A 57,671-nucleotide genomic window follows, 5' to 3' on the forward strand; every position below is an offset into this window, starting at 1 on the left:
GAGTTCGTCAAGCGCTTCAACGGCGTCGATGCCTCGTTCAACACCAGTACCGGCAAGCTCACCATCGAAAGTGACGTCTCGCTCAACCTGAAGAGCACAAACGTTGACTTTGCCGCAACGACCTTCACCGCCGACAGCGACGGCGTGAATGTAACGGCAGCAGTGGAATCCGGCTTTGCGACGGATGAGGCGATCAACCAGACCCTCGACAAGCTGAACAACACTCTCTCCGTGTTGCGCTCGCAGGCATCAGAGTTCGGTACCAACCTGTCGACCGTGCAGATCCGTCAGGACTACACCAAGACCATGATCAACACCCTGCAGGAAGGCGCCGGCAAGCTCACCCTCGCCGATACCAACGAGGAAGGTGCAAACCTGCTCGCCCTGCAGACCCGCCAGCAGCTTGCGTCGACATCTTTGTCCTTCGCATCGCAGGCAGATCAGACCGTGCTGTCCCTGTTCTAAGAATCAGTTCACGCACGACTCACAACCTGACAACCAGAAAAGGCCGGGCAAATCGCCCGGCCTTTTTGGCATTTCACCTGGCTCAGTCATCCACACCTTCGGTTTTTCCCCTTTGGACTCAATAGCTTAAAAGAAATCATTTGGTAACCTGTATGACCAAAATCTTAACGGGTGCAAATTGGTTTTACTTTTCGTTAATGATTAATGTCAGAACATTGAGAGCGGGTGTTCACTCGCACCCCATGTAGAGACCGGTGAGCCAGCCATGAGCGACATTGTCCTTTCCAGCGCCGTCAGGGAAAACCTGCTTTCGCTCAAGAATACCGCAGGCCTCATGTCCACGACCCAGAACCGTCTGGCAACGGGACTGAAGGTGAACTCGGCACTCGACAATCCGAATTCTTTCTTCACCGCAGCAGGTCTTAACGACCGGGCAAAGGACCTGAACAACCTGCTCGACAACATGGGACAGGCCGTTCAGACCCTCAAGGCCGCCGATAACGGCATCACTTCGATCACCAAGCTTGTTGAATCGGCAAAGGCCATCGCCAATCAGGCGCTTCAGACCCAAAGTGAGTATGAGCGGAAGATCTATGCCGAGCGCTACAACGCCGTCCTCGAGCAGATCGAGGAAATGGCGAAGGATTCCAGCTACAAGGGCAAGAATCTTCTTGCAGGCGCAGGGAACGAGCTTTCCATCCTGTTCAACGAGGACAGCACTTCGAACCTGAAGGTTCTGCCGGTAGACTTCACCGACACGCAGCTGGAAGATGGCCTGGCGCTGAAGGATCTCGCGACCGGAGCTGGAGCAACGTCGTCATTTGCGCTTGCAAGTGGCACTGGCTCTCTTGATCTGACGGGCCTCCAGGCATCCTCGCAGCTGACCGATCTTGCGTCGTGGAGTGCAGGTGACGTTGTGTCCGTTTCGGATGGTGTCACGACACGCACCTTCACCGTCGGAACGGGCGCAGGTCAGATCAACACAGTTCAAGACTATGTCAACGCGCTGAACAGCCTTGGCGGCGTGAAGGCAACCTTCGACGAAGGAACCGACAAGATCAGCATCACCTCAGGTCTTGGATCAGCCCTGAGCATCAGCAAGAACGCGGCTGGCGGCGGCACGGCGACCAACGGCGGCACGTCCGCAGGCACAACGACACTTGCAACCACGCCGATGACCGCTTCTGCGAAGCTGATCGATTCCGGCACCTATGCTGTGGGTGATGTTCTGAAGATCGTGGACGGCAATGGCTACGAAGCCGCGTCGCTGGAAGTTTCCTCCAGCACGACGGTTGACGACCTTGTGAAGCTGATCAACAGCGTCAAGGGACTGGATGCAGGCTTCTCTGGCGGAACCATCAGTCTTGTTGGCGACATCTCGTTCAATATCGAGAGCACGAACAAAGACTTCAACGTTGCAGCACTGGCGACAACGGACGGCACCGTAAAGCTCACGGCCACCGACTCCGATTTCAAGGATGACACGGACATCGAGCGCACACTGCAGGCCATTAATGGCGCGCTGGACACCTTGCGCTCGACGGCTTCCTCGTTCGGCACGACCCTGTCCACGGTTGAAGTGCGCCAGAAGTTCACGACCCAGCTGGTTAACACCCTTGAAGTCGGTGCCGGCGCTCTTACAATCGCTGACATGAACCAGGAAGGCGCGAACATGCTGGCCCTTCAGACCCGGCAGCAGCTGTCCTCCACGGCTCTGTCACTGGCGAACCAGGCGGACCAGAGCGTTCTCAGCCTTTTCGGTTAGGATTAAGGCTGGTTAAGACTTTATCAGCAATCGTTAACTCTTTGGTGAGTGTTTCTGGGCGATGCTGTTTTGTGGAGGTTGCGCATGGCTCTCAAGGTTGAGCTTAAGCCGGGTGAACGGATTATTGTTGGCGACAGCATCATCACCAACGACAATCAGCGCACACGCCTCTTCATTGAAGGCCAGGCACCAATTCTCCGGGAAAAGGACATCCTGACACCAGCTACAGCAGATTCGCCTGCGAAGCGGATCTATCTGGCTGTGCAGCTGATGTACCTTTCCAAAGATATCGAGAAGATCGAGGACAACTACTTCAGCTTGGTGAATGACATAGTGCAGGCAGCACCAAGCACGATACCTTATGTTACCAAGATCAGTAATTCGATATTGGCTGGTGCCTTCTACAAGGCTCTGAAAGAAGCAAAAAAGCTTATCGAGTACGAGAGGACGCTTATCGGTCATGTACAAGCAGGCAGCACAAGCGTACCAGAAGACAAGCCAGGTAGCGGTTTCCCCGAGGGAGCTTGAGGCAACGCTGCTGATGAAGGCGGCTGCGCGCCTTCAACTGATCAAGGATGAGTGGGAGAACTCATCACTCGCCGAGATCGATGATGCACTCACCTACAATCGCAAGCTCTGGACCATTCTGGTTACTTCGGTGACAAATCCGGAAAACCCCCTGCCCGACCAGATCAAGAACAATATTGCTTCACTCGGAGTGTTCATCTTCAAGCACACGATGGGCTTGCTGGCGGAACCGCATCCGGACAAGCTGAACACGCTGATCTCCATCAACAGGAGCATCGCGGAAGGCCTGCGCGCCCGTCCGGAGTGAAGCCGTCCAGCACAGTGATCGCCACCGTTCAAAGCCGCCCTTGAGGCGGCTTTGCCATGTCTGGCACGGACAATCCGGCACGCAACGCCCGGTCCGCCCGGCGTTGATGCATCCGGCCTGCAACTGCTTTCGAGCTGTCTGAGCATGCCCCGCCCCCACCCCTCAAACGGAACGGATGCGGGGTAACAAGCATGACAAAGCCGCTGCGGATAGCTCCGTCAGCGGCTTTGCAGACCTGACAATGAAGGCGTCAGATATAATCTGCGAGAGACAGCTGCATGACGATGGACGAGGCCCTGTAGGAGGCCTCAATATTCGTCTGCATCTGCAATATCTCGGCAGCGAGCAATTCCTTGTCGACGCCCTCGATCTGATCCACCGTAGTGTTGTAGCCCGACTTGCGGATCTGATGCCTTTCAGCCGTATTCTCGATCGACTTGTAGGCCACGGCAACCTCAGTGGTAATGTCGACGATGCCTGAGCGGTCCGTGTCGGCAGGCTGCAGAATGGCCTTCATGCCATCAGCAAGCGCGCCATAGTACTTCTTGTCCATTGCAGAGTTGGACGAAAAGTCTGCTGAGACAAACGTTGCAAGGGTCTTGACCACATCAGCCAGACCTTGCTCGTTGGCCCGAACACCATAGCCAAGGCTGAGATTGTCATCGACGACAGCCACCTTGTCCTGACGCGGATCAAGTGTCGGCAGGTTTTCCCCCACGTACCAGGACGTTGTCGTGGCGGCCCCGGAGACGACACCCGTTGCCGTATCGAAGGGTGGCCCATCAACACGGTTCGGAACCTGCCCATTGAACGTGTTGAAGAACTCGTTGGCTGCCCACTCATCTGAGGCGGCCCGCAAGCTGATCCCGGCCTCCTGCTGAATCCCGCTCTGAATGGCCGTCCTCAAGTTTGCCGCCGTTTCGGCAAGGTCAGCACCAATGAGGAACTCACCCTCAGCCGCGCTTCCAACTGCCGCCGTCAGTTCGATCTTGGTGGTCTTGCTGCCATCGGGCGGCAGACCAAGTTCAATTGTGATTTTCTCACCTGGCTGCGGCTGGCCAGTGAATTCGATCCCGAAGCTATCGGGATCGGCACCTGCCGGAGGCGTCAGGGTCATATTGCTGAGACTGGAGGTCACGGAACCGATGTCGAAACCGAAGTTATGAGCACCATCCTCCGTAATCGAGAAATCAGAACTGACGGGCACGCCGGCTGCCAGAACGGTGTTGAGGGGCGAAACTGTCAGCCGCCCTTCACTCCCTGCCGGCCCCTTGTTTGCCTGCCAATACTCATTCATCACCTGCTTGAGGCCGGCCTTGCCATCAACACCATCCAGAATCTGAGACATTTCCAGAACCGGATTGGTATTCGCATCGCTGCCACCAAAGAGATAGTGCCCGCCGACTTCTGCATTCAGAAGGCTGATGGCCTCCGTGAGCAGAATCTCGGCTGTCGCCTGAGTACTTGTCTGGCCATCGGCCTGGAGCTGAAAGTTGTTCAGATCCATGGTCGACTTGCTCTCGATCCGCAAGGCTTCAAGGCGCTCAAGATTGAGGTTGAGCGTCTTGATGTGCAGACGGCTCATGGTGATCGTTTCCTCATAGGACTCGATCCGCTCAACCTTCTGCTTCAGCTCCATGCTCAAGAGGCGCTGGTTGCCAACCCCACCATAGGTCGTCGAAACCTTGCCCGTGGCCAACTGGGATGTTTTTTCAGACAGCGTCGAACTGAGCTTGTTGAGCTGCTGGGTCAGATAGCCCCGTGACGTGGTGATCGAACTGATGCCCATTGCCAGCCCCTTAAATCGAGTTCAGCAGCGTTTCGAACATCTCACGGGCCGCCTGCATGACGCGGGCGTTGGACGTGTAAGCGTTCTGAAGCTGAATGAGAAAACCAAGCTCGGCATCCACATCGACGGAGTATTCCTGCTCATGACGGATGGCGAGATTCTGCGTCAACGCGGTATAGGATGCCGCTGCCTGTTTGTCGGTTTGAGCCTGTTCCCCCTGATAGGCGACCACCTGATTGACGAAATCCATGACGGACCCACGGAAAGGATCTCCCTCCGTTCCCAATCCGGTGGATGCAGAGAACGAGAAATTCGTCTTGCTCATGGCATCGACGAGAAACTGGGGCCGGCTGCTGTCCTTGTCCGAGTTTGAGACAGGCGTCGTCTGATAGATGACCAGCTTTGAGCTGTCTTTCGGCAAGGTGGAATTCAGCATGATCGACCGGGCGTAGCCGGCCTTCTGCCCGCCGGACTCCAGGGCGCCAGTGTAGAGCGCCTCTCCAGCCCGTCCGTCGGTGAAGACAGCAAGACCAAGCCCCTCGTTCGAGCTGCCGGTCGCGGTGATGTTTGCCTTGAGTGCCGTCACGGAGGTGTTTGTCGCCGTGTCGCCCAGAATGCGAAGCTGGTCCGAGCCATTATTGGCAACATCCAGATCCGTGGCGCCAAGTGCTGCGATCATCTGGGTGATGTAGGTTGCCGGATTGCCGCTGGAGATATCAATTCCGAAAACCGTATCCGCCGGATCAGCCGTGGTGTTGGCTGCCAGAGGCAGCAGGGCGGGATCCTTCACAGCAACAAAAGTCACCTCGCGCTGAACGCCGCCAGAGTCCTTGTAGCTGAGTGAGACGGTGTTGCCGGACTGAAGCCCGGAGACATCCAGCGTGAAACCGGTTTCAGCACCGGCGGTGGTTGCAGTGCCGGCAACATCCACATTGGAGAAGGCCAGGGAGAGCTGCGATGCAATCTCGTCCAGCTGTGCCTGCGCCTCAACGAGAGTCTCATCCCGCAGATCGGTAAGTGCTATGAGTGAACCGGAGCTGGACGTTCTGCCCAGCTCATGAGTGAGCCCCCCTGGCGTTGTCAGCGTCACCTGATTGCCATTCTGCCCCGGCAGCAGCGTGCTCGCAGGCGTAAAGCTGAGAGTGGACGCCTTGCCGTCACTGAAAAGGCTTTCGCCGTTGTTTGTGGTGATGTTGACCGTATTGTTGTCACCGCGAGTGATGCGAACGTCCAGATAGCCGGTCAGTTGCTCCAGATAACGGTCACGTTCGTCCAGAAGGTCAGCTTCGGAAACGCCTGCTGTCTGGGCCTTGTAGATCTTGGCTTCAACGGCCTCGATCTGCTTGAGGAGCTGATTGACCTCACCTACCTGAGTATCAATCGTCCGGTCGGCTTCCTTGCGCAGATCTTCAAAGGCACGGTAGGCCGAATTCAGTTCCTTGGCCACCAGATTGGCCGTGCTCAACACGTCCTGACGGGCTGCGTAGCTGTCCGGGGAGCTGACAAGTGTCGCGAGGGACGTATTGAGCCTGGACATGAGCGAGGGAAGTGAGGACGAATCCTCAAGCGTTCCCAGCGTGGCGTCCATCTGCTGCGTGTAACTGGCCTTGGTTGTGGAATAGGCCGTGGCTGCACGGCTGTCCCAATAGGCCATCTGGATGGATTCGTTGACCTGACGCTTGATGTCGCTCGACAGAATGCCGGAGACATTGCCATCCTTGTCGAAGTAGACGTTGGCCTCAATCCGCTTGGCCGTATAGCCTTCGGTCTTGGCATTGGCCACATTGGCCGCAGTCAGATCGATCTGCTTCTGATTGTAAGACAGACCGAACAATGCCGTATTGAGTGCCGATGTCAGACCCATTGTGTGCCCCCGAAATCCTTTGGAAGCGGCGGCGCACCTTCCTGGGCGCCGCCTGTAAGATCAGCCAGCCAGATCAGCGGATCATGTTGAGAGCATCGCTCAGCATCTGGTCAGACGAGGTGATGACCTTGGAATTGGCCGAATAGGCCTGCTGCGTGATGATCAGCTTGGAAAATTCGGTCGCGATATCCGAGTTCGAAGATTCCAGGTTGTTGGCGAGAACAGCCCCGCCTTCACCAAACTCAGGCTCACCAGAGCTTGGCGTTGCGGCAAAGGCCGCACCATCCACACGGCGCAAGTTCTGTTCCGCCTTGAAGGTGGCAATCGGAATTTCGTAGACTGCGCGCTGCTGATTGTTGGAGTAGGACGCGGTCACGCGCCCCGCTTCATCAATGGACAGGCTCACCACCTGACCGGCGGGATAACCGTTCTGCTGGATATCAAGGCTGCTGACGATACCGGCATCATCGTTGAACTGTGTCAGGGAGCCATTGTCGAAGGACAGCTCCACGTTGCCAGCATTGACGCCGCCAACAGTCAAGCCGCTGATCGTGAAACTGGTGGCCGTCGCTGTGTTTGGTGCGGCAGCAGTCAAAGTGTTCATGACACCCGACGCTGTGAAGTTCACTTCACCCACGCGGCTCCAGGAAACAGCGGTCGCGGGGGTTGTTGCACCCGTATTGTAATAAAGGTTCCAGGTGTTGGCCGAGGTCTGCGCCCAGCGCAGAGACACGCTCACCGGAGCGCCATTGGCGTCATAGACGGTCTTCGAGCCGCCGGAAATGGACGAGTCCACAAAGGCCTGATCATCGGCAACGGTGATATCGGAGGTGTTCGTGATCGACGTAGAGCCGCCCGTCTGCAGGAACTGGCTGCCCGGAGCATTTTGTGCGGCAACGGCACGATTGGTCTTCGGAACAGTCGGCAGGTTGGCCTGATAGGTCATTTCCGTCGTTGCCTTCGACGGCATCGGCTTGTCATCAATCTGGATCACCCCGGGAGCATCACCAATGGCGTTTCCGGTCAGCGGATCCAGCGGAAAGCCTTTCAGATAGTAACCGGAGCTGTTGACGAGATAGCCGTTCTCATCGCGTTCAAAGTCGCCGGCGCGGGAATAGAATTGGGTATCCGCGAAGGTGGTCTTGCCGTCCACCACATCTGCCGCCTGCGTCACGACGAAATAGCCCGGACCGTTGATGGCCATGTAGGTATCAACCTGAGACTGGATGATCGGTCCGGCTACGGTGTTGGTCGCGCGCGAGGTCGCAGCGGTAGTACCGCTCTGCTGGCTGGCCTGCGTGCCGCCGCCGCCACCGGCAACCATTTCTGCGAACGTGGTATCGAGACGCTTGAAGCCTACGGTCTGAGAGTTGGCGACGTTACCGGAGATGTTTTCCAGCGCCCTGGACTGCGCCGTCAGACCGGAGATTGCCGCGTTGATAGCCCCGTAAATACCCATTTTGAATCCTCGTGAGCACTAGAACCCGAAGGTTTTCCTGCCCACCCATCGCAAAGGGTGTGCCACATTACGAAATCAGGTTTATGCATTTGAATTATCTATATTTTCCAACCTGAGCGGGAGCGCTCCGGCAGAAGAAGGCCGGAACTTTCCTGCCGGGAAGGGAAGAAAATGCCGGGCGCAACCGGCAATTCCGTCCCCATCCGGCAAAGCTTGCATGGTGACGGGCACACCCCTACTCTGCCCGCAGCAATCAGTTTGCGAGGCACGCATGCGCTTTGAGGGAACACGGGACTACATCGCCACGGACGATCTGCGGGTGGCGGTCAATGCGGCAGTCGCGCTGGAGCGGCCGCTTCTGGTAAAGGGCGAACCGGGCACGGGCAAGACAGTGCTGGCACATGAGGTTGCCAGGGCTCTGGGCGCTCCGCTGCTGGAATGGCACGTGAAGTCAACCACCAAGGCGCAGCAGGGCCTTTATGAATACGACGCCGTCTCACGCCTCAGGGACAGCCAGCTGGGCGACGAGAGGGTGCGGGACATCCGCAACTACATCCGCAAAGGCAAGTTGTGGGAAGCCTTTGAGAGCCCGGTAAAGCCGGTGCTTCTCATCGACGAAATCGACAAGGCCGACATAGAATTCCCCAATGACCTCCTGCAGGAACTCGACCGGATGGAATTCTTCGTCTACGAGACCGGCGAAGTGGTGAAGGCCCGCCAGCGGCCGGTGGTGATCATCACCTCCAACAACGAGAAGGATCTGCCGGACGCCTTCCTGCGCCGCTGCTTCTTCCACTACATCCGCTTCCCGGACCGGGAGACCATGGCGGAAATCGTTGCCGTGCATTTTCCCGGCCTCAAGGACAAGCTGCTGCGTGAGGCTCTGACCCTCTTCTACGATATCCGCGACGTAGCGGGCCTGAAGAAGAAGCCCTCAACCTCGGAGCTGATCGACTGGATCAAGCTGCTGCTCAACGAGGACATCGATGCTGACGCCCTGCGCGAGCGCGACCCGCGCAAGCTTGTGCCGCCGCTGCATGGAGCCTTGCTCAAGAACGAGCAGGACGTGCATCTCTTTGAACGCCTGGCCTTCATGACCCGGCGGGAGCAGCGCTGACATGACCTTCATGGCGGCTCTGACAAGACGGCGCCGCGTCGCGGCAATTTCTGCCGTGCTGGCTTTTGCCCCGGCGGGCCTGCCTGTGTCCGCCCAGACCCCTGTTCCGTCCGTGCAGAACGAGTACGAAGCCGGGTGGATCAATGATGCCCAAGGCATGCGCCACTTTACTGGCTTCCGCTGCCCGAACGAGGTGGGCACAATGACCCGCTCGAAGGTGCTGCCCACTGTCAATACCCGGATTGCCAGCTGCATCTATGTGGACGAAACAGCTGGCATTCAGGTGGTGGTCAGCGCCTTTCTACAAGGCACAGCGCGGCGTGAAGCGGGAAAATTCAAAACTGGGTACGAGGCTGCGGGCTACAAGGAGCTTGCTCTCTCCGGCATTGCCGCCAGTGGCATTACCTTCACCACCGGGGGCAACGAGAGCCGCATGCTCTGCGAGACCTTGTGGCCCATGTCAGGCAAGAATGCCGACTACACCGTCTGGATCCACTATTCCCTGCCCTTCCACGAGAAGGCTGTCGAGCCTGCCTTTAACGCAGTGGTGGAGATGCTGAAGGCACAGAACTGAATTCCTGCGTGGAACCACAGGGCTGCCTTGCCAGAAGCTCCTGCACCCCTCAGGATGGCCTCGACACACGCCAACCGGAGACACGCCCTTGCCGCGACTGCTGCTTCTGCGCCATGCCAAATCCGACTGGAGCACGCCTGGGCTTCATGACCATGACCGCCCGCTCAATGCACGGGGCGAGGATGCCGCCAGACGGATGGCGCGCTGGATTGCAGAAGAAGGCCTCAAGCCGGATCTCATTCTCTGCTCCACCGCCCTGCGCACCCGCATGACGCTGGCCGCCCTGCTGCCGGTGTTAGGCCACGAGATGGAAATCCGTCTTACGCGGCGCATCTACGGGACGAGCGAGAGTGATTACATCAGCTTCCTGCGTGATGAGGGCGGTGAGGCGGAAACCCTGATGCTGATCGCCCACAATCCGGCTACCCACGATACGGCCTGCGAACTGGCCATTCCCGGCTCCGGCATTGGCTGGGCAGCGCTGGAAACCAAGTTCCCGACCGGTGCTCTCGCGGTGCTGGAAAGCCCCGCAGCCTCCTGGTCTGGCCTGCTGCCGCTGAGTTGCACCTTGCAGCATTTCATTCAGCCGCGCCTTCTGCCGGAGTGATCCGCTCTCGGGCACATTTGCGCAAGGGCTCCGGCCTTCCCATATGAAGGCCGGAGACACAGGACAGACATGAAGCTCATTTCCCTTGCCGATGAGGCGCTTCTGGCGCTGGAGAACCTTGCCGAGAGCGCATCCGGTCTTGGCGTGCCCACTCTGCGGCTGGGCGTCACCGGCCTTGCAAGGGCGGGCAAGACCGTATTCATCACCGCCCTCGTTCACAATCTGCTGCATGGCGGGCGCCTGCCCCTGTTCGATGCGGCAGCCGGACGGCGCATCACCCGTGTCTCCCTGCAGCCACAACCGGATGATGCCGTGCCGCGCTTTGACTATGAAGCGCATGTGGACGCGCTGGTGAAGGAGCGGATCTGGCCTCTGTCCACCCGGCAGGTGTCGGAACTGCGGCTGACTGTCGAATATGAGTCTGCGTCCTTCCTTACCCGCAAGCTCGGGCGCGGCAAGCTGCATCTCGACATCATCGATTATCCCGGCGAATGGCTGCTCGACCTGCCGCTGCTGACCAAAGACTACCGCCAGTTCAACGCCGAAGCACTGGTGCTTGCCCGCTCGCCTGCGCGTGCTTCTGTGGCTTCTCCCTATCTTTCAGAGCTGGCACGGCATGATCCAGCTGCCCCTGAAAGCGAGAGCGATGCACGAGCGCTGGCAAAGGCCTTTACCGCCTATCTGGCCGGCTGCCGGGCTGAGGAGCATGCCCTTTCCATGCTGCCGCCGGGCCGCTTCCTGATGCCGGGTGACCTTGACGGCTCGCCCGCCCTCACCTTCGCCCCGCTGGCCCTGCCGGAGGGCGGACAGGCTCCGGCAGGCTCGCTCTGGGCCATGATGGAACGGCGTTACGAGGCCTATCGCAAGCATGTGGTGCGGCCGTTCTTCCGCGATCATTTCGCCCGGCTCGACCGGCAAATCGTGCTGGTGGACGCGCTGCAGGCGCTGAACGCCGGACCTGACGCCCTGCGTGATCTGGAGACGGCGCTGGGGCAGGTCCTCACCTCCTTCCGCCCCGGCAAGGCAAGCTGGCTAGCCTCGATCCTCACCCGCCGGATCGACCGCATTCTCTTTGCTGCCACCAAGGCCGACCACCTGCACAGGGACGATCACGACCGGCTGGAAACCATCCTGAAACGGCTGGTGACGCGTGGCATCGAGCATGCCGAATTCAGCGGCGCACAAGTCGACGTACTGGCACTCGCCGCCGTCCGGGCCACCCGCGAAGCCACTGTGCGCCACGCAGGCGAGGAGCTTCCCGCCATCCTTGGCACTCCACTTCCAGGCGAGCGCGTAAACGGCGAAAGCTTCGATGGAAAGACGGAAATCGCCATGTTTCCCGGTGACTTACCATCAGATCCGGAATCACTTTTCCAATCACTTGAATCAGATTCTGCGAGAGCTCATGGCGTTGAATCTGAATCACAAGATGAAGCACATGCACGCCTTGATTCTTCGCATGAAGATGACCTGCGCTTCGTGCGCTTCCGCCCGCCGCATCTGGAGCGGACTGCCGAAGGGCTGACGCTGTCCCTGCCCCACATCCGGCTGGACCGGGCGCTCAACTTCCTGATCGGAGACCGCATCGCATGAGCGAGGAGACCCGCAAGCCCCGCCGCCCCACGGCCTTCCGCCTTGACGACGAGCGGGTGCGCTTTGACGATGGCTCGCTCGGCGCGCCCTTGCGCAACGAAGCCCGCATCGTGCCCAGCGGTGAGCCGGAGGAAGACGCCCTTCTGCCCGCCGAACCGCGCTCCTCCCCGCTGCGCTTCGGACGCTGGCTGGCGGGCGGCCTTTTCGGCCTTGCCATGCTCGCTCTTGGCCTCTCTGTGGATGCGCTGATCCGTGATCTTTTTGCCCGCACCGACTGGCTGGGCTGGATGGGCCTGGCCCTCACTGCGCTGGCTGTTGTCGGTTTCCTCGGGCTGGCAGTGCGGGAGGTCATCGGCCTGATGCGCCTGTCCCGCATCACCCACCTGCGGCAGGCGTTGGCCGATGCAGCGGAAGCCGATGATGCCAAGGCCGCCCGCGCGGCGCTGACGGACCTCATCGAACTCTACAAGGACCGGCCCGAGACTGCCCGTGGCCGCGCCGCACTCAAGGCGCATATGGCCGAAGTCATCGATGGGCGCGACCTGGTGGTGCTGGCCGAACGCGAGATCCTGGCGCCGCTGGATGCTGCCGCCCGGCGCATCGTCAGTGACAGCGCCAAACGCGTCTCCGTCATCACCGCCGTCAGCCCGCGAGCGGCGCTTGATCTCGTCGTGGTGCTGTCGGAGAACATCCGCATCATCCGCCGCCTCTCCGCGCTTTATGGCGGACGGCCCGGCACCGCCGGTTTTCTGCGCCTCGCTCGGCAGGTGGGCACGCATCTTGCCGTCACCGGCGGCATGGCGGCGGGCGACAGCCTCATCTCGCAGGTGCTGGGCCATGGTCTTGCCGCCAAGCTCTCGGCGCGGCTGGGCGAAGGCGTCATCAATGGCCTGCTGACCGCCCGCATCGGCGTTGCGGCGACAGACGTTTGCCGCCCCGCCCCCTTCATCGGTCAGCGCGGCCCGCGCATTTCGGATTTTCTGTCCGAACTGACCCGCAGCAGCGCGGACGTGAAGGACGGCAAGGCGGAATGACCGGTTTGGCAACCCGTCCTTGAAAGGACTTGCACTTTTCCCTTGATCACGGTCAAGGCATCACTTGATCTTTCTGTTAGCCTGCTTCGGTTGAAATGGCTGAGGAGGCAAGCCCATGGACGATCGCACTGTAACCCGCAAGCCGCACGGCACCCGCACCGCGCCCGCTACGGATGCAGTTCTCCCGGTGACGGCAGACAAGGCCGAGACAGCACCTGTGACCGTTGCAGAGATGCCGGCAGAGACGCTTGCGGCACCGCAGCCGGAGACAGAACCTGCCGCGGCAGCGGCCCCTGAACCGGCCGTTGCCCCGGTTGCCGCCACGCCGCGCAAAACCCTGGCCGAATTGCGCCACGACCCGGCAGCGATCCACGAGCTGTTTGAAAGCGGCACCTATCCCTACGCCAGTCCCATGCGCCGGGAGCCTTATGAGCAGCGCAAGGCAAAGCTTCAGGCCGAGTTGCTGAAGGCGCAGCGCTGGATCAAGGAAACCGGCCAGCGCGTCGTCATCCTCTTCGAAGGCCGCGACGCAGCTGGCAAGGGCGGCACGATCAAGCGCTTCATGGAACACCTGAATCCGCGCGGCGCCACCGTGGTCGCCCTGCAGAAGCCGACCGAGCAGGAAGTCACACAGTGGTATTTCCAGCGCTACATCAACCATCTCCCCTCCGGCGGCGAAATGGTGCTGTTCGACCGCTCCTGGTACAACCGGGCGGGCGTGGAACGCGTCATGGGCTTTTGCAGCGCTAGCCAGTATCTGGAGTTCATGCGCCAGTGCCCGGAGATCGAGCGCATGATGGTGCGCGACGGCATCCACCTGTTCAAATACTGGTTCTCCGTCAGCCGCGAAGAGCAGCGCCGCCGCTTCATGGAGCGCCAGACCGACCCGCTGAAGCAGTGGAAGCTCTCCCCCATCGACATTGCCTCGCTCGACAAGTGGGACGACTACACCGAGGCGAAGGAGGCGATGTTCTTCTACACCGACACCGCCGATGCGCCCTGGACCATCATCAAGTCCGATGACAAGAAGCGCGCCCGGCTGAACTGCATGGAGCATTTCCTCAATTCCCTGCCCTATCCGGACAAGGACACGCATCTCGTCGGCGAGCCGGACCCGCTGATCGTAGGGGCCGCCCATCACGTCATCCGCCACGACAGCCATGTGCTGGGCAAGACACTGCATCCCGAGATGAAGCCGGGCGGATGACCGGTTCCAAAAGCAATATCGACAGGCGTGATGGACAAGCCTAACTTCGGGCCATGTTCATCACGTTCTTCTCTGAGCTGAAAAGTGCCGGCGTGCCGGTCTCCCTGCGGGAGTATCTCGATCTGATGCGTGCGCTGGAGATGGATCTGGCCGGGCGGCGGGTTGAGGACTTCTATTATCTCGCCCGCGCCGCGCTGGTGAAGGACGAGAGCAACCTCGACCGCTTCGACCGCATCTTTTCGCAGGTTTTCAAGGGTCTCGACCTCCTCTCCGATGCCCCGCAGGCGGAGATCCCTGAGGAGTGGCTGCGCAAGCTCGCCGAAAAGCACCTCACCGAAGAGGAAAAGGCGCTGATCGAGAGCCTTGGTGGCTTCGACAAGCTGATGGAGACGCTGAAGCAGCGGCTGGAAGAGCAGAAGGAGCGCCATCAGGGCGGCAGCAAGTGGATCGGCACGGCCGGCACCTCACCTTTCGGGGCCTATGGCTATAACCCGGAAGGTATCCGCATCGGCCAGGCCGAAAGCCGGCACCGGCGCGCCGTCAAGGTCTGGGACAAGCGCGAGTTCAAGGATCTCGACGATACGGTTGAACTGGGCACCCGCAACATCAAGGTCGCGCTGAAGCGCCTGCGCCGCTTTGCCCGCACGGGTGCTGCCGATGAGCTGGATCTCGACGGCACCATCCGCGCCACCGCTCACAAGGGCCTGCTCGACGTGAAGATGCGGCCAGAACGGCGCAACGCGGTGAAGGTGCTGCTGTTCTTCGACATCGGCGGCTCGATGGACGACCACATCCGCATCTGCGAGGAGCTGTTTTCCGCCGCCCGGTCAGAGTTCAAGGTGATGGAGCATTTCTACTTCCACAACTGCCTCTACGAGCATGTGTGGAAGGAAAACCGCCGCCGCCATTCCGAGCGCATGCCCACCATGGACGTGCTGCACAAGTACCCGGCGGATTACAAGGTGATCTTCGTCGGCGATGCCTCGATGAGCCCCTATGAAATCGCATATCCGGGCGGGTCGGTGGAGCACTGGAACGAGGAGGCCGGCGCCGTCTGGATGCAGCGGATCACCGGCCTCTACAGCCGTGCCGCCTGGCTCAATCCGGTGCCGGAAGCCCACTGGGACTACACCCATTCCATCCGCATGATGCGCGAACTGATGGGCGGGCGCATGTATCCCATGACCCTCGAAGGCCTGACGGACGCCATGCGGGATCTGGCGCGGTAGGGGCGCTCTCCGGCGAACGCGGAAAACGCCCGATCACCGCTGCCTCACTTGTCCGGACGCAGCACCAGCACCGAGCAGGGAGCGTGGCGGACCACATGGGCGGCGTTGGAGCCGATGAGATAGGTGGCAAGGCCCGGACGATGTGATTCCATCACGATGAGACCCGCCTTGATGAAGCGAGCTTCCTCGATGATCTCGTGATAGACGCTGCCGCTGCGCACCACCCCCGAGACACGCCCGTCCGCCAGTCCCATGCCCTTGGCCAGATCTTCCAGCATGGCACGGGTCTCGCCCATGGCCTTGCTCTCGAAATCCTCCGGCAGGTAACTGGCGATGAAGCCCTGAGTCTGCGCCAGAACCGCGACGAGGCGGACCTTGCTGCCATAGTCATTGGCAAAGCGTGCCGCAGCCTCCAGAGCCGGGGCGGAAAACTTCGGTTCAGCCGGATCCACCGGGACCAGAATGGTGTCGAACATGGCACGTCTCCTCTTCGCGTATCGTTGAGCCAAGAGAAGCTTGCATTCCGGCCAGGCTTCCTGCGTTGAGGAAGATCAAGAATTCCCGCAGCTTTTCGAGGAAATCCTGCCCGCAGACGGCAAAACCGGGCAAGCCGGGTCATTTTGCCGAATACATGGTTCCGGCCTTTGCTGACCTTGCGCAGGAGCGCCGGATCTGTGCCTTGTAAGAACCGCTGCCCCGCCGCTGAAGACGGGCGCAAGATATCCTTCCCCTTCTGGCATGGCCGATCATGAGCTTCTTCACGAAAACCGCAGACCCGATGACCGCAACCGGCTGGCGCTCGCCGCTGATGCTGCTGATGCTCATGGCCGGGGCGATGCAGCTGTCCTTTGCCGGCTGGTGGAACCTCGTGAACAATTTCGCCGTGCACGAACTCGCGTTCAGTGGACGCGAGATCGGCATCCAGCAGTCGATCCGCGAGATTCCCGGCTTTCTCGCCTTTACCGCCGTCTATCTGCTGCTGGTGATGCGCGAGCAGACGCTGGCCTATGTCTCCCTCGCCTTCCTCGGGCTCGGCGTTGCGGCCACCGGCTATTTCCCGTCAGCCATGGGCTTCTACCTGACAACCTTCATCATGTCGGTAGGCTTTCATTATTACGAGACCATGGCCCAGTCCCTGTCGCTGCAATGGCTGCCCAAGGCGACGGCGGCGGCCGGCATGGGCAAGATCCTTGCCGTGGGCGCCTTCGCGCAGCTGATCGCCTATTCGCTGATCCTCGTCGGCTGGAAGGCTTTTGAGCTCAGCTTCACCACTGTCTTTCTCATTTCCGGCCTGACAACCTTCGTGGCACTGGCCGCGCTTCTCGTCATCTTCCCGCGTTTCCGCGAAGGAGTGCCGCAGCACAAGAAGCTGGTGCTGCGCAAGCGCTACTGGCTCTATTACGCACTCACCTTCATGGCCGGTGCGCGGCGGCAGATCTTCACGGTCTTTGCCGGCTTCCTGATGGTGGAGCGCTTCGGCTATGACGTGCATGAGGTAGCCGGTCTTTTCCTGATCAACGGCCTCATCAACATGCTGATCGCACCGAAGATCGGCGCCATGATCGTGCGCATAGGCGAACGCCGGTCGCTGGCGATCGAATATTCAGGGCTCTTCTGTGTCTTCGTGGGCTATGCCTTCGTCAGCAATCCGCATGTGGCGGCAGGCCTCTACGTGATCGATCACATGTTCTTCGCCATCGCCATTGCCATGCGCACCTATTTTCAGAAGATCGCCGACCCTGCCGACATCGCCCCCACTGCGGGCGTAGCCTTCACGATCAACCACATCGCTGCGGTCTTCATTCCGGTGATCTTTGGCCTGCTCTGGCTGGTGTCCCCAGCGGCCGTGTTCATCGTGGGAGCCGCCATGGCCCTTGTCAGCCTTGCCCTTTCCCGCCTCATCCCGCTCAACCCGGATGCCGGCAACGAGGTGGACCTCCCCTGGCGGCGCACGCTCCGCCCGGCGGAGTGAGGGCGGAGTAAGGCCGGGAGTACATCCGGAGAAGGGCCCGCTGGGCACACTGCCTGCCGAACCCAGCGCGCCGCCCCAGCCTTGAGCCAGGGCCCCAACTCGGCAAAATATCTGAGCCGGCGGCGCTCTGCGTCCATCACAGGCCCCGGCACAAGGCCGGGGCGGCGCGGAGAATTAGCGCCTCCATAAACAAAACGGCAGGCCTCAGGCCTGCCGCTGCACTCTCGCTGCCGGGCAGGCCTCAGGCCTGCCGCTGCACTCTCGCTGCCGGGCAGGCCTCAGGCCTGCCGCTGCACTCCCGCTTCCGGGCAGACCTCAGGCCTGCCGCTGCACTCCCGCTTCCGGGCAGGCCTCAGGCCTGCCGCTGCACTCCCGCTTCCGGGCAGACCTCAGGCCTGCCGCTCCGGCACATGCACAACGATGCCATCGAGGTCATCGCTCATCTTGATCTGGCAGGACAGGCGCGAGTTGGGCTTCACGTCATAGGCGAAGTCCAGCATGTCCTCTTCCATCGGATCGGGAGAGCCGGTGCGGCCGGTCCAGGCTTCGTCAACATAGACATGGCACGTGGCGCAGGCGCAGGCCCCGCCACATTCGGCCTCGATGCCAGGGACCATGTGTTTGATGGCGCTTTCCATGACGGTGGCGCCGCTTGAGGCCTCCACATCATGGCGGGCACCGTCAGCGGTGATGAATGTGATTTTCGGCATGATGATCGCGTCCATCCTGCGGGGGAAGTTTGATCCACACGACATAAAGGTTCGGACGCAAAGGTCAAGAACCGCACACGCGGCAAACGGGCGGGATCAGCCCTCGATCAGTTCGCGGATGAAATCATTCGTCTCGCCCACGAGGCTGACGAGCGTCAGGAAGGCAGGAGAACTGCCCTCCCGCAGTTCCTCTTCTACCGTATCACAGACATCTGCCAGCCGCAGCGCTCCGATGCCGCGCGCCGAGCCCTTGAGGCTGTGCACCAGATCGGCCTGGTGCTGGCGGTCATCAGCAGCGGAGAGTTCGCTGATCAGCGTTTTGGAGCGGGCAAGGAAAAGCTTGAGAACCTCCTGCTGGAGTTCCCGGTTACCAAGGGTGTTCGTTGCAAGCTGCGCAAGATCGATCGGGGCATGCCCCCCGTGCCGGACAAAGCGGTCCGTGCTGCCCTTGCTGGCCATATTCGCCATCCCAGCCACCCCGTTACTCAAATACACAGGCCGGGGCGAGACCCGGCTTCCTCAGGCTTGTTACCCGAATGAATGCCCGCCTGTCCGCAAAGGTGAGGTTAAGATCCCCAGCTCAAACCGTTGCCAATCCGCCTCTCTGCGCAACAAAGTGAATCTTTGGTTAACGCAGATAAACGAATTTTAGATATCCGCGCAGGCAAGCCTCCACCATCCCAGGCCGCGGACGCACAGCTGTCCCAAGATGGCAGGCCGTTGCAGCCGGCAGTGACTATTTGCCGGAGGCGGCGATGACGGCCTTGCGTCCCGCATCCGTCAGGCGGCAGACGAGCCAGTCCGGCTTGATTGGGTTGGAAAACCAAGGCTCTGCCCAGCCTGCAGCCATGCAGGCGCGGATTGTGGCAGGGGGAATTGAGCGGCCCTCATCGTCAAAAAGTGGAAGTTTTCCACCGGCCTGCGCCAAGCCTCTGGCAAGCCACTTGAGCTGTGCCGCAGAGGGCTTTTTCGCACCAGCTGCCTCAGGTGCGGTGGTGTCCGCAGGCCCGCCCGAGGACGATCTTACGTTGCGTTGACTCATGGCTTCACCACCTCCGGCAGACTGACTCACAATGGCGTTTCTTGTTCCTTAACGCAGATTGTGCCATTACGTTGTCTGATGCGGCAAGATGGGGAAAAGGCCGCCTGACTCAGCGTCAGGCAGCCGATGCGGCGGCACCCTGTCCTGTCCTGTCATGTCCAAGCGGCGGACGGTTTCTGCGTCAGAATCGAGGCGGAGGCAGACCCGGAACGGCGCGGGAAAACGTGCTCGGTGGCTCAGGCCTCCGATTTGTAATGAGTTCGGATGTGAGGCGATCCAGATGGCAAATCCCCCGAAGGTGAAAGACCCGGCGGAAGCGGCACTGTCGGCAGTTGAAGAGGCGCTGAAGCTCGACTTCGGCGGCCCGGCAACGGCTGCGGGCAGCGATGACGGGGCCCGCGCGGCCCTTGGCGAAGCGGCACGCGCCGAAAGACCGGGCAGCGGATCTTCCGATGCAGCAGATAGCACTGCATCCGGCGAGGGGCGCCGGGGCCGGGGACGCGGCGGACGCCCGCCTGCGGCCAATGACGACCGCCGCACCATCGGCAATCTGATTTTCGCCCTGCAGCGCCGTCCATCGGCTGCCCCCTTCTGGGTGGCGCTGGTGCTGAGCGTCGTCTGGGGCGCCATCGGGTCGATCCTCACCATCTCCAGCTTCGGCACGCAGATCGAAGCCCTGTCCAGCGGCGCGGGCCTTTCCGCAGCCCCCGGTCTGGTGCTTGCCGGCGTTGCCATTGCCGTGCCGGTCCTGTTCTTCTGGGTCATGGCCATGATGATCTGGCGCGCGCAGGAAATGCGCATCGTCGCCCGTGGCATGACGGAAGTGGCTCTGCGCCTTGCAGAACCGGAAGACATGGCCAAGGAATCGGTTCTGTCCGTTGGCCAGGCCATCCGCCGCGAAGTCGCTGCAATGGGCGACGGCATCGAGCGCGCCATTGCCCGCGCCAGCGAGCTGGAAGTCCTCGTCCATAACGAAGTCTCCTCGCTCGAGCGTTCCTACAACGACAACGAGCTGAAGATCCGCGCCCTCATCGAGGAACTGGTCAGCCAGCGCGAGGCCATCCTTGCCAATGCCGACCGGGTGCGTGAGTCCATTTCCGGCGCTCACGAGAGCTTTGCCGGGCAGCTGTCCGCCACCTCCGAGGAAATCTCCAAGACGGTCGATACGGCGACCTCGCGCCTTATGTCTGCCGTGGAAGACCGCATCAATGAGCTGACCAGCTCCGTCGACAGCCGCATCGACGCGCTCAGCTCTACGCTCAATGCTTCCGGTTCCGAACTGGTCGACGCCCTCACCGACCGCGCCGGCGACTATGTGGCCCGCCTCACTTCTTCCGGCAGCGAACTGGTCGACAACCTGTCGCGCACCGGCAACGACATGTGGGAAACCCTGTCCGCCCGTGGCAAGGAGGTCAACGACCGCTTTGCCGAAACAGCCAGCAGCTTTGTCCAGACGCTGGACTTGCGCGGCGGCGAAATCACCACGACCCTTACCCAGCGCACGCAGGAATTCACCGAGGCGCTGGAACGCACCGGCAACACCGTTGGCGAAACCATTGCGCTGCGCGGTGATGAAATCAACGCGACCCTGTCGCTTACCTCGGGCCGCCTGATTGACACCATCTCCGCCCGCACCGATGAGCTGATCACCACTGTCGACACCCGCGTGTCGCAGCTGGATGCTTCGCTCAGCGACACCGGCGAGCGCGTTGTCAGCAGCATCACCGAGCGCGGCCAGGCCGTCACCGACGCCATCTCCTTCAAGGGCGCCGAGATCGTCGAGACCCTCGCCGAGCGCAGCTCCGAGGTCGCCGAGATCCTGCGCGGCACCGGTGAATCCATCGTCGTGGATCTGTCCCTGCGCGGCGGCGAAATCGCTGCGAAGCTGGATGCAACATCCTCCAGCCTCGCCGAGACCATCACCGGCCGCGGCGGCGATCTGGCGGACCGCCTCGGCTCCATCAGCGAGCGCATCGAGACGGCCATCACCGTGCACGGTGCTGAACTCGACACCCGCCTTGGCGCGCGTGGCACCGAAATGGCCCTGCTCATCGAGAGCCAGACCATCGGCTTCCGTGAGACGCTGCAGGCAGCATCCTCCGAAATCTCCAGCTCGCTCGGCCAGCGCACCACGGAGCTCGCCCAGAAGCTGGCCGAGACCGGCACCGAACTCGCCCGCCTCATCGGCACACGTGGCGAGCGCGTCAGCGCCGACATCGGCTCCGTCGGCGACCGCATTGCCGAGACCATGGAACTGCGCGGCCAGGCCCTGCAGGAAGGCCTTGCGACCCACCTCACCGAGCTGGAAAAGATTGTCACCGAGCGCGGTTCGCAGCTGGTCGAAAGCTTCGACAGCCGTTCCACCGTGCTGGCGCAGACGCTCGACAGCCGACTGGAAACCCTAGACCAGACCTTCGAGCACCGCGTTGGCGGGCTCGATCTGGCACTCGACAGCCGCATCAGCCGCATCGACCAGACGTTCGATGCGCGCATTGGCGGGCTGGAAACAACGCTCAGCGACAACATCAACCGCTTCGATCAGACCTTTGAAGCCCGGGCCAGCAGCCTCGACGCTGCGCTCGACAGCCGCCTTGGCCGTCTGGACCAGACCTTCGACAACCGCATCACCACGCTGGATACAGCGCTGGGTGACAGCATCAACCGGCTTGACCAGACCTTCGAAATCCGCGCCAGCGGCCTTGATGCCTCGCTTGACAGCCGCATCAACAGCCTGGATCTGACGCTGGAGCAGCGCACGGCTGCCTTCGAAGCGGCTCTGGAAACGCGCACGGTCATGCTCTCCGATGCGATCAGCACCCGCACGGAACTGCTCAGCGAGACGCTCGAACAGAAGTCGCGCACCATTGCTGACGTTCTGGCCGACCGCTCCGACGCGATCACCTTCGAACTGGCACGGCGCGTGGAAACAGCCGGCGAATCTCTCGCCGACAAGGCCGACACCGTGGGACGCCTCATTGGCGAACGCGTGGATCAGGCCGCCGAAGCCATCTCCGAGAAGGCCGATCACCTTGCCCAGAGCATGATTGCCGGCACTGAGCGGATCGATCAGACCCTCGACAGCCGTGCCCGCCAGATCAGCGAAACCCTGATTGCCCGCACCCGCGAGATCGCCAAGGCATTCGTCGACGGCCAGTCCGAAATGGCACAGGCACTCGACAGCCGCCTCGACGAGGCAGGCTCTGTTCTGGCCCGCCAGAGCGCGGAACTGACCGAGTCCCTCTCCGAACGGATTGCGGAAATCAACGTGTCGCTCGGCGCCAAGGTGTTCGAAGTGGCGGAAACCCTCGACAGCCGCGCCAGCCAGCTGGAATCGGTTCTCACCGACCGCCTGTCCTCCATCTCCGGCACCCTGACGTCGGAGACCGAGCGCGCCCGTCTGGTGCTGACCGAAGCCATGCAGGATGCCACCTCGACGCTGAGCGGCGAGAGCACCCGCGTCCGCGAGATGGTGCTGGACGCCGTCACGCAGGCCGCTTCCGCCCTCTCCGAAGAGCGCAGCCGCACCGTCGAGACGGTCAGCACGACCTTCTCCGACGTCACAGGCAAGCTGTCTGGTGAAGGCGACCGCCTGCGCCAGCTGGTGCTGGGTGCCGTTGGCGAAGCACGTGGCGTTCTGGTTGGCGAAAGCCAGCGGGCCGCAGAAACCGTTACCAGCGCCATGGCCCTGGCAACCGGTTCGCTGTCGGGCGAAGGCGAGCGCATCCGCGATATGGTGCTGACGGCAGTCGGCGAAGTGCGCAGCGTGCTGGAAGGCGAAAGCCAGAAGGCTGCCGAGAGCGTCACCGGCGCAATGACCGTTGCCACCGGCTCCCTCTCCGGCGAAGGCGAGCGCATCCGCAACATGGTGCTCAGCGCCGTTGCCGAGGCTGCCCGCTCCATGGCCGTGGAAAGCGAGAAGGCCCGCACGCTCTACGTGAGCACACTGGCCGAGTTCTCCGGCTCTCTGACCGGCGAAAGCGACAAGGTGCGCGGCGATCTTGCCCGCACGATCGCGGAAATCTCCGGCAACCTCAATGCCGAGAGCGAGCATGCCCGCGTCACCCTCACCCGCACCGTGGAAGAGATGCGCAATCTCATCTCCGGCGAGGCGGACTCGGTGCGCAGCCGCGTCAGTGGCGCCGTGCAGCAGGCAGCCGATATGCTGTCCCAGCGCGGCCATGCCGTTGCCCAGGAAATGCTCGAGAAGGCCGCAGCCCTCAACGAAGCCTTCTCCTCGCAGAGCGCAGAGTTCACCAAGCTCGTGGGTGAAGACGGCAACCAGCTGGTTGCTGCCATCGAAACCCGCGCCAATGAACTCACTGGCCGTGTGTCCGAGATCCACCGCGCCATCCTTGACGCCATCTCCGTCAAGGGCCGCGACGTCACCGAGAGCTTCGCACAGCGCGGCCTCGAGGCGACCCGTTCGCTGGTGGAAGCAGGAGACCGCATCATCAACGGCCTCGACGAGCGCAGCAACCGCGCCGTCAACGTCCTGGAAGAGACCAAGCTGCGTCTGGAAGCCGACGTTTCGGCCATCCTGGACCGCCTTGACCAGTCGAACAGCACGCTGCATCAGGTGATGACAGACGCAGGTCAGAACCTGTCGGACGTGGAGACCAACCTGGCCCGCCGGGCCAGCGAGTTCCGCTCCGCCGTGGACCGTGCCGTCGCAGAAACCAACTCCTCTACCGGCCTCATCGACGGGCAGGTTGGGGCGCTGCGGGATATCTCGACTACGGTTCTGGCCGACATCAAGGCCCTGTCGACCCGCTTCGACCAGCAGAGCCAGGATCTCATCAGCGCGGCACGTCACCTTGAGGAGACGAACCGTCTGGTCGAGGGCCGCGTGGCCGAGCGCAAGACCGCCATTGAACAGGTGGCCGACACGCTGCTGGCAAAGACCGAAACGGTCGACACGCTGATGCGCACCTTCACCAGCACGCTGACGGAAACGCTGGACTCGGCTGATGACCGGGCCCGCGAAGCCGCCACCATGCTCTCGGCTGCTGCCGAAGCTGCCTCGCGTCAGGTGGCCGAGCAGTTCGAATCCATGCGCCTCACCGCAGGCATGGAGGGTCAGCGCGCCCGCGACGCAATCCGCGCCGTGCAGGACGAGATCATGACGGAAATGAGCCGCACCGTGACAGAAGCACAGGAGCGGTTCGGCGAAGCGGCAACCCGCATGCGGGATGTTGCCCGCGAGGTGCACCGCGAGCTGGAGGCAACCCGCAAGGAACTGAAGCAGGGCGTTCTCAACCTGCCGGAAGAGGCGGAAGAATCGTCTGCCGCCCTGCGCAAGGTCGTCAACGAGCAGATCCGCGCACTCACCGAGCTGTCGGATATCGTCGCCCGCCAGTCGAGCGCACTGGATATCTCACGCCCGCAGGAGCGTGCCGTTGCCGCCAGCGCGGCCCCGGCTGCGAGCTACGCCGCCCAGAGCCGTCCGGCGGCCCCTGCCCCGCGCAGCGAGCCGGAACCGCGGCCTGCAGCAACGCGCCGCCCGGCAGCGGCCCCTGCTCCCGAGCAGGCACCGGAAGCAGGAAGCGGCAAGGGTTGGGTGAGCGATCTGCTGCGCCGCGCCTCGCGTGACGAGGACGGCGGCAAGGCACCCCGCAGCCCGCTGCACATGGTGGAAAGCCTGAATTCGCTGTCCATGGACATCGCCCGGGCCATTGACCATGAGACCTTCATCGATCTGTGGGACCGCTACAAGCGCGGCGAACGGCATGTGTTCACCCGCCGTCTCTACACGCTGCAGGGCCAGCAGACCTTCGACGAGATCCGCCAGAAATACGGCCGCGATCCGGAATTCCGCACGGCGGTTGACCGGTACATCGCCGATTTCGAGCAGCTCCTCACGCAGGTCTCGCGCAATGACCGTGACAACATGCTGGGTCAGACCTATCTGACCTCCGACACGGGCAAGGTCTACACCATGCTGGCCCACGCCAGCGGCCGCCTCGACTGAGACAGCCTGACCTGAAACAGAAGAAGCCCGCCGGAGCGATCCGGCGGGCTTTTTTTAGGCCTATGAGCATCCTGACGCTGCTGCGCAGGATCCTGCCGAAGTCGCAGAACCAACTGGCAGAAAATCCCTGACAGGTCGTGGCACAAGGCCGGGACGGCGCGGTGGGGGGCGGCACGGGGGCCGTTCAGGCAGTGCCCGGTCACTTCGGCAGAGCCCCCGGAATCTCCTGCGATAGGAGATAAGCTCTCTCCGCCGTCCCGGCCTTGTGCCGGGCCCTGTGAGGCAGGCACTGCTTCCTGCTCTCTCAAGCCGCAGTCACAACCTCTGAGCCAAGGTCCACTCGTTCGCAGAGAGGTGAGGTTGAGCTCCGGCGCAAAGTCTTGCTGCGGACGGGAGCTTGCCGCCCGGCAACAGACAGTTTCATTTTCTCTGCAAACGGTCGGGGCCCGGCTCGCGCTGCGCTAGGCCGGGGTGACTCAGTGCCGGTTACCAGTACCCTGCCCTGTCACACGTCAGACCTTTGAAATGACCCAGGCTGCCAGTTCGGCGAAGACCTGCCCTGCGGCGGAGTTCATCGCCCGCACAGCCTGTTCAGCACTCTGGCCGCCAGAGGGCACTTCGGCGCGGAAGACCTGGCTGTCCACCGTCCGGCCGTTGCGGTCGTTCACGAGCCGGGCTGCGATTTCCACGACGCCGCGCGCACTGCCGGCGATGTTCAGTTCAAAGGACCGGATCTCGGTCTGCAGCTGATAATCGATCAGCAAGCCATCACCCGGCATGCCGACCCCGCGCAGACGGCCGGTATTCTCGAGGGTCCGCACCAAACCGGTCTGCACCACATTGCCGAGCTGATCAGCCCAGGCAGCCTGCGGAAAATAGCTGTAGACCGGCCCTTGCTGCGCCACGGCGATGTTGCTGCTGTCGAGCGCCTGCAGCGCCTTCGGCACAGCGACCAGCACCTGAACGGGCTTGCGGGCACCACCTGCACTGGCCGCCGCCGCCGGAGCCTCGATACCATAGAGCGCACTGGGAGCAGTGGAAGCACAGGCAGACAGGCCTGCCGCCAGGGCTCCAAGCCCCAGAAGCGTCACTGCACGGCGGCGGTTGATCAGCGTTACAGCGTCGGTCATGCCCTTCGTCTTCCCGGCCTGTGCCGTTCCTTGCCAGGCCGCAGCGCCGCAACGCCATGGCCCCTGTTTCGTCGGTATCCCGTCACCGCCTGAGGGCAAGGCAGCCCTTCAGGCAGCACCGGTTTTCAGCGGCGCTGGCCGCCGTTGAAGCGCGGCACGTCATCCCCGCCAAAGATCACCCGGTTCGGAGCGCGATCGAAGTTCTCGATCGCCCGCTGCAGGGTGATGAAGGTCCGGTTGACCTGCCCCAGCGTTGCCGCCAGATCAGCCGAGCCCTGCGAAGCAAACTTCGACAGGCCGTCGGCAATGCCATCTGCACGGCTTTCAAACGCCTCCGCCACCTTGCGGATAGCCGTCATTGCCTTCGTTGCCTCGGTAATCAGGCCTTCGCCATCGCCGTCCACCATGGTGTTCACCTTGTCCATCAGGCCATTCAGCTTTTCGGACGAGGTGTTGAGGTTCGCGGCGACTGTCTTTGCATCCGTGATGATCTGGTTCACGTCGTCTGTGCGGGCGGAAAGGTCAGCCGACATGCGCTCCACATTGGTTGCTGCGTTGCGTGCCGAGGCAATCGTCTCAGCGATGGCGTTGCCCTGCCCGGCAATGGCGCTGACCGTACGGTCGACAGCATCGACAATCGAGGAAATGCGGCCCGGATCGATCGCGGCGACCACCTCACCGGTGTCATCCACGGTCTTGATAAGGCCAGCTAGCAGCTTCTGCGCATCCCCGATCAGCGTAACGATATCTTCCTCGCGGCTGCGGATCGTCTGCGCCACCTGATCCACATGCGCCATCGTGCTGGCCGTGCTGCGGATCAGTTCATCAATGTCAGAAGAGCGGTTGGAGAGCACGTCGCCAAGGCTCGCTGCCCCTGCCACGACACGCTGAACCTCTTCAGGCTTGACCGCATTGACCACCGCTTCGACCTGCGTCAGGGACGCATTCACCCGCTCGGTGAACTGCTGCACATTGGCCACGGCAGAGCTCGCATCACCCATGATCTGGCGGATTTCAGGCCCTGCGGCCCTCAGAGAATCCGAGAACTCGGTGATGTTGACAACCAGCTCTTCAACCTTGTCATCCGGTACGGCGGCCAAAATCCGCTCACCCTGCATTGTCAGTCCTTCGAGCTTGCCGGACAACGAACTGAAAGCCCTGGTAGCCTCGCCGATAGAGGCCATGAAGTCCTTCACGCCATCGGAGTTCTCAGCGAGCGCAGCAGAGAATGTCTCGACATTGCGCATGGTGGAGGCAATGACCGGCTGGTTTTCCCTCAGAACTTCATTGATGGATTCAAGCGTGGTGTCCGCCTTGCGCAACACATCGCGGCCGTTTTCCAGTACATCGTCAAAGAACGAGCGGTCGGCATAGATCACCGGCTCCTTGCCATCGTTCAGCGCATCCAGAAGCAACCCGGTCTCCGTCGACCCCCCCTTCAGATCCACATAGGCAACGCCGGTCAGCCCCTGGAAACCAAGCGTCGCCCGCACGTCCTTGCGCAAGGGGGCGTTGGGAGAGACACGGATTGTGGCAATAACGATGCGCGGATCGGCCGGGTCGAAATCCAGCGCCGAAACATCGCCGACCTTGATGCCGTTGAAAAGCACCTGTCCCCCGACGGGCAAGCCGGTCACAGCGCCCGGAAAGACGACCTTCACATTGATGCTCTTGCCGGAATCAGCCGCAGCCGCCAGCCAGTAGATGAACAGGAATGCTGCGACGAGAATGCCGAGAACGAAGCCGCCGATCATCACGTAATTTGCACGGGTTTCCATCAGCTGCCTTTCAAACCCTGCGCAGGGCGCGCTCGCCCCGGAAGTAGGATTTCACCCAAGGGTGCTCGCTCTCCATCATGTCATCCACTGTGCCGGCAAGCAGAACCCGCTTTTCACCCAGAACCGCAATACGGTCGCAGATCGAATGCAGGCTATCAAGGTCATGTGTCACCATATAAACGGTCAGACCAAGGGTTTCACGCAACTTCGCAATCAACCCGTCGAAAGCCGCTGCACCGATGGGGTCAAGACCCGAGGTCGGCTCGTCCAGAAACACCAGATCCGGGTCTAGTGACAAAGCACGGGCAAGGCTGGCGCGCTTGACCATGCCGCCGGACAGCTCGGACGGATATTTGTCCGCCGCATCACGCGGCAGGCCGACCAGTTCCAGTTTCAGAAAAGCGAATTCGTCCATCAGCCGCTGCGAAAGCCCGAGATACTCGCGCATCGGCACCTGAATGTTCTGCTTGACCGTGAGCGAGGAGAACAGTGCGCCTTGCTGAAACAGCACCCCCCAGCGCCGTTCGATCCAGTTGCGCTCCGCCGCAGTGGCGCTGTCGAGGTCCTGGCCAAAAACGGAAATACTGCCGGCGCGGCGCGGCGTAAGACCGAGGATGGCACGCATCAGCACCGATTTACCTGTCCCCGAGCCGCCGACAAACCCCAGCACTTCCCCCCGGTAGACATCAAGGTCCAGCCCATCGAGGATGATCTTCTTGCCGAAACCGACGATGACACCGCGCGCAGACAGCAGAACCTCACGCTGCTGCGCGGGCCGGACCGTCTCATTCAGGGCGTCTGCAGTGCTCATCAATGCCCCTTATACGTTGATGGCGGCAAAGAAGATGGCGAAAAGGCCATCAACGACGATGACGAGGAAGATTGCCTTGACCACAGACATGGTGGTGTGACGGCCAAGGGAATCGGCCGAACCGCCAACCTTCAGGCCTTCCACACAGGCAATCAGGCCGATGATCAGCGCCATGAAAGGTGCCTTGACCATGCCAACGATAAAGGTCTGAACGGTGATGGCCTCTTCCAGGCGGCTCAGATAGGCCGCTGGCGGAATCTCCAGATACCACCAGGTCACAAGCCCTGAACCTGTCAGAGCAGCCAGATCAGATACGAAGGTCAGAACAGGCATGGCCGCCATGAGCGCCAGCAGACGCGGGAGAATCAGGACCTCGGTTACATTGAGGCCGATGACGTGGAGGGCATCGATTTCCTCCTGCATCTTCATTGACCCGAGTTCCGCCGTAAAGGCAGAGCCCGACCGGCCGGCTACCATGATGGCGGTCAGCAAAACGCCAATCTCACGCAACACGAGCACACCCGCCAGATCCACGACAAAAAGATCCGCACCGAACTGCCGCAGGTAGAAACCGCCCTGCTGGGCAATGATGGCGCCAATCAGGAAACTCATCAACCCGACGATCGGCACCGCCCCGATGCAGGACTTGTCGAATTGCACGGCAATGGCGATTCCGCGCAGGCGTTTGGGCTGAAACAGAACCGTGGCGACAACCATACTAAGCGAGCCAAGGATGTGCAGCATGGCGATAAAATCCTGCCACGCCTCAACCACCGACTTGCCGGTCGTCTCCATGAGATTGATCAGCATTCCCTGCCGCGGCTCATGCGCTGGCGGAGGCGGATGGTGGGCATCCACTTCTGTCAGCAGGAGCGCCTGTTCCGGGCGAAGCCCATCGATGCGAATGCGTGTGCCGGAAAACTCGATGCGCCCGCGCAGCTTGTGGATCAACCAGGCGCCAGCGGTATCAAGTGCACGCAGCCCGGACAAGTCGAGGACAAGTTCGACCTGCCCCTGTTCGCCGGAAAGCCCCTCGACAATCGCCTCGGCTTCCGTGGCAGTGCGGATTACCCAGTCTCCGGACAAGGCAAAGGTCACGGTCTCACCATCATGGGTGGCCGAGCATCTGGGGGCGAGCAGTTCAACCTGTAATGTCATGCGCGCTGACGCGACCCCTTGCCGCTGAGAAGGACTACCCCGTATACCTGAGAGAAAGGGAGGCCGTCCAGACGCGCGGCCGGTAACAACCAGCAGAGGCAGATCATATAATGGATATTGCAAACCCCTATCTGATGTTCCTGGGCGACGTTCCGGATGCGCTGGCGGCGAAGACAGCGCTTGGCGTTGTCGACTGGCGCCGGGACTGGTGCATCGGGCAGAATCGCCTGCCGGGCTGCCAGGCCGATGCGGGCTTGACCGACATGAGCATCGCAGCCGCAGCAAAGGCTGGCGCCAAGACCATGATCGTCGGAGCCGTGAACGCAGGCGGGCGTCTCCCGGATCACTGGGTTGCCTCCATCGTGGAAGCGCTGGATGCCGGAATGGATGTGGCCAGCGGGCTGCATGTGCGCCTCGGTTCAATTCCGGCCATCAAGGAAGCGGCAGAGCGCAATGGCCGCCAGCTGTTCGACGTGCGCCACTCGGACATGACCTTCGCCACCGGCAAGGGCAGCAAGCGCAGCGGCAAGCGCATCCTCACCGTCGGCACCGATTGCTCGGTCGGCAAGAAGTACACCGCCCTCGCCATGGAGCGGGACATGCGCGCCCGCGGCTATGACTGCGACTTCCGCGCCACCGGCCAGACCGGTGTGTTCATTTCGGGCCGAGGTGTTGCCATCGACGCAGTGGTGGCCGACTTCATCTCCGGCGCCGTGGAATGGATCTCCCCGGCAGCGGACGAAAGCCACTGGGATGTGATCGAGGGCCAGGGCTCCCTGTTCCATCCGTCCTTTGCGGGCGTGACGCTTGGCCTGCTGCATGGCGCCCAGCCCGATGCCTTCATCGTCTGCCATGAGCCGACCCGCCGCACCATGCGCGGTGTGCAGACGCCCCTGCCCTCCATTCAGGATGTCATCGACCTGACGATCCAGTGCGGCAAGCTGACGAACCCGGACATCCGCTGCATCGGCATTGCGGTGAATACGGCTGCCCTTGGCGATGCGGAAGCCCAGGCCTATCTGGCGGAGCTGTCCGCCAAGTACGGCCTGCCCGCAACCGACCCCGTTCGCTACGGCATGGCCAAGGTGGTGGACAAGGTGGTTGAAATCTACGGCGCGGCCTGAGTCATGACATCACCTCTCACCATAACGGCAGCGCATGAGCGTTTTGCCATCGAAGGCGGCTTCGCGATTTCGCGGGGCAGCCGGACCCATGCGGACGTGGTTACCGTCTGCATCAGCCGCGACGGCTTCACCGGCCGCGGCGAATGCGTGCCATATGCCCGCTATGGCGAGAGCATCTCCAGCGTGATGCAGCAGATCGAGGACGCGGCAGCGCGCTTCGGTCAGGACATCAGCCGGACGCAGCTGCAGGAGCAGATGGAGGCAGGTGCAGCCCGGAACGCGCTGGACTGCGCTCTGTGGGATCTTGAGGCCAAGGCAGCGGGCACCAGCGCCGCCGCCCTGGCAGGCCTTGCCGCCATGAAACCGCTCGTCACCGCCTATACGCTCAGCGTCGGAACTGCGGACAGCATGGGCGCGGCTGCGGCAAAGGCTGCCTCACGCCCGCTGCTGAAGGTGAAGCTGGCAGGCCCCGGCGATGATGCGCGTATCGCCGCCGTCCGGGCGGCGGCGCCAGACGCACGGCTGATCGTGGATGCAAACGAGGCCTGGGACGAAAGCTGCTTTGCCGTCAACATGGCGGCCTGTGTGGCAGCAGGCGTTGAACTGATCGAACAGCCCCTGCCTGCGGGTAATGACGGCCTGCTTGCCACGGCAGAGCGGCCAATCACGGTCTGTGCAGATGAAAGCCTGCACACCCGGCATGAACTTGCCAGCCTGCGCCAGCTCTATGACGCAGTGAACATCAAACTGGACAAGGCGGGTGGCCTGACCGAAGCGCTGGCACTGGCAGCCGATGCGAGAGCCCTTGGCTACAGGATCATGACCGGCTGCATGCTCGGCACGTCTCTTGCCATGGCTCCGGCGCTCATCGTGGCACAAACAGCTGATTATGTTGACCTTGACGGTCCCCTGCTGCTCACTGCCGACCGTGAGGGTGGCCTCAGCTATGAGGGCAGTCTCGTCCATCCGCCGCAGTCCAGTCTCTGGGGCTGACCCTGCCGGTCACCAGACCTATTCAGCCTGCCGTCCCGGCCTTGAAACCGGGATGGCGGGCCAGCAGCAGAAGACACACGAAGGCCAGAGCGGCCATCGCTGACATGGCATAAAAGGCATAGGCGGGCTTTGCCGCATAGAGCGGCCCGCTGAACCAGGTGGCCGTTGCCGTCAGAAAGCCGGTGGATGTCGCCATCAGGCTCTGCCCCGTAGCAGACCAGCGCATCGGCACAGCCTGCGCAATCAACGCCACGCCCCCCAGATGAACGGCCCCAAAAGAAAGCGCGTGCAGGGTCTGCATCGGCACAATGAAGACCGGGTCCTGCACATGGGTGAAAAGCGCCCAGCGAAGCACTGATCCGCCCGTTCCGATGATGATCAGACGCATCGGCGTCAGCCAGGCCGGAAGCCTTGCCGCGAACAGGAAGAGCAGGATTTCCGCCGTCACACCGACGGACCACAGGGGCCCCATCCAGTGTTCGGGAACGCCTGATTTCGTCCAGTAAATCGTTGAAAACGCATAATAGGCTGAATGTGCCGCCTGGGAGAGGCCGATGAGCGTGACCAATGCCAGAAACCAGTGCTCCCGGAAGACGGCTGGCTTTCTGTCTGATGCCCGGGCCGATGCAGAAGCCTCACGGGCTTCCCGCTCGGGATTGCGCATGGGAGGCAGCGTTCCGGCGACCAGCACGGTCGCCACCATCGAGCCAAGGATACCGGCCAGGTAGGGCATCTCGGTGTGCGGCATCATCAGCCAACCGGCAAGAACAGTGCCTCCCACGAAAGCAGCAGAGCCCCAAAGACGCATGCGCCCGTATGTGGCCCCCGTCTGGCGCACGACATCCAGCGCATATCCATCGGCCAGCGGTACAATCGGCGCCCAGCAGACCATCAGCCCCATCACGGCAGCGACCGCCAGAGGATAACTTGACGTAAAGGCAAATAACGCAAGAAAAGCCATACCCATCAATGAGTAAAAGCAGATCGAAAGACGGCGCAAGCCAGTCCTGTCAGAAAGCCCCGTCAGAAACGGAGAAGCTACTATCTTTGCGTAGGTGCCAATTGCGAGAGCAAATGAGACTTCTGTAACTGAGTATGATCTATTGGCAAGAATGATCGGAAAAAATGGGAGAAATAATCCCGTGCCGACAAAATTGACACCATAGAGAGCACTCACCCGGGGGGCGAGCCCAACTTGGAACATCTTCATGGAGGATCAAACCTTGAAGGCCTAAAGGGATGTTAACTTCTTGGACCTATTATGCTGCATGAGTTGGAGGAACATTCGAATCGAATGTCCGCTGCAGCGATAGGACGCCGAGACGATACGATGGCAGAAACCGAACCGCCAGTCCTGATACCGGAGCATGAGTATCACACACTGGAGCAGACCCTTTCGGAATCGGATCGCGGCCGCCGCTTTCTGTCCGAATATCTGCGCCGCCACCGCAGCTCCGAGACAAACTCCATTCTTGATGCCATTGCCCGGCTTGAGAAAATGATGCGCCGGGAACGCAGCGTTCCCGATCTCAACCGCATCCGCCTCGATATTGCCGACATGCATGAAGCAATCGAACGCACCAAGCGTGAGATTTCCAACATCAAGAAGGAAGATGAGGAAAGCAACCGTTTCACGGATGCCTCTCACGAACTTGATGCGATCATCACGCAGACGGAAGGTGCGACTCAGGACATCCTGAACGCAGCCGAAAAGATCCAGGAATATGCCTGGACCTTGCGCGAGCATGGCGCAGACGAAGCGGTGTGCGACGATATCGATGCCAAGGCCACCGAAATCTTCATGGCCTGCTCCTTCCAGGATCTCACCGGCCAGCGCACCCAGAAGGTGGTGCATGTCCTGCGCTACCTCGAAAGCCGCATCAACCTGATGATCGGTATTTGGGGCATTGAGGATGTGGAAGCGGACGATACCGCCGGCCCAGTCGACACCCGCCCGGATGCGCATCTTCTCAATGGCCCTCAGCTTGCCGGCAAGGGTGTCAGCCAGTCCTTCGTTGATGACATGATGGGAGATGGCGCTGCGGCTCAGAACAGCGGCTTCTTCAGCGTCGAATTTGCCGGCGAAACCGCTGCTCCGGCAGCAGCAGCGGCACCCGCTCCGGCGCCGCAGCCCGCAGCAAGGCCCGCTGCGGCTCCGGCCAAGGCAGCGGCTCCTGCCCCTGCACCGGTTGCAACCAGCGATGACCATGACATGGATCAGCTGGATGCTGCCACCATCGACGCCATCTTCGAGCAGACGGACGAGACGTTTGCCGGAGAAGCGGGCTTTGATGACCCGGAACAGGAAATGGGCGAGGACGATATCGCCAAGCTGTTCGACATGGGCGGCGGTGATGAAGCCCTGGCAGAAGAGACCCAGGCAGATGCAGAGTGGGAGGCCGCCGAGGAATTCTCCGAGGATGAAGATCCGCTTGCCATGCTGACCGAAAGCGAGCGTCAGGCCCTGTTCAGCTGAAACAGAAACCCTGACAGACAGAATAAGGCGCGCAGCAGCCTCTCGAGCCCCCGGCCTAACCCGGGGGCTCTTTCATTTCAGGCACCTCCGCACAAATGCTTAATTGATCCGTATCAAAGCCCGCCGCCCCTGTATTCCCTTAGATTTTTTTCAAGCGCAACATTCAGGCAGCCATGTGCAGCATGTTCCTCCCAAATATGCTGCAAGCATGTTTAAAAAAATAACGTTCAGACAATCGAAAAGGTACATGCATACCTGACAGCTGCCTCCAGTCGAAGATTGCGCCCCAGAAATTCGAATTCATTTTTTCTTGGAGAGACAGCATGGCCTACAAGACGCAAAACCCTTACACGGGTGAAGTGCTGAAAACATTTCCAGAGGCAACGGATGCAGAAGTCTCGGTTGCCATCGGCAAGGCACATGAAGCCTTTCTTGGCTGGCGGACGCTTTCCTTCGCAGCCCGTGGCAAGATCCTGCAGCAGGCGGCAGATCTTCTGCGCGCAAGCGTTGACGACTACGCCCGGCTGCTGACGCTTGAAATGGGCAAACTCTTCACCGAGGCCAAGGCGGAAGTCGAACTGTCGGCAAAGATCTTCGAATATTACGTCCGGAACACCGAACGCCTGCTGCAGCCGGAGAAGCTGGAGGTCGCCGATCCGGCCGAAGGCGAGGCCATGCTCGTCTGTGAGCCTCTTGGCGTGCTGCTTGCAATCGAGCCATGGAACTTCCCGTATTACCAGATCACCCGCATCATCGCGCCGCAACTGTCTGCCGGGAACACCATCCTGCTGAAACACGCGTCCAACGTTCCCCAGAGCGCTGCTGCCTTCGAGCGCCTGATGCGGGAAGCGGGCCTGCCGGAGGGCGCCTTTACCAATCTCTATGCAACCCGTTCGCAGGTGGAAATGATCATCAACGACCCGCGCGTCCATGGCGTCGCCCTGACCGGCTCGGAAGGTGCAGGCGCCATTGTCGCTGCGCAGGCAGGCAAGGCGCTGAAGAAGTCCACCATGGAGCTGGGTGGCGCGGATGCCTTCGTCGTGCTGGCCGATGCCGACCTTGAAAAGACCGTCCGCTGGGCCGTCTTCGGACGCCACTGGAACGGCGGTCAGGTCTGCGTGTCATCCAAGCGCATGATCATTGTGGACGAGATCTACGACGAATTTCTGGCCCGCTACCGCGAAGGCGTCGCAGCCCTGAAAGCGGGCGACCCTTTCGACGCGCAGACGACGCTCGCGCCCTTGTCCTCGCAAGGTGCAGCTGATGAAATCAGGGAGAAGGTGAAGGAGGCCATCGCACATGGCGCCAAGGCGGAAGAGGTTGGCCCGCCGGTTCCCAATCAGGGTGCCTTCGTGCAGCCGGTGATCCTGACGGACATCGGCGAGGACAACCCGGCCCGCTATTGGGAGTTCTTCGGCCCCGTTTCCATGATCTTCCGTGCCCGGGACGAAGCGGATGCAATCCGCATTGCCAACGATTCCCCCTTCGGTCTCGGCGGCTCGGTCTTCACCCGTGACACCGCACATGGCGTGGAAGTGGCCCGGCAGATTGCCACCGGCATGGTCTACATCAACCACCCGACCAAGGTAGAAGCGGACCTGCCCTTCGGCGGCATCGGCCGCTCCGGCTATGGCCGCGAGCTCCTCGGCCTCGGGCTCAAGGAATTCGTGAACCACAAGCTGATCGGCGTCGTGGACATCGACGCCCGCTTCTGAGACCCAAAATGCAGAGAGCCCCGGCAGTTCAGTTGCTGCCGGGGATCTTACCTGGAAGTAAGCTGCAGACAGTCAGCGCCGTTTCCAGCGTTTCCGGATCAATGTTACCGCCGGAGAGGATTGCCACCACTGGGCCGTTTCCGGCAGGCATCTTGCGGAAAAGCACCGAGGCAAGGGCCACCGCTCCGCCCGGCTCCACGACCAGCTTGAGCTCGCGGAAGGCAAAGGCAACAGCGGCCAGCGCTTCGTCATCGCTCACCACCAGCCCGCGTGCCTTGCGCCGGGTCAGAACCTCGAAGGAGAGTTCTCCCGGGCTTTCGGTTAGGATCGCATCGCAGACCGAGCCCGAGCCGCTGGCATTGACCTCGCGGCGGCCACTGGCGAGCGAGCGGGCATAGTCGTCAAAGCCGGCCGGCTCGCAGGTGTAGACCACAGCCTCCGGCAGCCCTTCCTCCAACCCCAGCGCCACACCGCTGGTGAGCCCGCCGCCACCCGTGCAGGCTGCGACCGCTTCGATATCAAGGCCGAGCGCTGCCGACTGGCGGACGATCTCAAGGCCAATGGTCCCCTGTCCAGCAATGACACCCCTGTCGTCGTAAGGATGCACAAAGGTAGCGCCGTTTTCCTCGCAGATGGCCTTGGCGATGGCGATCCGGTCTTCGACGCCCCGCTTGTAGGTCACGACCCGCGCGCCCATCTCGGCCGTGCGCTTCAGCTTGATGGCAGGGGCATCCTCCGGCATGACGATGACGGCAGGCATGCCGAGAATGCGCGCCGCCTCGGCCACGCCTTGCGCATGATTGCCCGAAGAGCAAGCCACCACGCCAGCCGCCCGCTCCCCTTCCGGGATCTGCGACAACCGGTTGAACGCACCACGGAACTTGAAAGAGCCCGTGCGCTGGAGATTTTCGGGCTTCAACCAGACCTTCCGCCCGGCTGCGTCATCCAGCACCTTGAAAGACAGGAGCGGGGTTTCAAAAGCGTGCCCTCGCAGCTGCTCCGCTGCGGCCTTTACATCATCAAGCGAGAGGGTGCCATTCATGGCCAGTCTCCGGAATAGTGGCTTTCCGAAGACCTACCAACGCCATGCGTGCCCGGCAACGAAAGGCTTGTCACCGTGGCAATTCACGTTGGCACCGGATCAGGCGGCCTGCGGCTGCGGCTCTGCAGGAAGCCCATAGGCGGCGATGGCGTTGTCGAGGAACTGGCGGGAACTGGCCTCCCAGCTGAAGCCAAGAGCCATCTGGCGGCAATAGCTGCGGGGTATGTCGAGCGCGGCAAGGGCAGCGGCCCTCAGGTCCTCATCCAGCACCCCGGCCCCGCTATCGCCGATCACATCCAGCGGCCCCATGACCGGATAGGCCGCCACAGGAACGCCGCAGGCCAGCGCCTCCAGCAGCACATTGCCGAACGTATCCGTCAGCGAAGGAAACACGAACACATCCGCCGAAGCATAGGTCCGTGCCAGATCCTCACCCGTTTTCGGCCCGGTAAAGAGCACGTCCGGGTAGGCCCTGCGCATGGATTCGAGCTGCGGGCCGCCGCCTACAACCACCTTGCTGCCGGGAAGATCCAGCTCGAGGAAGGCCTCGATGTTCTTCTCCACCGCCACCCGGCCCACATTCATGAAGATGGGGCGCGGGAGATCCGCTGGCAGGACGGAGCCCTCGTAGGGGCGGAAAAGATCGGCATCCACACCGCGCGACCAGCGCATCAGATGGGTAAAACCACGCGCGGCCAGATCCTTCTCCAGACTGCCGGTAGCCACCATGCAGCCCTGCCCGGCATTGTGGAAGCGCCGCAGCCACCTGTAGGTGACAGACACGGGCACCGGAAGGCGCGCCGCCAGATATTCCGGAAAGCGCGTGTGGTAACTCGTCGTGAAGACCTTGCCCTGCTTCAACGCCACGGAACGGGCCATGAGACCCAGAGGGCCTTCGGTGGCAATGTGCAGGTGATCACAGGCGAACCGGTCCATGATCGCCGCCACACGCGTCCGCGTTGTCAGGGACAGGCGGATCTCCGGATAGGTCGGGCATGGCAGGGTACGGAAAAGCTGCGGCGTCAGGAACTCAACGCGCAGACCCATGCGCAGCAACTGGTTGGCAGTCAGTTCCAGAGAACGGACTACACCATTGATCTGCGGATGCCAGGCGTCTGTGACGATGAGAATGGATGTCATGCCGCGACGGACCGCTCCCCCATCCCCTGCTCCGCCTGCTGTTCGGCTGGACGCTGCACCCATCTGATAACCTCGAACGTTCCGTCGTGATGCTCGGCAACCGCCGTGCAGCTTTCGACCCAGTCACCGGTGTTGATGTAGTGGATGCCGTCGATATCGTGGCTGGCGGCATGGTGGATGTGGCCGCAGATGACCCCGTGAACGCCCTTGCGGCGGGCTTCGTCGGACAAGGCATCCTCGAAGCGGCCAATGAAATTCACGGCGTTCTTCACCTTCAGCTTTGCCCAGGCAGAGAGCGACCAGTAAGTCAGACCCAGGCGGCGGCGCATGAGGTTGAAGCCGGTATTCAGAGCCAGCGCGGTCACATAGGCCTTGTCACCGAAGAAGGCGAGCCACTTGGCGTGACGGATGACCACATCAAACTGGTCGCCGTGGATGACCAGGTACTCGCGCCCGTCGGCTGCCGTATGCACGACACTGTCCGCTACTTCCACACCGCCGAAATGAGTGCCGAGGAAATCGCGCAGGAATTCGTCATGGTTGCCGGGAATGTAGAAGATGCGCGCGCCCTTGCGGGCCTTGCGCAGGATCTTCTGGATCACGTCGTTATGCGCCTGCGGCCAGTACCAGCTGCGCTTCAGCCGCCAACCGTCAACAATGTCGCCGACCAGATACACGGTCTCGGCATCATTGTACTTCAGGAAGTCGAGCAGAAGATCTGCCTGACATCCGCGCGTTCCAAGATGAACATCTGAAATGAACAAGGCCCGGTAATGCCGGCCTTCCTGCAGAGCTGTCATGTCTGGCGCTCCCGATTACCTTTGCCCCCCTTAGACGCGATTCAGGTATCAGGATTATGACAGCAAAGTTTTTCACAAGCATACTGCAGGATTTACGTCGAATTTTAGTATTCAGAAAAAGGTATTTACGCGCAAATACGACAGTTTGGTGAATGATCGGGACAGCCATTTGTGTCACAAAAGGAAACGGCCGGCACCGTGGGGCACCGGCCGCAAACCTTGCACCTGAGAAACAACTCAGAAGCGGTAGCGCATGGCCGCACTCACGATGTTGACCGATGAGTCGACATCGCCGGAGAGAACCACACCAGCGAAATCCTGATGTCCCGGGACGATGGCAAGCTTGGTGTCCCGGCCAATGATGTGGGTGTAGCCGAGGTCGAAGGCCAAATTGTCCAGAACCTTGTAGCTCGCACCCGCGCTCAGCCAGATCCGGTCATTGTCCGGCAGACGGGCGGAACGGATATTGTCGTTAATCGGAGACCATTCGTAGGCAGCACCAGCACGAACGGTGAGGTTCTGATTGATGTCGTATTCCGCGCCAAGAGCCGCAAACCAGCCGTCGTCGTAGTTGAATTTCAGCGTGGTCAGAGTTGCTCCATTGGCCTGAAGCGTGACCTTGGGCGACTTCAACCGGCTCCAGTTCGCCCACTCCACCGTTCCCAGGACACGGAAGCTGTCAGTGATCCGCTGCTTGGCCGACAATGTGACGGTTTCAGGCGTGATCAGCGAGGCATAAATCGGGGTCGACGCAACCGACGTGATTGTACCGTCAAGGTCATGTGCCACGCCAGAGCGGTAGCCCAGACCAAATTCGGTGCCTGCAAAGGGCTTGTAGATCACACCGGCGGTGACGCCGACGCCAATGTTGTCACCTTCAAGCGTCGTGACTGGCGGCGTAGTAGAAGCATTCGTGGCTGTCCTCAGCCGCACGCTGAAATACTGAACCTGCACGCCCGCACCGAAGGCGAGCTGATCATTCACCTTGTAGCCGACCATCGGGTTGGCGTTGATCGAGAACACCTTCGAGCCGGCGTTATAGGTCTGGCCGGCCCAGGGCATACCACCCTCAGGCTTCGTGGACAGACCGAAGGGCGCATTCACGGCAAGGCCGAAATACACCTGATCATTGACATTGTAAGCGGTATAGCTGGAGCCGATCCAGGCATCAGAGCCGATGTCGCCGCCGTTGCCATAGGCGCGCAACGTCGAGGTCGAATCGAGATTAATCTCTGCCTTGGGCGCAATCAGCGCATGGTGGGACTCGGTGGTGATGCCCAGGCCTGCGCCCGTGATGGCGGCCGGGTTCCAGAACATCGACGAAATCGACGGACCGGTCGTTGCATTACCGGCGAAGGACATACCCTGATAGTAGGCGCTCTGTTCACGCAGCGCGAAACCGCCCGCATAAGCCTGACCAGCAACAGAGATCATCCCGATGGCGGTGGTGCACAGAGCCAGCGTTCTGCTGATACGAATCATGTTGCTCAAACCCTCCCAAGCATTTCTCAAAGCCCTGCCAGCTTTGCTCCTCAGGAAAGACGATCTTTCAATTTCGTAGATCTTTCAATCCGGAAACACGCCGCGATGAAATGCCACTCACGCATGCTGCAGCGCACCAAATATACTGTCCGCCCCACATTCCCCTAGGGAATGTGGGGCATGACCGTCGAAAATATGTCATATTCCGGTCAGATTGACACAGGGCGGAAACAGCAGGAGAGGTATGCTTAAAAAATAGGCACCTATCACGCGATTTCACGCTGGCGAGTTTTCAAGACCTGCGTTGCAGGAAAGTCACATTCCCCTCCGCCCGGCCGGGCAGAAAATGGCTCAATCCACCCGATTCGAGCCACTTCCTGTGTACAACGGGTTCTTTTGCGCGCCGGATCCGGAATGCGGAAGGTGGCCCTCATACCAATGCTCGATGAGCTTCACTCATCGCGCATTGGTTAAGCCCGCGCGATGCTGGAGCATTTTCGAGGCGTGATGCGTCAGCGTGGAAAGCCTTGGTATCAGGCCTTGTCGCCGTCGCGCGCGGCAAGGAACCGCTGTACAGAGACCCGGCTCCACGGCGCAAGCCGCGCCTGCGCCTTGCTGTAGCTGGCGTGGATGCGCGCTGTGAGCTCGTCCTTGGCTGCAAGCTCCCCCAGCACCACCGCTGTTTCGCGGCGCAGCGCGTCCAGCACGTCTTCAGGGTAGAAGCGCAGCAGCACCCCCTCCTCCTTCTGCAGGCTCTCAAGGCTGCCTGCATTCATCCATTCGCTTTCGGCCAGTGACCTGCCATTCTCGGCCTTGCAGGCCTCCAGGACGATGGTCCTGAGATCTTCCGGCAGCCCTTCCAGCGCAGTCCTGTTGAACAGCGCCTCGCCGGTGCCGTTCGGCTCGTGAAAGCCCGGGGCATAGTAGAACTTGGCCACCTTCTGGAAGCCCATCGCCTGATCGCTCCACGGGCCCAGAAACTCGGTTGCGTCGATGAGGCCGGATTGCAGCGCCGGGAATATCTCCCCCGGCGGCAGGGCGACTGGTGTTGCACCCAATCGGCGCATGACCTCGCCGCCCAGACCCGGCATGCGGATTTTCAGCCCGGCGAGATCATCGAGCGTATTGATTTCCTTGCGGAACCAGCCGCCCATTTGTACGCCGGTGTTGCCCGCCATCACCGGCTTGATTCCGAACGGGGCGTAAAGCTCGTCCCACAGCGCCTGCCCGCCGCCCTGCTCGATCCAGGTGATGTGCTCAAGCGGCAGAAGACCGAAGGGAATGGCCGTAAACCAGACAGCAGCAGGCATCTTGCCCTGCCAGAAGAAGGAGGCCGTGTGCGCCACCTGTGCCGTACCGGCAGACACGGCATCGAACACGCCGAGCGGCGGCACCAGTTCGCCGGCAGCAAAGAGCCGCACCCGCATACGCCCGCCCGACATTCTCTCGATCCGGTCGCAGATCGTCTGGGCGGTCGTTCCCGGCCCCGGCAGGTTCTTCTGCCAGGAAGTCACCATCTTCCACTCGATCACGGCCTCGCCCGTATTGGCGAGCGCGGGCGCGGCCAGCAGAGAAGCGGCACTGGCCGCACCAAGCTTGAGGGCCTGACGGCGCGAGGCGGACGGCTTGATCTCAGTTGACATCGCTTGTCTCCCAGAGCGCGTGGAAATGATGCACGGGCCCATGGCCTTCACCGATCTTGAGGTTGTCAGCAGCCCGGATGGCATGGGTCACATAGAGCTTCGCTCCGGCCACCGCATCGGGCAGCGGAAGCCCTTTGGCAAGGCCCGCGGCAATCGCGGACGACAGGGTGCAACCGGTGCCGTGGCTGTTGCGCGTAGCATGGCGGGGGGCGGTGAACCACTGTTCGCGTCCGTCGCGGGTCAACAGCAGATCCTCGCTCTCCGGCCCCTCCCCGTGGCCGCCCTTCAGCAGCACGGACCTTGCGCCCAGATCCAGCAGCGCCTGCGCCTGCGTGCGCATGGCTTCCCGGCCCTGTGCAATTTCCGTATTCAGCATGCGGGCGGCTTCCGGCAGGTTCGGCGTGATCAGCTGCGCGCGCGGCAGCAGTTCCGCAATCAGCACGGAGACCGCTTCCGGCACCAGCAGCGGATCACCGGAGGCTGCGACCATCACAGGATCGAGCACCACATTGGACGCCTCATGCGCATCCAGCCCTTCGGCCACGGCACAGATGACATCCGGGCGTGACAGCATGCCGATCTTGATGGCATTGACCTTGAGATCGGACAGCACCGCATCCATCTGCGCCCGCACGAAGGCAGGGGGAACGTCGTGAATGGCACTGACGCCGAGCGTATTCTGTGCCGTCAGTGCGCTCAGCACGCTGGCACCATAGACACCGAGCGCCGAGAAGGTCTTGAGATCAGCCTGAATGCCGGCTCCACCGCCGGAATCCGAGCCTGCGATGGTCAGGGCAATGGCAGTCATGATTCCTCCTGAAAATGAACGGGCTGCGGCTCAGGCAAGCCGCAAGTGGGCGCGAATCTGCGCCGCTTCAAGCCCATAAAGGGCATCCAGAAACGCGGGAACGAAACTGCCTGGCCCGGTCGAATGTCCGGCGGCAATTTCCCCTGCGATCGCCATGATGGACAGCGCCGCAGCCGCAGCCACCACCGGGTCCGGCTCCACGGCAAGCGCAGCCGCAGCCACCGCCCCGGCTGCACAGCCAGTCGCCGTCACCCGGCCCATCAGCGGATGCCCATTGGCAAGGCGAAGGCTCTGAATGCCGCTGCTGATGTCATCCACAGCACCGGTCATTGCAACGGGAAGCCCCAGCTGGCCGGAAAGTTCCAGAACAGACGCACCGCCGCCCAGCGCGGCAAGCTCCCCGGCATTGATTTTCAGCAGTGAAGGCTTCAGAGCCAGAAGGCGCCGGGCCTCGGTCAGGCGCGGGGGAGAACGGTCGGCAAAGACGGGATCCAGCACCCAGGGCTTGCCTTCGCCAGCTGCGATGCTGATAGCCCTGCTCGCTGCTTCCTTCCGCGCGTCGTCCAGCGTGCCGAGGTTGACCAGCAGCGCCTGCGCAGAAGCCGTGAAGAAGGGTACTTCCTCCGGCGAGATCGTCATCGACGGAATGGCGCCCAACGCCAGCAGAACATTGGCGGTGAAGGCCTGAGCCACAGCGTTGGTGAGGCAATGCACACGGGGTGCGAATACCCGGATCTTGTCCAGTACCTCCGCCGTGCGCGAGGCCAGGTGATCCGCAGTGATGGTAGAAATGGCCGCTGCATCAGCTGCGCCGCGTGCCGTTTGACCGCTCATCATCCCAAATCCCTCCGCCGGTACAAGCCGGATCAGGTTCAAGGAGTTGGCACCATCGCCTCTCAGCCCGGCGCATCCGGCGGGCACCCCCATGAGACGGCAAACAGCTACCAAGCCCGTTCCGCCTTGGCAAGCATGCTCTGCTGGCGGCAATAAAGCGCAGCGATTGACTGGCGGCGGCGGATCGGCCATGTCCTGTCACAGGATAGCCCTCAGGAGCACGCCATGAAGCCCTTCTTCATCATGATCAAATGCCACCTCGGCGAGACCTACAAGGTCGCCAATGCCATTGCGGATGCCGAGATCGCTTCGGAAATCTACTCAACGAGCGGCGACTATGACCTGCTGGTGAAGGTCTATATCGAGGATGGCGAGGACATCGGCCACTTCGTCAATGAGAAGCTGCATTGCATGGAAGGCATCCGCGACACCCGCACCATCATTACCTTCAAGGCATTCTGAGGCACTATTCAGCCTGCGCCGGGCGATGAAAGCCGGGGCGCAGGCTGAAGATCAGGGCCGCAGCGGCGAGGAGGCCTTGCGCGCCCGGCTGTCATCCTTGCCCAGCGCCCGTTCGCGGTAGATGACGAAGAGGCCTGCCGCCACCACGATCAGCGCACCGGCCACCACCTGCCACACCGGAATATCGCCAAAGATCGCCCAGCTGAGCAGCACCGCCCAGAGCAGGTTTGCATAATCGAAGGGGGCGATAGTCGACGCATCAGCGTAGCGGTAGCTCTCGGTCATGACGATCTGGCCAACGCCGCCCGCAAGACCGACGAAGACAAGCAGCCCTGCCGTTTTCGCATCCGGAATGACCCAGGCATAGCCGGGGAAGATCCAGCCAAACGGAACGGTTGCCAGCGAAATCAGCGAGGCACAGCCGGAGAACCAGATGACAATGGTACTGGTCCGCTCTGTCTCGCAGAGCTTGCGCACGAAGATCATCGCCATGGCCGTGCAGAAGGCGCCTGCAGCCGCAGCTGCCGCGCCGAACCAGGCATCCCCGCTCATCTCCGTGCCGCCCATATGCGGAGACAGGATGACGACAATGCCAAGGAACCCGATGACGACGGCCGTCCAGCGGTAGACACGCACCGTCTCACCAAGGAAGAAAAAGGCCAGAACCACCGTGAACAGCGGCGCGGCAAAGCCGATGGCCGTTGAATCTGCAAGGGGCAGATATTTCAGCGATGTGAAGGCAAACAGCATGGCCGCAATGCCCGCCATGGCACGCCCCACATGGCCAAGCGGCTGGCGGGTATGAAGAGAGCTGGTCAGCTCACCGCGCAGCGCCACCAGAAGCAGCACCGGGAACATGCCAAAGAAATTGCGGGCAAAGACAATCTCGCCAATTGGCACGCTCTCTGTGGTGATCTTCAGAGCGACAGCCATGCAGGCGAAGGTGAAGGTGGAGCACAGCTTCAGAGCGATGCCCAGCACGGGTTTCTGTGAGGTGAGAACGGCGGCTTGCGGCGGGACCTGCGCGCCCTCTCCGGAGGCCAATGCACGGTTCTCCGCCTCATCCTCGTCAGGGGCGTTCGTCTCCCTCATGGCCATATGATCGTCCAAAGGTCCGGCGCAGGGGCGGGCATGAAGAAGCTGGGCGCCGGGCCAAGCTCAACTCAAATCTGCTGATAGCGCAGCAACTTCGCCGTGCGTATCATGCATGCTACTGTATACAAGGGTAGCAAACCGGTATCAAAATTCCAGACCATATTGCCGCAGCATACAGAATTTTACGCTGCTGGCCGGAGAAGGCGTCAGTGAGGGGACAGCGCAGTCAGCCGCGCCGCCCCCTCTTCGCATTTCGTTCTTAAGCGCGGGCGGCCTGAATGGCCTGCCAGACCCGGTGCGGCGTGGCGGGCATATCGATATGCTCCACCCCTGCCCCATCACGCAAAGCCATCTGTAGGGCATTCATCACGGCTGCGCAGCCGCCGATGGTCCCGGCCTCGCCTGCCCCCTTGATGCCCAGCGCATTGGTGGTGGACGGCACGTTCTTCGTCTCGAAATGGATATCCGGCAGATCGGATGCCCGGATCAGGCGGTAGTCGAGCAGCGAGGCCGTCAGCAGCTGTCCATCGGCATCGAACACCGTTTCCTCGCACAAGGCCTGACTGATTGCCTGCACCGTGCCGCCGATGACCTGACCGGCAAGCAGAACCGGGTTCACCGTGACGCCGAAATCATCCACGATTGTGTAGTTCAGCAGCTCGACATCACCCGTTTCCGGGTCGACCTCCAGCTCGCAGACATGCGTGCCATTGGGATAGGTCGCTTCCGCCTGCTTCACCTCTTCCTGACCGGCGAGCTTTTCACCGGCAGCAGCCGCAACAGCGGCCAGCGATACGGACCGGTCGGTGCCAACGACGCGGACTTCACCGTCCACCAGCTCCAGATCGTCAATGCCGGTTTCCAGCTGATCGGCGGCCTTTTCCTTGATCTTGCGGACAAGGCTCTTCGAGGCTTCGAGCACAGACGGCAGGCCGAGCGGAATGGAGCGGGAGCCGCCCGTGCCACCGCCCTTGCGCACCCGGTCGGTATCGCCCTGGATCACCTCGATCTGGCCGATATCAAGCCCAAGCTGTTCGGCAATCACCTGCGAATAAGACGTGGCATGCCCCTGACCATTGGTCTGTGTGCCAATCAGCAGCGTCACCGTGCCATTGCCGTTCAGTTCCACCGTCGCCTCTTCCCCGCCGGGGAAGGCGCAGGCCTCGATGTAGCTGCAAAGGCCGATGCCGCGGTACTTGCCGCGCGCAGCACTTTCCGCCTGCCGGGCGGCAAAGCCGTTCCAGTCCGCCACTTCCAGCGCCTTGTCCATGTGCCCGGCAAAATCACCGGTGTCATACATGCGGCCCGTCGCCGTGGTGTAGGGCAGCGCGCTGGAAGGCACAAAGTTGCGGCGGCGGATTTCCGCCGTCCCAAGGCCTGTCTCAAGCCCAGCCTTCTCGATCAGCCGCTCGATCAGATAAGCAGCTTCCGGACGCCCCGCGCCGCGATAGGCGTCAGTCGGCACCGTGTGGGTATAGACGCCGGTGGCCGTAACGAACAGCGCCGGAACATCATAGAGCCCCGTGGACATGGAGGTGCCGACGAAGGGGATGAAGGGGCCATACTGATGCAGATAGGCCCCCATGGCAGCCAGAACATTGATGCGAAGGCCGAGAATGCGGCCATCGGCATCCAGCGCCAGGTCTGCGGTGGTGATGTTGTCGCGGCCATGCGCGTCGGTGACGAAGTGGTCCATGCGGTCGCCGGTCCACTTCACCGGACGGCGCAGTTTCTCCGCAGCGAAGAGGCACAGCGGATATTCCCGGTAGACGAACATCTTGGTGCCGAAGCCGCCGCCCACTTCCGGGGTGATAATGCGCAGGCGCGCCGGATCGATGCCAAGGATATCCTTGGCGATGATATCCCGCTGGCCATGGCCGCCCTGCGTGCCTGCCGTCAGCGTGTAGCGGCCCGTGTCCGCATCATATTCGGCAAGGCAGGCGCGCGGCTCCATGTAATTGGCCACGAGGCGGTTGTTGACGAGGCGGATGGAGGTGACATGCGAGGCCTTGCGGAAAGCCTCTTCGGTCTTTGCCTCATCACCATGGCCGAGGCGGAAGGCCTTGTTGGAGCCATGCTCCGGCCAGACCAGCGTTGCCCCGTCCCGAACGGCTTCCTCGATATCGACGATCACGTCGAGCGGTTCATAGTCCACCTCGATCAGCTCAGCCGCGGACTTTGCCGCGTTGACGCTGTCGGCCACCACGAAGGCAATCGCATCACCAACGTGGCGGACAGTATCGGTGCAGAGCACGGGCCGCACCGGGCACCAGTGCATGGTGCCATCCAGCTGCTTCATCACCGCCTTCACCGGCATCGGCTTCATGCCGTCCAGGTCAGCCCCGGTCAGCACCATAGCCACGCCCGGATGGGCGCGGGCCTCTTCCAGCCCAGAAAGAGAAATCCGGGCATGGGCCATGGAAGAGCGCAGCACATAGGCATGCAGGGTGCCCTCGGGGGCAAAGTCGTCCGTGTAGCGGCCGGTGCCGGTGATCAGGGTAGCATCTTCCTTGCGGCGGACCGGGGCACCGATCCCGAATTTCTTCGGCGTCATCTGGTTCATCTGGAAACGGCCTCGATTGTTATGGGCTGGTGCAGCCATGCGGCTCTGGGGGATTGGCCTGAAGGGGCTGCGAAGCTTGTCTTGTCAGACAAGAATGTTGCGCCGGACCGTGAAACGTCAACCCCGAATTCAAGGCAGGGCGTCAGATCCTCATATCCGCAGGAATGACGAGGGCCTGCCGGTGGCATCCGGCAGGCCCCTGAAAAGTAGGATGCAGGCTTCAGGCAGCAGGCTTGCTTGCCGCTGCAGCCGCGCGCTTGGCCGCTTCTTCCTCGACCAGCTCCTTCTTGGAGAGCTTGCCCACCATGGTCTTGGGCAACGCATCGCGGAACTCGATCTCGCGCGGCAATTCAATGGCAGAGAGGTGATCCTTGAGGAAGGCGCGCATTTCCTCCTGCGTGACCGTGGCACCAGCCCGCAGCTTGACGAAGGCCTTGGGCGCCTGCCCCCGGTACTCGTCTGGAACCGCGATCACGATGGCCTCTTCGACGCCCGCATGCTGATACAGGGCTTCCTCGATCACCCGCGGGTAGACGTTGTAGCCAGAGCAAAGGATCAGATCCTTGATCCGGTCCACCAGATAGATGAAGCCGTCCTTATCCACATAGCCGACATCACCGGTATGGAGGAAGCCATCCTCGATCGTGCGCGCGGTTTCCTCGGGCCGCTTCCAGTAGCCCTTCATCACCTGCGGCCCCTTGATCACCAGTTCGCCCTTTTCACCCTGCGGCACCGTGCGGCTTGGGTCATCCAATGCACGGAACTCAGCGATGGTGCCCGGCGCCAGCTGACCAATGGAACCGGCCCGGCGGCGCTCGTCCAGCGGATTGACCGAAGCAACCGGCGAGGTTTCCGTCAGGCCGTAGCCTTCCACGAGAATGCAGCCGGTGATCTTCTCGAACTTCTCCTTCACTTCCACCGGCAGCGGCGCACCGCCGGAGATGCACAGCTTCACGCTGGTCAGATCATAAGAAGGCGTCAGCGGCGAGTTGTTGATCGCCGTGTAGATGGTCGGCACGCCCGGGAACAGCGTCGGACGCGTGCGCTTGATGGTGTCCAGCAGCAGCTTCATTTCGAAGCGCGGCATCAGGACCATCTGCGCGGCCAGCACGACAGCAAGATTTTGCGCAACCGTCATGGCGAAGACGTGGAAGAAGGGAATGACGCAGAGCATCCGCTCCTTGCCCTTCTCCGCAGCATGGAAGATGTCCTTCATCTGCTCGATATTGGCGGAGAGGTTCGCATGCGTGAGCATCGCCCCCTTCGGCACGCCCGTAGTGCCGCCGGTATATTGCAGCACCGCAACGTCCTCGGCAGGATCGATGGCAACGGGAACCGGGCTGGCGCCACGGTTCAACAGTGCTGCATAAGGCACATGGCCGCTGTCCGCCTTCCACGAGGCCCGGTCCTTGCCCTTGAAGAGCGTGAACAGCGCCCGCTTCACCGCCGGCAGGATATCGGCCATCGGACAGACAATGAGCTTGTCCAGAATGCCGTCCTTCCTCACGGCCTCGACCTTGTCGTAAATGACCTTGAGATCAAGCGTGACCATGATGCGCACTTCCGCATCCCGCGCCTGGAATGCGATCTCGCGCTCCACATAAAGCGGGTTGAAGTTGACGACCGTTGCCCCGGCCTTCATCAGCGCGAAGTAGAAAATGGTATAGTAGGGCGTGTTCGGCAGGCAGAGGCCAACCTTGGTGCCCTTGGCGACGCCCAGCGCCTGCAAGCCTGCGGCCACCCGGTTCACAAGTGCACCAAGCTCCCCATAGGTCCAGGTCTTGCCGAGGAAATCTGCAGCCACGGTCTTGCCGTAGCTTGCAACGGTCTCCTCCAGATATTCATGCAGCGGGCGGGGCCTGAAAGCCGCGACCCATTCCTCCACTTTCGCCATGGCGGTCTCCAATCGAGATTCTGCGCCACCTGGACAACCCCGGCCCGGGAGCTTCACTCCCGGCTTGCGCTCCTCAGCGCAACCTCCCTGCCTGCAGCATTCCAGGTTGATACCCCTGCCAGGGGCCTCTTCCTACAGATTTGACATTCCTTCCGTTTACGTCAACCGGCGACGTAACGGCATCTGCCTATTTTTTTGCGCAAGGCCGTTCGACACGGGCTCAAACGGTGCACTTCAGCCCTATTTTTCCTACCGCCTTCAGTTACCCGATTGCCGCGGGGGCATTTTAACCACCTTACCCCTAGTTGAAAATGCCATCTCCCAAAAAGAACTTAGGGAACCTAATATCCCAGCCAAAGCCGTTTGACGCAGTGCAACAACGAAAATGGTTGACTGCAGGGCGCGAGCATCAAATAATTAAATCAACAAAAATTATTCGGTGCTGGCGGCAATTTCATATCAGCCACCAGGGAGGACGCTGAATGGCAGGAAACGTAACCAGCGGCAGAGGCAGCAATTCGGCACAATTGCGCCGTTACAACGAGCGTATCGTGCTGCAGATCCTCCGCCGTGCCGGTGAGGCCTCCAAGGCGGAGCTCGCCCGTGCAGCAAACCTGACCAACGCGGCAATAGGCGCCATCATCCAGGAGCTGGCTCAGGACGGCCTGATCGAGGAGATCGGCAAGCGCCATGATGGCGGACGCGGCCAGCCTGCCACGATCCTGCGCCTTGCCACGCGTGGCGCCTTCGGTTTCGGCGTGCGCCTCGGCCGCGCCGGCATCGAGACAGTGCTGGTCGATTTCGGCGGCCGCATCATTGGCCGCAGCTATCACGACATGATCCTGCCGCTGCCCTCCGTTGCCGTGGACATGATCCGCCAGGACATCGAGAAGCTGCAGGACCTCCTGTCTCCTGCCGAACGCCGCCGGCTGACCGGCATCGGCCTGGCGCAGCCCTTCAATCTGGGCGCCTGGCTGCAGCAGCTCGGCCTTCCGGCAGAGAATTTCAAGCCATGGGACGAGGTAGACTTTGCTGCGAGCCTTGAGGAAGCCACCGGCCTTCCCGTGTTCGCCGAAAACGATGGCACGGCGGCGGCTGTAGCCGAACTGTTCTATGGTCTGGGCCGCACAGAAGACAACTTCCTTTATCTGTTCATCGGACCGGCGATCGGCGGCGGGCTGATCATGAATGGCGACGTGGTGCGCGGCGTGACCGGCAATGCGGCGGACGTGGCCGTGATGCCTGTCCCGGCTAGCAAGCTGGCCAGCGCACCGCGCCCGAAAGGCAACTGGGACATCCTGCTGACCCGCGCCTCACTCGGCGCGCTGGCACGGCATCTGACGCAAGGCTCCGGCCTGCGCCCCTCGCGCGCCGAACTGGAACAGGCCGTCCTGGCCGGACGTCCGGAAGTGGCCGAATGGCTCGAGGACTGCGTGGATGCCCTGCTGCCTGCGGTTCGCGCCAGCCACGCGCTGCTCGACATTCCCCTGATCGTGATCGACTGCGACATCGACAGCGGCATGCTGAGCCATCTGATCGGAAAGCTCTACCGGGCTCTTGTGGAGGAGGCTCCGGAAGCCCGCGATGCACCGCGTGTGGAGCACGGCAGCTTTGGCCAGGACGCAGGCGCGCTCGGCGCGGCAAGCCTGCCCATGTTCTTCAATTTCTCACCCCGGGCAGAAATCCTGACCGGAGGCCTGAAAGGATCGGCGGGGGTGGGAGCCCTCCGTCTGGAAGCCCCCCTCGACAGCTTGAGGGGCAGCCGTTCTGGCCTGAACCGGCCGGGGCCAGAACGGGAGGAGAGAAAACGGTCAGGGAGGATGACGACAATGATCCGCAAGATGCTTCTCGCAGGTTCCGTATTCGCAGCCATGGGCGCCATTGCCCCGGCACAGGCAGATACGGTCAATGCCTGCCTTATCACCAAGACGGACACCAACCCGTTCTTCGTGAAGATGCGCGAGGGCGCTGCAGCCAAGGCCAAGGAACTGGGCATCGAACTGAATGCCTATGCTGGCAAGGTCGATGGTGACAACGACACCCAGGTTGCGGCCATCGAAACCTGCATCGCCAACGGCGCCAAGGGCATCCTCCTGACCGCGTCCGACACCTCCGCCATTGTTCCGGCCGTCAAGCAGGCTCGTGACGCGGGTATTCTCGTCATCGCGCTCGACACCCCGCTGAACCCGCTGGATTCGGCTGACATGACCTTCGCCACCGACAATTTCCTGGCCGGTGAACTGATCGGCCAGTGGGCCGCAAAGACCCTTGGGGACAAGACCGCTGACGCAAAGATCGCCATGCTGGACCTCGATGTATCGCAGCCGACCGTAGACGTGCTGCGCAATCAGGGTTTCCTGAAGGGCTTCGGCATTGAGCTGGGCGACCCGAACAAGTGGGGCGATGAAACCGATCCGCGCATCGTCGGCAATGACGTGACCCAGGGCAACGAGGAAGGCGGCCGCAAGGCCATGGAAAGCCTGCTGGCCAAGGACCCCTCGGTCAACGTGGTCTATACCATCAACGAGCCCGCCGCCGCTGGCGCCTATGAGGCCCTGAAGGCCATCGGGCGCGAGAAGGACGTGCTGATCGTCTCCGTCGATGGCGGCTGCCCGGGCGTCGCTAATGTGGAAGCCGGCGTCATCGGCGCCACCTCCCAGCAGTATCCGCTGCTGATGGCCTCCAAGGGCATCGAGGCGATTGCCGCCTGGGCCAAGGACGGCACCAAGCCGATGGCCTCCGACGGCAAGGATTTCTTCGACACGGGTGTCTCGCTTGTCACAGGCAAGCCGGTGGATGGCGTGAAGTCCATCTCCGTCGAGGAAGGCAAGAAGCTCTGCTGGGGCTGATCCCTCGTGCATGCGGATCAGGCGGCAGCACCGCCTGATCCCTGACGTCAGGAAAACCGGAAAACATGCCGGAGACGGTCCGGGTGCGCCCTGCACCCGGCACCTCTCTCACAGCGGGAGGCTTTGCCGTGAGCAAGACCGACAGCTTCGAGGACGCGGTAAAGACGCGCCGCGAAGAGAAATTCGCCGAGTTTCAGGATCAGAAGAAGGGCATCCTGCATCAGTTTCACCATGCGCTGCACACGAACACGGCGCTTGTTCCGCTGCTCGTTCTCCTCGCAGCCATCCTGCTGTTCGGCGCCTATCTGGGAGAGAAGTTCTTCTCCCCCTTTGCCCTGACGCTGATCCTGCAGCAGGTGCAGATCGTCGGCGTGCTGGCGGCAGCCCAGAGCCTGATCATCCTCACCGCCGGCATCGACCTCAGCGTCGGCGCCATTGCGGTGCTGACATCGGTGATCATGGGCCAGTTCACCTTCCGCTATGGCATTCCACCCGCCGTCTCCGTGATGATCGGCCTTGCCTGCGGCACGATGATCGGTGCGGTCAACGGCTGGCTGGTATCGCGCGTCAAGCTGCCGCCCTTCATCGTTACACTCGGCATGTGGCAGATCGTTCTGGCCGCCAATTATCTTTACTCTGCCAATGAAACCATCCGCGCGCAGGACATCGAGACGCAGGCGCCCTTCCTGCAGTTCCTCGGCACAACGCTCAAGGTTGGCGGCGCAAGCCTCACCTATGGCGTCATCCTGATGATTCTCGTGGTGGCGGTTCTGGCCTATGCCCTGCGCAGCACTGCCTGGGGACGGCATGTCTATGCCGTTGGCGATGATCCGGAAGCTGCCAAGCTTGCGGGCGTCAACGTGCACCGCACGCTCATGTCCGTCTACATGCTCGTCGGCTTCATCTGCGGCCTTGCCGCTTGGGTCATGATCGGCCGTTTCGGCTCCGTCTCGCCCTCGGCCACCACCGGCGTCATCGGCAACATTCAGGCAATTACCGCTGTGGTGATCGGCGGCATCTCGCTCTTCGGCGGGCGCGGCTCCATCGTCGGCGCCTTCTTCGGTGCGCTGATCGTCGGCGTGTTCGAACTGGGCCTGCGCATGTCTGGCGCCGATCCTCAGTGGACCTATCTCCTCATCGGCGTGCTGATCATTGCCGCCGTCACCATCGACCAGTGGATCAGAAAGGTAACGGCATGACCGAGGCAGTTCTGAAGGCCCGTGGCCTCGTCAAGCGCTATGGCCGCGTCACCGCCATGGATCATTGCGACTTCGACCTGATGCCGGGCGAGATCCTCGCCGTCATCGGCGACAATGGTGCGGGCAAGTCCACGCTGATCAAGGCGCTGTCCGGTGCCGTGACGCCGGACAGCGGCAGCATCCACCTGGATGGCAAGGAGATCCGCTTCGCCTCCCCCAATGATGCGCGCATGGCCGGGATCGAGACCGTCTACCAGACGCTTGCCATGTCCCCAGCCCTGTCGATCACCGACAACATGTTCATGGGCCGGGAAATCCGCAAACCCGGCCTGATGGGCAAGGTGTTCCGCACGCTGGACCGCAGGGCGATGGAAGACTTCGCCCGCAAGAAACTGGCGGAACTCGGCCTGATGACCATCCAGAACATCAACCAGACGGTGGAGACGCTTTCGGGTGGGCAGCGGCAGGGTGTTGCGGTCGCCCGCGCAGCGGCCTTCGGCTCCAAGGTGATCATCATGGACGAGCCGACAGCCGCACTCGGCGTGAAGGAAAGCCGCCGCGTGCTGGATCTCATCAAGGACGTGAATTCCCGCGGCCTGCCGATCATCCTGATCAGCCACAACATGCCGCACGTGTTTGAAGTGGCAGACCGGATCCACATCCACAGGCTTGGCAAACGCGCTGCAATCATCAAGCCATCTGATTTTTCCATGTCGGATGCAGTGGCGATCATGACCGGTGCCATGGAGCCTCCGGCCGAACTAGCCGCTTGATTTGAAAAGGCTTTCGTCTCCGCTCCATAAAAAGGCTGAAACGGGCGGAGACGTTCATGCGAATGCGTGTTAGCATTGCAGCCCAACCCGATTTCCTTTATTTAACTCATCGAAATAAATCAGACGGCCATCGCGGCCGCACTCCAAAAGGGAGACGAGGAGCATGGCCGTTCGCGTGATCGCAGTGGATGATTTCGATCTGGTCGTATTCGGCGGCACCGGTGACCTCGCACACCGCAAGCTGCTTCCGGCCCTCTATTTCCGCGATCTCGACGGCCAGATTCCGGATGCAGCCCGCATTCTCGTCACATCACGGCGCGAATTCTCTTCCGGTGAATACCGCACCTGGGCGGAAGCTGCCCTGCGCGAGCATATCAAGGATCTCGACGATGCCGCGCTCACCCGCTTCCTTGGCCGCCTGACTTATATCGCCATCGATGTGGCCGCAGACGCAGGCTGGGCAGAACTGGGCAAGATCCTGAACGAGCGCCCGGACGTGGTCCGCGCCTTCTACCTCGCAGTCTCGCCGGACATCTTCGGCACCATCTGCGCCGGTATAGGCAAGGCAGGCCTTGTCAATGACAACACCCGCGTCGTCATCGAAAAGCCGATCGGCAAGGACGGGCAATCGGCCAAGGCACTCAACGAGACCATCGGCAAGGTGTTCCAGGAACACCAGATCTTCCGTATCGACCACTATCTCGGCAAGGAGACGGTGCAGAACCTGATGGCGCTGCGCTTTGCCAATGCCCTGTTCGAGCCACTTTGGAATGCCGCCCACATCGACCATGTGCAGATCACCGTCGCTGAATCGCTCGGCGTCGGCGGGCGCGCCGGTTACTACGACACGGCGGGCGCCCTGCGCGACATGGTGCAGAACCACATTCTCCAGCTGCTGTGCCTCGTCGCCATGGAGCCGCCCGCCTCGATGGATGCGGACAGCGTGCGCGACGAAAAACTGAAAGTGCTGAAGGCGCTGGCGCCCTTCACGCCCGAGCTGGTGGAAAAGCAGATCGTGCGCGGCCAGTACAAGGCTGGCGCCTCCTCCGGCGGCGCCGTGCCGGGCTATCTGGAAGAACTTGGCCGGGACGACAGCCTGACCGAGACGTTCGTGGCCATCAAGGCACAGATCGCCAACTGGCGCTGGTCCGGCGTGCCATTCTACCTGCGCACGGGCAAGCGCCTCGCTACCCGCGTGTCGGAAATCGTCGTGCAGTTCCGTCCGATTCCCCACTCCATCTTCGGCGCGGAAGCCGGTGTCATCACCGACAACCGCCTCGTCATCCGCCTTCAGCCGGATGAGGGCGTGAAGATGGAAATCATGATCAAAGACCCGGGCCCCGGCGGCATGCGCCTGCGCAAGGTGCCGCTGGACATGAGCTTTGCCGACGCCTTCAAGGTGCGCAATCCGGATGCCTATGAGCGCCTGATCATGGACGTGATCCGCGGCAACCAGACCCTGTTCATGCGCCGCGATGAAGTGGACGCGGCCTGGGAGTGGATCGATCCGATCCTCGAATCCTGGTCAAACACCAAGGATCAGCCCAAGGGCTACACCGCCGGCACATGGGGCCCTTCCGCGTCGATCGCCCTGATCGAGCGCGATGGCCGCACCTGGTCGGAAGAAAACGCCTGATCCAGCCCGCATATGGGCAACCGTGCCGCCGCCCCATGCTGGCGGCACGGTGACACGGATCGCAAATGACATGCCGGAAGCTGTTGCCGCTTCGGCTTAAATCGATTAAATCCGCAGGGCGGCGGGATTGTGATCTGCTCTGGACGCCTGATGCGCCCTCCCGCCCCGGAACTGAGGGAGAGAAAGTTCCATGACCGTGCATGCCCGCATCGCAGAGGTGACCGAGCGCATCGTCAAGCGCAGCCACGACAACCGTTCCCGCTATCTGGACAGGATCCGGGCCGATGGTGAGAAAGGGCCGCGCCGCTCCACTCTGGCCTGCGGCAACCTCGCCCACGGCTTTGCCGCCTGCACAGTCTCCGACAAGGCCGCCCTAGCGGGCGACGTGGTGCCGAACCTCGGCATCATCACCGCCTACAACGACATGCTGTCCGCTCATCAGCCCTACGAGACCTATCCGGAGCTGATCCGGCAGGCCGCACGGGATGCCGGTGCCGTTGCGCAGGTGGCAGGCGGCGTTCCGGCCATGTGCGATGGCGTGACGCAAGGCCAGTCGGGCATGGAACTGTCGCTCTTCTCCCGCGACATCATCGCCATGTCCACGGCCATCGGCCTGTCGCACGCCATGTTCGATGCAGCCGTCTACCTCGGTATCTGCGACAAGATCGTCCCGGGCCTCGTCATCGGCGCCCTCTCCTTCGGTCATCTGCCTGCGGTCTTTATTCCGGCCGGGCCGATGACTTCCGGCATCACCAATGACGAGAAGGCCAAGACACGCCAGCTTTATGCCGAAGGCAAGGTCGGCCGGGCAGAACTGCTGGAGTCGGAATCAAAGTCCTATCACGGCCCTGGCACCTGCACCTTCTACGGCACCGCCAATTCCAACCAGATGCTGATGGAGATCATGGGCCTGCATATGCCGGGCGCGTCCTTCATCAATCCGGGCACGCCGCTGCGTGAAGCCCTGACGCGCGAGGCTGCCAAGCGCGCTCTGGCGATCACCGCCCTCGGAAACGAATACACCCCCATCGGCGAA

General features: G+C 61.8%; 45 protein-coding genes, 1 pseudogene and 1 riboswitch (1 of these 47 running past the window's edge). Of the genes and pseudogenes, 24 read left to right on the forward strand and 22 right to left on the reverse strand.

The features are described 5' to 3' along the window. The 4 genes from V6L75_RS18210 to flaF form a co-directional block, all read left to right on the forward strand. The coding region (locus V6L75_RS18210) for a flagellin (protein WP_334252905.1) at window positions 1-465 on the forward strand (465 nt) is incomplete at its 5' end. A gap of 265 nt (window positions 466-730) precedes the next feature. Beyond that, window positions 731-2,230: a flagellin N-terminal helical domain-containing protein gene (locus V6L75_RS18215; protein ID WP_334252906.1), complete on the forward strand. Its 1,500-nt coding sequence runs from the start codon at window positions 731-733 to the stop codon at window positions 2,228-2,230. A gap of 84 nt (window positions 2,231-2,314) precedes the next feature. Continuing rightward, window positions 2,315-2,758: a flagellar biosynthesis repressor FlbT gene (flbT, locus tag V6L75_RS18220; RefSeq protein WP_334252907.1), complete on the forward strand. Its 444-nt coding sequence runs from the start codon at window positions 2,315-2,317 to the stop codon at window positions 2,756-2,758. Then, window positions 2,691-3,065 carry a flagellar biosynthesis regulator FlaF gene (flaF, locus tag V6L75_RS18225; RefSeq protein ID WP_334252908.1) on the forward strand — a complete coding sequence of 125 codons (375 nt, stop codon included), beginning with the start codon at window positions 2,691-2,693 and terminating at the stop codon, window positions 3,063-3,065. The genes flbT and flaF overlap by 68 nt, the downstream gene beginning before the upstream one ends. A 250-nt stretch (window positions 3,066-3,315) precedes the next feature. Here flaF and V6L75_RS18230 read toward each other — a convergent pair whose 3' ends face one another. The 3 genes from V6L75_RS18230 to V6L75_RS18240 form a co-directional block, all read right to left on the reverse strand. Beyond that, window positions 3,316-4,854, reverse strand: a complete 1,539-nt coding sequence (locus V6L75_RS18230; RefSeq protein ID WP_334252909.1) for a flagellar protein — start codon at window positions 4,852-4,854, stop codon at window positions 3,316-3,318. 10 nt (window positions 4,855-4,864) lie between these two features. Then, complete coding sequence (gene flgK, locus V6L75_RS18235; protein WP_334252910.1) at window positions 4,865-6,718, reverse strand: flagellar hook-associated protein FlgK; 1,854 nt, start codon at window positions 6,716-6,718, stop codon at window positions 4,865-4,867. 73 nt (window positions 6,719-6,791) lie between these two features. Continuing rightward, the gene (locus tag V6L75_RS18240; protein ID WP_334252911.1) at window positions 6,792-8,177 is read right to left on the reverse strand and encodes a flagellar hook protein FlgE; all 1,386 of its coding nucleotides are present in this window, start codon (window positions 8,175-8,177) and stop codon (window positions 6,792-6,794) included. A 271-nt stretch (window positions 8,178-8,448) separates the two neighbouring features. On the opposite strand from V6L75_RS18240, the gene V6L75_RS18245 reads away from it, so the two are divergent. The 7 genes from V6L75_RS18245 to V6L75_RS18275 all read left to right on the forward strand — a co-directional run bounded on the left by V6L75_RS18245 (window position 8,449) and on the right by V6L75_RS18275 (window position 15,538). Next, on the forward strand, window positions 8,449-9,294 hold the full coding sequence (locus V6L75_RS18245; protein WP_334252912.1) for an AAA family ATPase: 846 nt from the start codon (window positions 8,449-8,451) through the stop codon (window positions 9,292-9,294). Window position 9,295: 1 nt separating this feature from the next. Beyond that, window positions 9,296-9,868, forward strand: coding sequence for a hypothetical protein (locus V6L75_RS18250; RefSeq protein WP_334252913.1), 573 nt, complete (start codon window positions 9,296-9,298; stop codon window positions 9,866-9,868). A gap of 88 nt (window positions 9,869-9,956) precedes the next feature. Then, window positions 9,957-10,475: a SixA phosphatase family protein gene (locus tag V6L75_RS18255; protein WP_334252914.1), complete on the forward strand. Its 519-nt coding sequence runs from the start codon at window positions 9,957-9,959 to the stop codon at window positions 10,473-10,475. Between the two features lie 69 nt (window positions 10,476-10,544). After that, entirely contained in the window at window positions 10,545-12,068 is a 1,524-nt protein-coding gene (locus V6L75_RS18260; protein ID WP_334252915.1) for a YcjX family GTP-binding protein, read from the forward strand. Further along, window positions 12,065-13,102, forward strand: a complete 1,038-nt coding sequence (locus V6L75_RS18265; RefSeq protein ID WP_334252916.1) for a YcjF family protein — start codon at window positions 12,065-12,067, stop codon at window positions 13,100-13,102. The genes V6L75_RS18260 and V6L75_RS18265 overlap by 4 nt, the downstream gene beginning before the upstream one ends. Before the next feature lie 115 nt (window positions 13,103-13,217). Continuing rightward, window positions 13,218-14,309 carry a polyphosphate kinase 2 gene (ppk2, locus tag V6L75_RS18270; RefSeq protein ID WP_334252917.1) on the forward strand — a complete coding sequence of 364 codons (1,092 nt, stop codon included), beginning with the start codon at window positions 13,218-13,220 and terminating at the stop codon, window positions 14,307-14,309. A 53-nt stretch (window positions 14,310-14,362) separates the two neighbouring features. Continuing rightward, window positions 14,363-15,538, forward strand: a complete 1,176-nt coding sequence (locus V6L75_RS18275) for a vWA domain-containing protein (RefSeq protein WP_334252918.1) — start codon at window positions 14,363-14,365, stop codon at window positions 15,536-15,538. A 44-nt stretch (window positions 15,539-15,582) separates the two neighbouring features. Here the strand turns inward: V6L75_RS18275 and V6L75_RS18280 are convergent, their stop codons facing one another. Then, on the reverse strand, window positions 15,583-16,014 hold the full coding sequence (locus tag V6L75_RS18280; protein ID WP_058899414.1) for a universal stress protein: 432 nt from the start codon (window positions 16,012-16,014) through the stop codon (window positions 15,583-15,585). A 272-nt stretch (window positions 16,015-16,286) separates the two neighbouring features. Between V6L75_RS18280 and V6L75_RS18285 the strand changes: the two genes are divergently transcribed. Continuing rightward, window positions 16,287-17,510, forward strand: a complete 1,224-nt coding sequence (locus tag V6L75_RS18285; protein ID WP_334252919.1) for an MFS transporter — start codon at window positions 16,287-16,289, stop codon at window positions 17,508-17,510. Between the two features lie 389 nt (window positions 17,511-17,899). Here the strand turns inward: V6L75_RS18285 and V6L75_RS18290 are convergent, their stop codons facing one another. The 3 genes from V6L75_RS18290 to V6L75_RS18300 all read right to left on the reverse strand — a co-directional run bounded on the left by V6L75_RS18290 (window position 17,900) and on the right by V6L75_RS18300 (window position 19,262). After that, the gene (locus V6L75_RS18290; RefSeq protein ID WP_334252920.1) at window positions 17,900-18,220 is read right to left on the reverse strand and encodes a 2Fe-2S iron-sulfur cluster-binding protein; all 321 of its coding nucleotides are present in this window, start codon (window positions 18,218-18,220) and stop codon (window positions 17,900-17,902) included. A gap of 96 nt (window positions 18,221-18,316) precedes the next feature. Further along, window positions 18,317-18,688: an Hpt domain-containing protein gene (locus tag V6L75_RS18295; RefSeq protein ID WP_019964530.1), complete on the reverse strand. Its 372-nt coding sequence runs from the start codon at window positions 18,686-18,688 to the stop codon at window positions 18,317-18,319. Window positions 18,689-18,956: 268 nt separating this feature from the next. Further along, complete coding sequence (locus V6L75_RS18300) at window positions 18,957-19,262, reverse strand: hypothetical protein (protein WP_334252921.1); 306 nt, start codon at window positions 19,260-19,262, stop codon at window positions 18,957-18,959. 280 nt (window positions 19,263-19,542) lie between these two features. Here V6L75_RS18300 and V6L75_RS18305 point away from each other — a divergent pair, with 280 nt between their 5' ends. Continuing rightward, entirely contained in the window at window positions 19,543-25,230 is a 5,688-nt protein-coding gene (locus V6L75_RS18305; protein WP_334252922.1) for an apolipoprotein A-IV repeat region-like domain-containing protein, read from the forward strand. A 512-nt stretch (window positions 25,231-25,742) separates the two neighbouring features. On the opposite strand, the gene V6L75_RS18310 is transcribed toward V6L75_RS18305, so the two are convergent. The 4 genes from V6L75_RS18310 to V6L75_RS18325 form a co-directional block, all read right to left on the reverse strand. After that, the gene (locus tag V6L75_RS18310; RefSeq protein ID WP_334252923.1) at window positions 25,743-26,360 is read right to left on the reverse strand and encodes an ABC-type transport auxiliary lipoprotein family protein; all 618 of its coding nucleotides are present in this window, start codon (window positions 26,358-26,360) and stop codon (window positions 25,743-25,745) included. A gap of 125 nt (window positions 26,361-26,485) precedes the next feature. Next, window positions 26,486-28,138, reverse strand: a complete 1,653-nt coding sequence (locus tag V6L75_RS18315) for an MlaD family protein (protein ID WP_334252924.1) — start codon at window positions 28,136-28,138, stop codon at window positions 26,486-26,488. A 10-nt stretch (window positions 28,139-28,148) separates the two neighbouring features. After that, the gene (locus V6L75_RS18320) at window positions 28,149-28,949 is read right to left on the reverse strand and encodes an ABC transporter ATP-binding protein (RefSeq protein ID WP_334252925.1); all 801 of its coding nucleotides are present in this window, start codon (window positions 28,947-28,949) and stop codon (window positions 28,149-28,151) included. Between the two features lie 9 nt (window positions 28,950-28,958). Next, complete coding sequence (locus V6L75_RS18325; protein ID WP_334252927.1) at window positions 28,959-30,107, reverse strand: ABC transporter permease; 1,149 nt, start codon at window positions 30,105-30,107, stop codon at window positions 28,959-28,961. 110 nt (window positions 30,108-30,217) lie between these two features. Between V6L75_RS18325 and dgcN the strand changes: the two genes are divergently transcribed. Then, entirely contained in the window at window positions 30,218-31,231 is a 1,014-nt protein-coding gene (gene dgcN / locus V6L75_RS18330; protein ID WP_334252928.1) for an N-acetyltransferase DgcN, read from the forward strand. A 3-nt stretch (window positions 31,232-31,234) separates the two neighbouring features. Then, window positions 31,235-32,224: an N-acetyl-D-Glu racemase DgcA gene (dgcA, locus tag V6L75_RS18335; protein ID WP_334252929.1), complete on the forward strand. Its 990-nt coding sequence runs from the start codon at window positions 31,235-31,237 to the stop codon at window positions 32,222-32,224. 22 nt (window positions 32,225-32,246) lie between these two features. On the opposite strand, the gene V6L75_RS18340 is transcribed toward dgcA, so the two are convergent. Then, window positions 32,247-33,434, reverse strand: a complete 1,188-nt coding sequence (locus tag V6L75_RS18340) for an MFS transporter (RefSeq protein WP_334252930.1) — start codon at window positions 33,432-33,434, stop codon at window positions 32,247-32,249. Between the two features lie 120 nt (window positions 33,435-33,554). Here V6L75_RS18340 and V6L75_RS18345 point away from each other — a divergent pair, with 120 nt between their 5' ends. Together V6L75_RS18345 and V6L75_RS18350 are read left to right on the forward strand one after the other, a co-directional pair. Beyond that, window positions 33,555-34,700 carry a protein phosphatase CheZ gene (locus V6L75_RS18345; protein WP_334252931.1) on the forward strand — a complete coding sequence of 382 codons (1,146 nt, stop codon included), beginning with the start codon at window positions 33,555-33,557 and terminating at the stop codon, window positions 34,698-34,700. Window positions 34,701-35,023: 323 nt separating this feature from the next. Further along, the gene (locus V6L75_RS18350; RefSeq protein ID WP_334252932.1) at window positions 35,024-36,415 is read left to right on the forward strand and encodes an NAD-dependent succinate-semialdehyde dehydrogenase; all 1,392 of its coding nucleotides are present in this window, start codon (window positions 35,024-35,026) and stop codon (window positions 36,413-36,415) included. A 28-nt stretch (window positions 36,416-36,443) separates the two neighbouring features. Here V6L75_RS18350 and V6L75_RS18355 read toward each other — a convergent pair whose 3' ends face one another. From V6L75_RS18355 to thiM, 7 genes are all read right to left on the reverse strand, one after another. Further along, window positions 36,444-37,457, reverse strand: a complete 1,014-nt coding sequence (locus V6L75_RS18355) for a threonine ammonia-lyase (RefSeq protein WP_334252933.1) — start codon at window positions 37,455-37,457, stop codon at window positions 36,444-36,446. Between the two features lie 99 nt (window positions 37,458-37,556). Then, window positions 37,557-38,597, reverse strand: a complete 1,041-nt coding sequence (locus V6L75_RS18360; RefSeq protein ID WP_334252934.1) for a glycosyltransferase family 4 protein — start codon at window positions 38,595-38,597, stop codon at window positions 37,557-37,559. Beyond that, window positions 38,594-39,397, reverse strand: a complete 804-nt coding sequence (locus tag V6L75_RS18365; RefSeq protein WP_334252935.1) for a UDP-2,3-diacylglucosamine diphosphatase — start codon at window positions 39,395-39,397, stop codon at window positions 38,594-38,596. The genes V6L75_RS18360 and V6L75_RS18365 overlap by 4 nt, the downstream gene beginning before the upstream one ends. A gap of 237 nt (window positions 39,398-39,634) precedes the next feature. Next, window positions 39,635-40,879, reverse strand: coding sequence for an OmpP1/FadL family transporter (locus tag V6L75_RS18370; RefSeq protein WP_334252936.1), 1,245 nt, complete (start codon window positions 40,877-40,879; stop codon window positions 39,635-39,637). A 533-nt stretch (window positions 40,880-41,412) separates the two neighbouring features. Beyond that, complete coding sequence (locus V6L75_RS18375; RefSeq protein WP_334252937.1) at window positions 41,413-42,522, reverse strand: TRAP transporter substrate-binding protein; 1,110 nt, start codon at window positions 42,520-42,522, stop codon at window positions 41,413-41,415. Continuing rightward, window positions 42,512-43,330 (reverse strand): bifunctional hydroxymethylpyrimidine kinase/phosphomethylpyrimidine kinase, encoded by an 819-nt coding sequence (gene thiD / locus V6L75_RS18380; RefSeq protein ID WP_334252938.1) that lies wholly within the window; start codon window positions 43,328-43,330, stop codon window positions 42,512-42,514. The genes V6L75_RS18375 and thiD overlap by 11 nt, the downstream gene beginning before the upstream one ends. A gap of 30 nt (window positions 43,331-43,360) precedes the next feature. Beyond that, window positions 43,361-44,167 carry a hydroxyethylthiazole kinase gene (gene thiM / locus V6L75_RS18385; RefSeq protein WP_334252939.1) on the reverse strand — a complete coding sequence of 269 codons (807 nt, stop codon included), beginning with the start codon at window positions 44,165-44,167 and terminating at the stop codon, window positions 43,361-43,363. Continuing rightward, a riboswitch (TPP riboswitch) is annotated at window positions 44,156-44,265 on the reverse strand. (Overlaps the previous gene by 12 nt.) Before the next feature lie 124 nt (window positions 44,266-44,389). On the opposite strand from thiM, the gene V6L75_RS18390 reads away from it, so the two are divergent. Continuing rightward, on the forward strand, window positions 44,390-44,626 hold the full coding sequence (locus tag V6L75_RS18390) for an Lrp/AsnC ligand binding domain-containing protein (RefSeq protein ID WP_334252940.1): 237 nt from the start codon (window positions 44,390-44,392) through the stop codon (window positions 44,624-44,626). Window positions 44,627-44,677: 51 nt separating this feature from the next. Here the strand turns inward: V6L75_RS18390 and V6L75_RS18395 are convergent, their stop codons facing one another. From V6L75_RS18395 to V6L75_RS18405, 3 genes are all read right to left on the reverse strand, one after another. Beyond that, window positions 44,678-45,724, reverse strand: coding sequence for a DMT family transporter (locus tag V6L75_RS18395; protein ID WP_334252941.1), 1,047 nt, complete (start codon window positions 45,722-45,724; stop codon window positions 44,678-44,680). A gap of 256 nt (window positions 45,725-45,980) precedes the next feature. Beyond that, a complete protein-coding gene (locus V6L75_RS18400; RefSeq protein WP_334252942.1) occupies window positions 45,981-48,284 on the reverse strand; it encodes a xanthine dehydrogenase family protein molybdopterin-binding subunit in 2,304 nt (767 codons plus the stop codon). 220 nt (window positions 48,285-48,504) lie between these two features. Next, window positions 48,505-50,178 carry a long-chain-fatty-acid--CoA ligase gene (locus V6L75_RS18405; RefSeq protein WP_334252943.1) on the reverse strand — a complete coding sequence of 558 codons (1,674 nt, stop codon included), beginning with the start codon at window positions 50,176-50,178 and terminating at the stop codon, window positions 48,505-48,507. 482 nt (window positions 50,179-50,660) lie between these two features. On the opposite strand from V6L75_RS18405, the pseudogene V6L75_RS18410 reads away from it, so the two are divergent. From V6L75_RS18410 to edd, 6 genes and pseudogenes are all read left to right on the forward strand, one after another. Beyond that, window positions 50,661-51,815 (forward strand): annotated as a pseudogene (locus tag V6L75_RS18410) (ROK family protein); the annotation flags it as partial. 192 nt (window positions 51,816-52,007) lie between these two features. Next, entirely contained in the window at window positions 52,008-53,027 is a 1,020-nt protein-coding gene (locus V6L75_RS18415) for a sugar ABC transporter substrate-binding protein (RefSeq protein WP_334253008.1), read from the forward strand. 65 nt (window positions 53,028-53,092) lie between these two features. Next, entirely contained in the window at window positions 53,093-54,226 is a 1,134-nt protein-coding gene (locus tag V6L75_RS18420; protein WP_425498807.1) for an ABC transporter permease, read from the forward strand. Then, window positions 54,223-54,999 carry an ATP-binding cassette domain-containing protein gene (locus V6L75_RS18425; protein ID WP_334252945.1) on the forward strand — a complete coding sequence of 259 codons (777 nt, stop codon included), beginning with the start codon at window positions 54,223-54,225 and terminating at the stop codon, window positions 54,997-54,999. The genes V6L75_RS18420 and V6L75_RS18425 overlap by 4 nt, the downstream gene beginning before the upstream one ends. A 163-nt stretch (window positions 55,000-55,162) precedes the next feature. Then, window positions 55,163-56,635, forward strand: a complete 1,473-nt coding sequence (gene zwf, locus V6L75_RS18430; protein WP_334252946.1) for a glucose-6-phosphate dehydrogenase — start codon at window positions 55,163-55,165, stop codon at window positions 56,633-56,635. A gap of 190 nt (window positions 56,636-56,825) precedes the next feature. After that, window positions 56,826-57,671 carry the 5' end (the start) of a phosphogluconate dehydratase gene (edd, locus tag V6L75_RS18435; protein ID WP_334252947.1) on the forward strand. The gene runs 975 nt beyond the window's last position, so 846 of the gene's 1,821 nt are visible here — the first part of the coding sequence; its start codon is at window positions 56,826-56,828; the stop codon falls past the right edge of the window.

It is taken from the genome of Pannonibacter anstelovis, assembly GCF_036881715.1.
In the GTDB taxonomy this organism is placed as follows: Bacteria; Pseudomonadota; Alphaproteobacteria; order Rhizobiales; family Stappiaceae; genus Pannonibacter; species Pannonibacter anstelovis.

Bases quoted from the DNA above. Each gene is read 5' to 3' on its own strand.
- V6L75_RS18360 (WP_334252934.1), bottom strand. From the start codon at position 38,597: ATGACATCCATTCTCATCGTCACAGACGCCTGGCATCCGCAGATCAAT.
- zwf (WP_334252946.1), top strand. From the start codon at position 55,163: ATGGCCGTTCGCGTGATCGCAGTGGATGATTTCGATCTGGTCGTATTC.
- V6L75_RS18245 (WP_334252912.1), top strand. From the start codon at position 8,449: ATGCGCTTTGAGGGAACACGGGACTACATCGCCACGGACGATCTGCGG.
- flaF (WP_334252908.1), top strand. From the start codon at position 2,691: ATGTACAAGCAGGCAGCACAAGCGTACCAGAAGACAAGCCAGGTAGCG.
- V6L75_RS18390 (WP_334252940.1), top strand. From the start codon at position 44,390: ATGAAGCCCTTCTTCATCATGATCAAATGCCACCTCGGCGAGACCTAC.
- flgK (WP_334252910.1), bottom strand. From the start codon at position 6,718: ATGGGTCTGACATCGGCACTCAATACGGCATTGTTCGGTCTGTCTTAC.
- V6L75_RS18320 (WP_334252925.1), bottom strand. From the start codon at position 28,949: ATGAGCACTGCAGACGCCCTGAATGAGACGGTCCGGCCCGCGCAGCAG.
- dgcA (WP_334252929.1), top strand. From the start codon at position 31,235: ATGACATCACCTCTCACCATAACGGCAGCGCATGAGCGTTTTGCCATC.
- V6L75_RS18290 (WP_334252920.1), bottom strand. From the start codon at position 18,220: ATGCCGAAAATCACATTCATCACCGCTGACGGTGCCCGCCATGATGTG.
- V6L75_RS18215 (WP_334252906.1), top strand. From the start codon at position 731: ATGAGCGACATTGTCCTTTCCAGCGCCGTCAGGGAAAACCTGCTTTCG.
- V6L75_RS18240 (WP_334252911.1), bottom strand. From the start codon at position 8,177: ATGGGTATTTACGGGGCTATCAACGCGGCAATCTCCGGTCTGACGGCG.
- V6L75_RS18285 (WP_334252919.1), top strand. From the start codon at position 16,287: ATGAGCTTCTTCACGAAAACCGCAGACCCGATGACCGCAACCGGCTGG.
- V6L75_RS18250 (WP_334252913.1), top strand. From the start codon at position 9,296: ATGACCTTCATGGCGGCTCTGACAAGACGGCGCCGCGTCGCGGCAATT.
- V6L75_RS18400 (WP_334252942.1), bottom strand. From the start codon at position 48,284: ATGAACCAGATGACGCCGAAGAAATTCGGGATCGGTGCCCCGGTCCGC.
- V6L75_RS18310 (WP_334252923.1), bottom strand. From the start codon at position 26,360: ATGACCGACGCTGTAACGCTGATCAACCGCCGCCGTGCAGTGACGCTT.
- V6L75_RS18280 (WP_058899414.1), bottom strand. From the start codon at position 16,014: ATGTTCGACACCATTCTGGTCCCGGTGGATCCGGCTGAACCGAAGTTT.
- V6L75_RS18300 (WP_334252921.1), bottom strand. From the start codon at position 19,262: ATGAGTCAACGCAACGTAAGATCGTCCTCGGGCGGGCCTGCGGACACC.
- V6L75_RS18265 (WP_334252916.1), top strand. From the start codon at position 12,065: ATGAGCGAGGAGACCCGCAAGCCCCGCCGCCCCACGGCCTTCCGCCTT.
- V6L75_RS18355 (WP_334252933.1), bottom strand. From the start codon at position 37,457: ATGAATGGCACCCTCTCGCTTGATGATGTAAAGGCCGCAGCGGAGCAG.
- V6L75_RS18365 (WP_334252935.1), bottom strand. From the start codon at position 39,397: ATGACAGCTCTGCAGGAAGGCCGGCATTACCGGGCCTTGTTCATTTCA.
- V6L75_RS18275 (WP_334252918.1), top strand. From the start codon at position 14,363: ATGTTCATCACGTTCTTCTCTGAGCTGAAAAGTGCCGGCGTGCCGGTC.
- V6L75_RS18370 (WP_334252936.1), bottom strand. From the start codon at position 40,879: ATGATTCGTATCAGCAGAACGCTGGCTCTGTGCACCACCGCCATCGGG.
- V6L75_RS18230 (WP_334252909.1), bottom strand. From the start codon at position 4,854: ATGGGCATCAGTTCGATCACCACGTCACGGGGCTATCTGACCCAGCAG.
- V6L75_RS18375 (WP_334252937.1), bottom strand. From the start codon at position 42,522: ATGTCAACTGAGATCAAGCCGTCCGCCTCGCGCCGTCAGGCCCTCAAG.
- dgcN (WP_334252928.1), top strand. From the start codon at position 30,218: ATGGATATTGCAAACCCCTATCTGATGTTCCTGGGCGACGTTCCGGAT.
- V6L75_RS18350 (WP_334252932.1), top strand. From the start codon at position 35,024: ATGGCCTACAAGACGCAAAACCCTTACACGGGTGAAGTGCTGAAAACA.
- V6L75_RS18295 (WP_019964530.1), bottom strand. From the start codon at position 18,688: ATGGCGAATATGGCCAGCAAGGGCAGCACGGACCGCTTTGTCCGGCAC.
- V6L75_RS18260 (WP_334252915.1), top strand. From the start codon at position 10,545: ATGAAGCTCATTTCCCTTGCCGATGAGGCGCTTCTGGCGCTGGAGAAC.
- thiM (WP_334252939.1), bottom strand. From the start codon at position 44,167: ATGATGAGCGGTCAAACGGCACGCGGCGCAGCTGATGCAGCGGCCATT.
- V6L75_RS18305 (WP_334252922.1), top strand. From the start codon at position 19,543: ATGGCAAATCCCCCGAAGGTGAAAGACCCGGCGGAAGCGGCACTGTCG.
- V6L75_RS18325 (WP_334252927.1), bottom strand. From the start codon at position 30,107: ATGACATTACAGGTTGAACTGCTCGCCCCCAGATGCTCGGCCACCCAT.
- V6L75_RS18395 (WP_334252941.1), bottom strand. From the start codon at position 45,724: ATGGCCATGAGGGAGACGAACGCCCCTGACGAGGATGAGGCGGAGAAC.
- V6L75_RS18345 (WP_334252931.1), top strand. From the start codon at position 33,555: ATGGCAGAAACCGAACCGCCAGTCCTGATACCGGAGCATGAGTATCAC.
- V6L75_RS18420 (WP_425498807.1), top strand. From the start codon at position 53,093: ATGCCGGAGACGGTCCGGGTGCGCCCTGCACCCGGCACCTCTCTCACA.
- V6L75_RS18405 (WP_334252943.1), bottom strand. From the start codon at position 50,178: ATGGCGAAAGTGGAGGAATGGGTCGCGGCTTTCAGGCCCCGCCCGCTG.
- V6L75_RS18315 (WP_334252924.1), bottom strand. From the start codon at position 28,138: ATGGAAACCCGTGCAAATTACGTGATGATCGGCGGCTTCGTTCTCGGC.
- V6L75_RS18415 (WP_334253008.1), top strand. From the start codon at position 52,008: ATGATCCGCAAGATGCTTCTCGCAGGTTCCGTATTCGCAGCCATGGGC.
- flbT (WP_334252907.1), top strand. From the start codon at position 2,315: ATGGCTCTCAAGGTTGAGCTTAAGCCGGGTGAACGGATTATTGTTGGC.
- thiD (WP_334252938.1), bottom strand. From the start codon at position 43,330: ATGACTGCCATTGCCCTGACCATCGCAGGCTCGGATTCCGGCGGTGGA.
- V6L75_RS18340 (WP_334252930.1), bottom strand. From the start codon at position 33,434: ATGAAGATGTTCCAAGTTGGGCTCGCCCCCCGGGTGAGTGCTCTCTAT.
- V6L75_RS18425 (WP_334252945.1), top strand. From the start codon at position 54,223: ATGACCGAGGCAGTTCTGAAGGCCCGTGGCCTCGTCAAGCGCTATGGC.
- ppk2 (WP_334252917.1), top strand. From the start codon at position 13,218: ATGGACGATCGCACTGTAACCCGCAAGCCGCACGGCACCCGCACCGCG.